This is a genomic window from Rheinheimera pacifica, assembly GCF_900108485.1.
GTDB lineage: Bacteria > Pseudomonadota > Gammaproteobacteria > Enterobacterales > Alteromonadaceae > Alishewanella > Alishewanella pacifica.
In genome coordinates this window covers 57,672-115,342 of sequence record NZ_FNXF01000001.1, presented here as the reverse complement: position 1 = coordinate 115,342, position 57,671 = coordinate 57,672, and the positions used below count along the sequence as shown (strand labels likewise).

At 51.2% G+C, this 57,671-nt stretch carries 50 protein-coding genes and 1 riboswitch (2 of these 51 cut by a window edge); of the genes, 11 read left to right on the top strand and 39 right to left on the bottom strand.

Going from position 1 to position 57,671, the window contains the following annotated elements:
* The 14 genes from BLW68_RS00540 to nagZ form a co-directional block, all read right to left on the bottom strand.
* Positions 1–743 carry the 5' portion of an isoaspartyl peptidase/L-asparaginase family protein gene (locus BLW68_RS00540; protein ID WP_092789085.1) on the bottom strand. It extends 244 nt beyond the left edge of the window, so the window shows 743 of its 987 coding nt (coding positions 1–743); the start codon lies at positions 741–743; the stop codon falls past the left edge of the window.
* Positions 736–1,494 carry a copper homeostasis protein CutC gene (locus BLW68_RS00535; protein ID WP_177172115.1) on the bottom strand — a complete coding sequence of 253 codons (759 nt, stop codon included), beginning with the start codon at positions 1,492–1,494 and terminating at the stop codon, positions 736–738. Before BLW68_RS00535 ends, BLW68_RS00540 begins: the two co-directional genes overlap by 8 nt.
* Positions 1,481–2,386 (bottom strand): glucosamine kinase nucleotide-binding domain-containing protein, encoded by a 906-nt coding sequence (locus tag BLW68_RS00530; RefSeq protein WP_092789081.1) that lies wholly within the window; start codon positions 2,384–2,386, stop codon positions 1,481–1,483. Before BLW68_RS00530 ends, BLW68_RS00535 begins: the two co-directional genes overlap by 14 nt.
* 70 nt (positions 2,387–2,456) lie before the next feature.
* The gene (locus BLW68_RS00525) at positions 2,457–5,186 is read right to left on the bottom strand and encodes a discoidin domain-containing protein (protein ID WP_092789079.1); all 2,730 of its coding nucleotides are present in this window, start codon (positions 5,184–5,186) and stop codon (positions 2,457–2,459) included.
* Positions 5,187–5,215: 29 nt separating this feature from the next.
* Positions 5,216–8,182: a TonB-dependent receptor gene (locus BLW68_RS00520; protein WP_092789077.1), complete on the bottom strand. Its 2,967-nt coding sequence runs from the start codon at positions 8,180–8,182 to the stop codon at positions 5,216–5,218.
* 136 nt (positions 8,183–8,318) lie between these two features.
* On the bottom strand, positions 8,319–8,987 hold the full coding sequence (locus tag BLW68_RS00515) for a gluconate 2-dehydrogenase subunit 3 family protein (RefSeq protein WP_092789075.1): 669 nt from the start codon (positions 8,985–8,987) through the stop codon (positions 8,319–8,321).
* Between the two features lies 1 nt (position 8,988).
* Positions 8,989–10,785: a GMC oxidoreductase gene (locus BLW68_RS00510; protein WP_092789073.1), complete on the bottom strand. Its 1,797-nt coding sequence runs from the start codon at positions 10,783–10,785 to the stop codon at positions 8,989–8,991.
* Between the two features lie 161 nt (positions 10,786–10,946).
* A complete protein-coding gene (locus BLW68_RS00505; protein WP_177172114.1) occupies positions 10,947–11,861 on the bottom strand; it encodes a sugar phosphate isomerase/epimerase family protein in 915 nt (304 codons plus the stop codon).
* A 12-nt stretch (positions 11,862–11,873) separates the two neighbouring features.
* A complete protein-coding gene (locus BLW68_RS00500) occupies positions 11,874–12,611 on the bottom strand; it encodes a 3-keto-disaccharide hydrolase (protein ID WP_092789071.1) in 738 nt (245 codons plus the stop codon).
* A 217-nt stretch (positions 12,612–12,828) separates the two neighbouring features.
* Entirely contained in the window at positions 12,829–13,890 is a 1,062-nt protein-coding gene (locus BLW68_RS00495) for a sugar phosphate isomerase/epimerase family protein (RefSeq protein WP_092789069.1), read from the bottom strand.
* 7 nt (positions 13,891–13,897) lie between these two features.
* On the bottom strand, positions 13,898–15,061 hold the full coding sequence (locus BLW68_RS00490; protein ID WP_092789067.1) for a Gfo/Idh/MocA family protein: 1,164 nt from the start codon (positions 15,059–15,061) through the stop codon (positions 13,898–13,900).
* A gap of 71 nt (positions 15,062–15,132) precedes the next feature.
* On the bottom strand, positions 15,133–16,335 hold the full coding sequence (locus BLW68_RS00485; protein WP_092789065.1) for a nucleoside permease: 1,203 nt from the start codon (positions 16,333–16,335) through the stop codon (positions 15,133–15,135).
* A gap of 148 nt (positions 16,336–16,483) precedes the next feature.
* Positions 16,484–17,677 carry an acyltransferase family protein gene (locus tag BLW68_RS00480; protein ID WP_092789063.1) on the bottom strand — a complete coding sequence of 398 codons (1,194 nt, stop codon included), beginning with the start codon at positions 17,675–17,677 and terminating at the stop codon, positions 16,484–16,486.
* Positions 17,678–17,681: 4 nt separating this feature from the next.
* Positions 17,682–19,556 carry a beta-N-acetylhexosaminidase gene (gene nagZ / locus BLW68_RS00475; protein WP_092789061.1) on the bottom strand — a complete coding sequence of 625 codons (1,875 nt, stop codon included), beginning with the start codon at positions 19,554–19,556 and terminating at the stop codon, positions 17,682–17,684.
* A 171-nt stretch (positions 19,557–19,727) separates the two neighbouring features.
* Here nagZ and BLW68_RS00470 point away from each other — a divergent pair, with 171 nt between their 5' ends.
* Genes BLW68_RS00470 through BLW68_RS00455 form a run of 4 tightly spaced genes read left to right on the top strand, consistent with a single transcriptional unit; the run spans position 19,728 to position 24,292 of the window.
* Entirely contained in the window at positions 19,728–21,299 is a 1,572-nt protein-coding gene (locus BLW68_RS00470; RefSeq protein WP_092789059.1) for a sodium:solute symporter, read from the top strand.
* Positions 21,299–22,189 carry a glucosamine kinase nucleotide-binding domain-containing protein gene (locus BLW68_RS00465; protein ID WP_092789057.1) on the top strand — a complete coding sequence of 297 codons (891 nt, stop codon included), beginning with the start codon at positions 21,299–21,301 and terminating at the stop codon, positions 22,187–22,189. Before BLW68_RS00470 ends, BLW68_RS00465 begins: the two co-directional genes overlap by 1 nt.
* On the top strand, positions 22,179–23,114 hold the full coding sequence (gene murQ / locus BLW68_RS00460) for an N-acetylmuramic acid 6-phosphate etherase (RefSeq protein ID WP_092789054.1): 936 nt from the start codon (positions 22,179–22,181) through the stop codon (positions 23,112–23,114). The genes BLW68_RS00465 and murQ overlap by 11 nt, the downstream gene beginning before the upstream one ends.
* The gene (locus tag BLW68_RS00455; RefSeq protein WP_092789052.1) at positions 23,111–24,292 is read left to right on the top strand and encodes an exo-beta-N-acetylmuramidase NamZ family protein; all 1,182 of its coding nucleotides are present in this window, start codon (positions 23,111–23,113) and stop codon (positions 24,290–24,292) included. The genes murQ and BLW68_RS00455 overlap by 4 nt, the downstream gene beginning before the upstream one ends.
* A 2-nt stretch (positions 24,293–24,294) precedes the next feature.
* Here the strand turns inward: BLW68_RS00455 and BLW68_RS00450 are convergent, their stop codons facing one another.
* The 3 genes from BLW68_RS00450 to BLW68_RS00440 all read right to left on the bottom strand — a co-directional run bounded on the left by BLW68_RS00450 (position 24,295) and on the right by BLW68_RS00440 (position 26,440).
* A complete protein-coding gene (locus BLW68_RS00450) occupies positions 24,295–25,032 on the bottom strand; it encodes a substrate-binding periplasmic protein (protein ID WP_092789050.1) in 738 nt (245 codons plus the stop codon).
* 3 nt (positions 25,033–25,035) lie between these two features.
* Entirely contained in the window at positions 25,036–25,509 is a 474-nt protein-coding gene (locus BLW68_RS00445; protein ID WP_092789048.1) for a copper resistance protein NlpE, read from the bottom strand.
* Between the two features lie 241 nt (positions 25,510–25,750).
* On the bottom strand, positions 25,751–26,440 hold the full coding sequence (locus BLW68_RS00440; RefSeq protein ID WP_092789046.1) for a pirin family protein: 690 nt from the start codon (positions 26,438–26,440) through the stop codon (positions 25,751–25,753).
* A 177-nt stretch (positions 26,441–26,617) separates the two neighbouring features.
* Between BLW68_RS00440 and BLW68_RS00435 the strand changes: the two genes are divergently transcribed.
* Positions 26,618–27,163 (top strand): NADPH-dependent FMN reductase, encoded by a 546-nt coding sequence (locus BLW68_RS00435; RefSeq protein WP_092789044.1) that lies wholly within the window; start codon positions 26,618–26,620, stop codon positions 27,161–27,163.
* Positions 27,164–27,282: 119 nt separating this feature from the next.
* A complete protein-coding gene (locus BLW68_RS00430) occupies positions 27,283–28,212 on the top strand; it encodes an alpha/beta hydrolase (RefSeq protein WP_092789042.1) in 930 nt (309 codons plus the stop codon).
* Positions 28,213–28,240: 28 nt separating this feature from the next.
* Here BLW68_RS00430 and BLW68_RS00425 read toward each other — a convergent pair whose 3' ends face one another.
* Entirely contained in the window at positions 28,241–29,722 is a 1,482-nt protein-coding gene (locus tag BLW68_RS00425; protein ID WP_092789040.1) for a phosphoesterase, read from the bottom strand.
* 202 nt (positions 29,723–29,924) lie between these two features.
* The gene (locus BLW68_RS00420; RefSeq protein ID WP_092789038.1) at positions 29,925–32,627 is read right to left on the bottom strand and encodes a TonB-dependent receptor; all 2,703 of its coding nucleotides are present in this window, start codon (positions 32,625–32,627) and stop codon (positions 29,925–29,927) included.
* A gap of 329 nt (positions 32,628–32,956) precedes the next feature.
* On the opposite strand from BLW68_RS00420, the gene BLW68_RS00415 reads away from it, so the two are divergent.
* Positions 32,957–33,550, top strand: coding sequence for a cytochrome b (locus BLW68_RS00415; protein ID WP_092789036.1), 594 nt, complete (start codon positions 32,957–32,959; stop codon positions 33,548–33,550).
* Positions 33,551–33,579: 29 nt separating this feature from the next.
* On the opposite strand, the gene BLW68_RS00410 is transcribed toward BLW68_RS00415, so the two are convergent.
* On the bottom strand, positions 33,580–33,972 hold the full coding sequence (locus BLW68_RS00410; protein ID WP_092789034.1) for a RidA family protein: 393 nt from the start codon (positions 33,970–33,972) through the stop codon (positions 33,580–33,582).
* 183 nt (positions 33,973–34,155) lie between these two features.
* On the opposite strand from BLW68_RS00410, the gene BLW68_RS00405 reads away from it, so the two are divergent.
* Entirely contained in the window at positions 34,156–34,743 is a 588-nt protein-coding gene (locus BLW68_RS00405) for a TetR/AcrR family transcriptional regulator (RefSeq protein WP_092789031.1), read from the top strand.
* A gap of 71 nt (positions 34,744–34,814) precedes the next feature.
* Here the strand turns inward: BLW68_RS00405 and bamJ are convergent, their stop codons facing one another.
* From bamJ to BLW68_RS21040, 5 genes are all read right to left on the bottom strand, one after another.
* Positions 34,815–35,285: a BamJ family beta-barrel-assembly machinery protein gene (gene bamJ, locus BLW68_RS00400; protein ID WP_092789029.1), complete on the bottom strand. Its 471-nt coding sequence runs from the start codon at positions 35,283–35,285 to the stop codon at positions 34,815–34,817.
* A gap of 182 nt (positions 35,286–35,467) precedes the next feature.
* Positions 35,468–35,929, bottom strand: a complete 462-nt coding sequence (locus tag BLW68_RS00395; RefSeq protein WP_092789027.1) for a hypothetical protein — start codon at positions 35,927–35,929, stop codon at positions 35,468–35,470.
* A 59-nt stretch (positions 35,930–35,988) separates the two neighbouring features.
* Complete coding sequence (locus tag BLW68_RS00390; RefSeq protein WP_092789025.1) at positions 35,989–37,164, bottom strand: hypothetical protein; 1,176 nt, start codon at positions 37,162–37,164, stop codon at positions 35,989–35,991.
* Positions 37,165–37,277: 113 nt separating this feature from the next.
* Positions 37,278–37,649, bottom strand: coding sequence for a hypothetical protein (locus BLW68_RS00385; RefSeq protein ID WP_143039908.1), 372 nt, complete (start codon positions 37,647–37,649; stop codon positions 37,278–37,280).
* Between the two features lie 72 nt (positions 37,650–37,721).
* Positions 37,722–37,982: a hypothetical protein gene (locus tag BLW68_RS21040; RefSeq protein ID WP_092789021.1), complete on the bottom strand. Its 261-nt coding sequence runs from the start codon at positions 37,980–37,982 to the stop codon at positions 37,722–37,724.
* A 165-nt stretch (positions 37,983–38,147) separates the two neighbouring features.
* On the opposite strand from BLW68_RS21040, the gene BLW68_RS00375 reads away from it, so the two are divergent.
* Positions 38,148–38,408, top strand: coding sequence for a DUF3297 family protein (locus tag BLW68_RS00375; RefSeq protein ID WP_092789019.1), 261 nt, complete (start codon positions 38,148–38,150; stop codon positions 38,406–38,408).
* Between the two features lie 109 nt (positions 38,409–38,517).
* On the opposite strand, the gene BLW68_RS00370 is transcribed toward BLW68_RS00375, so the two are convergent.
* From BLW68_RS00370 to BLW68_RS00355, 4 genes are all read right to left on the bottom strand, one after another.
* Positions 38,518–41,598, bottom strand: a complete 3,081-nt coding sequence (locus BLW68_RS00370; RefSeq protein WP_092789017.1) for a TonB-dependent receptor — start codon at positions 41,596–41,598, stop codon at positions 38,518–38,520.
* Between the two features lies 1 nt (position 41,599).
* The gene (locus tag BLW68_RS00365) at positions 41,600–42,610 is read right to left on the bottom strand and encodes a FecR family protein (RefSeq protein WP_092789015.1); all 1,011 of its coding nucleotides are present in this window, start codon (positions 42,608–42,610) and stop codon (positions 41,600–41,602) included.
* A 105-nt stretch (positions 42,611–42,715) separates the two neighbouring features.
* Positions 42,716–43,222, bottom strand: a complete 507-nt coding sequence (locus BLW68_RS00360; RefSeq protein WP_092789013.1) for an RNA polymerase sigma factor — start codon at positions 43,220–43,222, stop codon at positions 42,716–42,718.
* 131 nt (positions 43,223–43,353) lie between these two features.
* Positions 43,354–44,706 (bottom strand): M14 family zinc carboxypeptidase, encoded by a 1,353-nt coding sequence (locus tag BLW68_RS00355; protein ID WP_245728240.1) that lies wholly within the window; start codon positions 44,704–44,706, stop codon positions 43,354–43,356.
* 310 nt (positions 44,707–45,016) lie between these two features.
* Here BLW68_RS00355 and BLW68_RS00350 point away from each other — a divergent pair, with 310 nt between their 5' ends.
* Complete coding sequence (locus BLW68_RS00350) at positions 45,017–46,408, top strand: Na+/H+ antiporter NhaC family protein (RefSeq protein ID WP_092789009.1); 1,392 nt, start codon at positions 45,017–45,019, stop codon at positions 46,406–46,408.
* A complete protein-coding gene (locus BLW68_RS00345; RefSeq protein WP_092789007.1) occupies positions 46,405–47,085 on the top strand; it encodes a M15 family metallopeptidase in 681 nt (226 codons plus the stop codon). Before BLW68_RS00350 ends, BLW68_RS00345 begins: the two co-directional genes overlap by 4 nt.
* A gap of 5 nt (positions 47,086–47,090) precedes the next feature.
* On the opposite strand, the gene BLW68_RS00340 is transcribed toward BLW68_RS00345, so the two are convergent.
* The 10 genes from BLW68_RS00340 to flhB all read right to left on the bottom strand — a co-directional run.
* Complete coding sequence (locus BLW68_RS00340) at positions 47,091–47,510, bottom strand: hypothetical protein (RefSeq protein ID WP_092789005.1); 420 nt, start codon at positions 47,508–47,510, stop codon at positions 47,091–47,093.
* Positions 47,503–48,831, bottom strand: coding sequence for a FliI/YscN family ATPase (locus BLW68_RS00335; RefSeq protein WP_092789003.1), 1,329 nt, complete (start codon positions 48,829–48,831; stop codon positions 47,503–47,505). Before BLW68_RS00335 ends, BLW68_RS00340 begins: the two co-directional genes overlap by 8 nt.
* A complete protein-coding gene (locus BLW68_RS00330; protein WP_092789001.1) occupies positions 48,818–49,453 on the bottom strand; it encodes a FliH/SctL family protein in 636 nt (211 codons plus the stop codon). Before BLW68_RS00330 ends, BLW68_RS00335 begins: the two co-directional genes overlap by 14 nt.
* Positions 49,454–49,455: 2 nt before the next feature.
* Positions 49,456–50,475 (bottom strand): FliG C-terminal domain-containing protein, encoded by a 1,020-nt coding sequence (locus BLW68_RS00325; protein WP_092788999.1) that lies wholly within the window; start codon positions 50,473–50,475, stop codon positions 49,456–49,458.
* Positions 50,456–52,183 (bottom strand): flagellar basal-body MS-ring/collar protein FliF, encoded by a 1,728-nt coding sequence (gene fliF / locus BLW68_RS00320; RefSeq protein ID WP_092788997.1) that lies wholly within the window; start codon positions 52,181–52,183, stop codon positions 50,456–50,458. The genes BLW68_RS00325 and fliF overlap by 20 nt, the downstream gene beginning before the upstream one ends.
* 10 nt (positions 52,184–52,193) lie before the next feature.
* The gene (fliE, locus tag BLW68_RS00315) at positions 52,194–52,511 is read right to left on the bottom strand and encodes a flagellar hook-basal body complex protein FliE (protein WP_245728239.1); all 318 of its coding nucleotides are present in this window, start codon (positions 52,509–52,511) and stop codon (positions 52,194–52,196) included.
* A gap of 10 nt (positions 52,512–52,521) precedes the next feature.
* Positions 52,522–53,835 (bottom strand): sigma-54-dependent transcriptional regulator, encoded by a 1,314-nt coding sequence (locus BLW68_RS00310; protein ID WP_092788995.1) that lies wholly within the window; start codon positions 53,833–53,835, stop codon positions 52,522–52,524.
* Positions 53,836–53,852: 17 nt separating this feature from the next.
* A complete protein-coding gene (locus BLW68_RS00305) occupies positions 53,853–54,707 on the bottom strand; it encodes an OmpA family protein (protein WP_143039907.1) in 855 nt (284 codons plus the stop codon).
* Between the two features lie 148 nt (positions 54,708–54,855).
* Positions 54,856–54,948, bottom strand: a riboswitch (cyclic di-GMP riboswitch).
* A gap of 305 nt (positions 54,949–55,253) precedes the next feature.
* Positions 55,254–57,326: a flagellar biosynthesis protein FlhA gene (flhA, locus tag BLW68_RS00300; protein ID WP_092788991.1), complete on the bottom strand. Its 2,073-nt coding sequence runs from the start codon at positions 57,324–57,326 to the stop codon at positions 55,254–55,256.
* Positions 57,327–57,329: 3 nt separating this feature from the next.
* Positions 57,330–57,671, bottom strand: the end of a protein-coding gene (gene flhB, locus BLW68_RS00295; RefSeq protein ID WP_092788989.1) for a flagellar biosynthesis protein FlhB. Its footprint extends 810 nt past the window's final position; 342 of the gene's 1,152 nt are visible here — the last part of the coding sequence; the start codon falls outside the window, past its right edge; it ends in the stop codon at positions 57,330–57,332.

The following is a 57,671-nucleotide window of genomic DNA, read 5'->3' as shown; positions in this document are numbered from 1 at the left end:
AAAGAGCCCGTTACCCGGATCACCTCTTCACCATGGCCGGTGGCGGTAGCGGCCCCCACTTCGTTATCGACATAGAGCCCGGCACCGATAATCGGCGAATCACCGACCCGGCCGTGCAGTTTAAACGCCATGCCACTGGTGGTACAGGCACCGGCTAAATTGCCGTGGCTGTCCAGCGCAAGCATGCCTATGGTGTCATGATTTTCAATATTAACGATTGGCCGGTAGTTGGCATCTTCTAGCCACTGCAGCCATTCCTGCTCTGACTCTGCGGTGAGTAAATTCTCAGCGACAAAGCCCTGCGCCAGCGCAAAATCGAGCGCGCCCTGGCCTACCAGCATCACATGCGGTGTCTGCTCCATCACCGCCCGCGCCACCGCTACCGGGTGTTTAATCTGCTGCAATGCAGCAACCGCACCAATATTGGCAAATTCGTCCATAATGCAGGCATCAAGTGTGACCTTGCCATCCCTATCCGGCCGGCCGCCATAGCCCACACTGCGCTCGGTCGGGTCGGCTTCGGTCACCATTACGCCTTGTTGCACCGCATCGACGGCGCGCTGCCCCTGCTGCAATAAATTAAATGCCACCTGATTCGCCTGCAGGCCAAAATCCCAGGTGCTGATCACCACAGGTTTACGCACCGGCGCTACCACTGCCGCACAACCGGGCAGTAAAGCGGATGCTGTAGCACCGGCGCCCAACATAGCGCTTAGTTTTAAAAAGTAGCGGCGTTTAAGCATGTGGCTCTCCTTGTTGCCGGTTTGGCTTAGCCCGTTTAGTTAGGCAATGTTGTAGTTGCTCAAGCTTAGCGGCATCTACCTTATCTTCTGTCAGCACCGCCGAATGCAAATGCCAGCACAGCTGCGCATTGTCGTGAAGCGTTTGCTGCAACTGCGGCAAGTTGGCTAACGTAACGCCGCCACCGGCCACCAGCACCAGCCGCCCGGCAATATACTGCTGCAAGGTTGCTAACTGGCGTACGCCCTGCGTTATGCTTTGCTGTTGCTGCCAGGGTGTGCCGTTGCTTAATAGCCGCTGTACGCCTAATGCCAGTAGTTGCTCTATCGCTTCTGCCGGGCTGGTGCAGGCGTCAAAAGCACGGTGAAAAGTGCAAGCCAGGCCCCGTTGGCGGCACTGTTGCAATAAGCCGGTTAAAAACGGCAGATCCGGCTGCGCATCTGTTGTTAATGCACCCACCACTATGCCATCAGCACCCAGTTTTGCTGCCTGCAGTAACTGCGCCTGTATTTGCTGCTGCTCTGGTACCGAGTAAACAAAATTGCCGGCTCTGGGCCTGAGCATAACCCGCAGCTGCGTATGCGAATTACAGGCCGCACGCGCCTGACGCAAAGCGTCCGCACTGACAGATAAGCCCTGCTGCGCCATTTGGCTACACAACTCAATGCTGTCAATACCGGCGGCGCAAACGGTGCGGATATTCTGCGTAAGGTAACGGCTGTCGCTATCAAGACAAATTTCAATTTGCGCCATCTTGTGCAGCCTCCTGCGCAGCAACTGCCAGTTGGCGGCGGGCATAATAAATAGCCCCTACCGTTGCCGGGGCCAGCGGCGCACTAAAGCGGCTACGCTGGGTTTGCGGCAGGTAAGTTAGTAAGCGCTGCCCCACGCCGCCCAGCAGGCAACAACGGCCTGGCGGCAGTTGCTGGTTAAGCCTGCTGATAAAATTGAATGCCTGTTGCAGCATAGCCAGCGCAACCGCATCACCGCTATCCGCCGCCTGAAACACCAGCGGCGCCAGCTCAGCATATTGCTGCGGTGTAGCCTGCAGCAGTTGCTCTGCCATCAATGCTGCACCACCGTTAAAGTGTCGCTGTAGTAAGACAGTCAGCACCGTGGCAGGCGCCAGAGCATCCAGTGCCAGCAATACTGCCTGCACCGCTTGTAAACCCAAACCGGCACCACTGCAAACCGCATTAATGGGAAAGCCGTAGCCACCGAGCAGGGTTTCGCCATGTTCAGTCAGCCCGATCGCACTAAAGCCGGTGCCAAGAATAATCACACTGCCAGCCTCGCCGCCATGGGCGCCGTAACAGGCAGCATGTAAGTCGGTGGTAACATGCCAGCTGGCAAAAGGGTGCTGCCACTGCAGCGCTGTAGCTTTTAACCCGGCCAGATGGGCACCGGCAAAACCGGCTCCAACATGCAAACGGGCATAAGCACTGCTGTTCAGGCCCGCTTGCTGTAAAGCAGCATTAAGCGCCTGGCAGATATTGGCTTCAACCTGTGGCCAACCCAGCCCCAGATTGGCAGCGCCCGAGCGCCCTTCACCCAACAAAGTGCCGGTTTCATCTTCCAGCCGCACCCGGCAATGGCTGCCGCCGGCATCGATACCGGCAAACAGTGCAGAGCTTACAGTTAACATCGATCAGATTACCTTTATGATAAAAGGCGCAGCCTTAGCCGCGCCTTTTGTATGCCAACAATATTGCAGCTTAAAGCACTGGGCCGATCAGCTCAAATTCCGCTACCTGCATTAAATTGGTATCACCTTTGTTTTTTGTGCTCTCAATGCGGTAGTGGCTGAAACTGCGGCCATTTAACAGGCTGAAACTGCGCCGCTCTGCACGTGCTGCGAAACTCTCACCCGCCCAGTTACCCAATGGCTGCCAGTTTGTGCCATCATTTGAGCCAAGCAGACGGAAATTCTCCGGATCGCGGTCCGGTGCATCGTTAGCACTGGTAATAGCAAAGGTATTCACGATCACCGGTTCTGGCAAGCTGACTTCCAGCCAGGATGGTGCTTCAACCGACGGTACGCCACCGTTGTCCAGCCACTTGGTTGCCGGGTTATTATCAAACGCCATAGTGCCCGCTTCGCCATCACTGATAGCCGCACGTGCGCTGATTTGTGCAGCAGCATTATCACTGTGATCCTGCGCTTGTACCTGCGGGCCAATCAGCTCAATTTCTGCCACCTGCATTAAGGCGCTGTCACCTTTGTTTTTGCTGATATTCAGCCGGTAATGGTTGTAGCCCAGTGCATTGGCGACAGCAAACGTTTGCCGCTCGGCGCGCTCGCTAAAACTGATACCGGCCCATTGGCCCAGATTAACCCAATATTCGCCATCATTAGATGCCAGCAGGCTGAAGTTTTCCGGATCACGGTCCGGCGCATCATTGGCACTCACCAGCGCCAGCATATTCACTGCTTGTGGCTCAGCCAAAGCCACACTGGCCCAGGCTGGCGCTGCTACCGTTGGCACCGCAGTGTTATCCAGCCATTTGGTTTGGCTGTTGCCATCAAAGGCATAGGCGGCCGCTTCGGCATCACTGATAGCACCACTGGAGGTTACCGCTGTTGCTGCCAAAGCATGATTCAGTGCAGGTACTGCCGGCCCGATAAGCTCAATTTCAGCAATTTGCATTAAGCTGGTATCACCTTTGTTTTTGGTGATATTCAAGCGGTAATACGGATAAGCCAGGCTATTGTTAACGCTGAATAAGCGGCGCAGGCCACGGCTGTCGAAACTCTCACCGGCCCACTCACCCACTGTCAGCCAGTTGCTGCCATCGGTTGAGGCTTGCAGGTTAAAGTTTTCCGGATCACGTTCAGGCGCATCGTTAGCGCTGCTGATAGCAAGGCTGCTAACAGCTTTTGCTTCGCTAAACTGCATCTGCACCCAGGCTGGCTGCTCTGCCGTGGGTACCGCAGTGTTATCCAGCCATTTTGTTGTTAACAGGCCATCAAATGCCATCTCGGCACGCTCTGCATCGCCAATGGCGCCGCGAGCGCTGATGCTGCCACCTTGCTGGATCTGATCAGGATAAACCGGGCCAAACAGCTGCACTTCAGCCAGCTGCATTAAGTTGGTATCGCCTTTATTTTTTGTGATGTTCAGCCGGTAATAGCGGTACGGCAGGCTGTTATTAAAAGCAAAATCCTGTGCGCTTAAGCGCTGCTCAAAACTGATACCGGCCCATTGCCCCAGCGTAAACCAGCTTTCACCATCGTTGGAAGCCTGCAGGTTAAAGTTTTCCGGGTCGCGATCCGGCGCATCGTTGGCGCTGGTAATAGACAACACACTGATAGCCTGCGCTTGCGCAAATTGCAACGTTAGCCAGGCAGGTGCTGCTGCGCTTGGCACAGCGGTATTGTCCAACCATTTGCTGGTAACACTGCCATCGAAGGCTTGCTCACCACTTTCACTATCGCTGATAGCGCCGCGGTAGCTAATTTGCGCGCCGGCTAAATAGGCCGCAGTGGTGTATTCGCGAATTGGCCCGCTGCTGTTATCTGCCAGTACTAACGGCAGCTCAATATCAATAATGCTGTCCGGGGTTAAACCCAGCTCTGCCAGTACCGGATGGCCCTGCAACGCATCGAGTAACTGTTGGCGCAGTGCTGTGGCAGCCGCCTCATCACCCTGTGCTGCCAGAGCAACCTGTGCTGCTGCGGCGGCAAAGGTGTCGGCCAGGGTTGCCTCTGGGCTAATGTGGGCAAAAGCAGCGTTAACAAAAGACAATCGAATAAGCTGGTTACTGCTTTGAGCAAAGTTTTCCGCGCTATCGGCACTTTGCAGCGCTTGCTGCATCAGGTTTATTGCCGGCATATCTACGCCCAGAATGCGTAGTAGCTGCGCTGAGTATTCCAGCTGCGCCGGCTCCAGCGTAGCAAGTGCCGACACATTGCGCCCGCCAGCTATCGCCGCCTCCAGTAACTGGCTGGCAAAGGTAGTGAGCGCATTAACCTGCACCGTGGCATCAGCGGTACCATCGGCAGTAGCACCAAGCGGCGCTTTTAACCAGAACAGGTTACTTAGCGTCACCGTTCCCAGTGCGTCTGCGCCGACTGCGGCCCCTAATGTGGCTTCGCCGCACAGGCTAAGGTCGCACAGCATACTGCTAGCAGCCGTAGTGGTAACAGCCAGCTTGTGTACTGCGCTAAAGGCATAACCGGGGGCCGACGTTAGCGTGGTAGCGGCCATACCGCTGCTATCGGTCTGTACGGCTGTACTGGTTACCGTAGTGCCGTTTAATGCACTGATACTGACAGCGGCGCCCGTTAAAATACCTTTTACTGCGCTCGCACTTACCTCAGCTGAGGTTGATACCGGTGTTGGTGCATTGTTCACATCCGGGTCTTCGCCGCTGCCACAGCCGGTTATTGTACCTAATGCCACTGCCATGGCACACAGTAGCTGACATTGTTGTATTGTTTTCATTATATATTCTGCCTCTTTGTGTGCATGCTTCAGAAATTAAACGTGATACCGGCGTAATAACGCCGGCCAGCGTAGCTATTGCTTAAAAAACGGGCATCGGTGTCATTGCCTAATCTGGACGTGGATTCAGATTCGGTCAGATTGATTACCGATGCACTTAGCAGCCAGCGCTCTGTCAGGGCATAGGTGGCATTGACATCCACTTGATCGTAAGGGTCCTGATACACGTTTAAACCACTGTTAATGCCCAGTACCGTTTCACCGCGCTTGTTGTAAGACGCACGGATACTGTAATTGTCGGTTTCGTAAAACGCCGACAGGTTGTACTGGTACTTGGCACTGCCCACTAAAGGCGATTCGCCAAATTTTTCACCATCGATATTAACGTCAGCCTGATTGGTTTTGTTGTAGGTATAGTTGGCATTAAGACCAAAGCCGTTGGCAAAAGCATGCTGAATAAACAGCTCTACGCCCTGTGACTTCGCATTAGTACCATTACCTACCGTGCTGTAAGGGCTGATGGTGATCTGGCCCGGTTCCACCACACCCGGCTCGCCGGCAAAATCGCGTACCGAATCAATGATCAGCGGCACCACGAAGTTATCAACGTCTTTATAAAACAGCGCCATCCCCACCGCCGAACCGGTGCCGTAGTAATACTCTATTGATAGATCGGCCTGCATCGATTCAAACGGCTTCAGGTTTTTATTACCACCACTACCGCTAAAACCAGGCTGGGTGTTAAAGGCCTCACGGTCTTTAGCCCACTCATCTGAAACAAAGCTGATACGCTCCTGGCTGCCCAAATCACTGTAGCCCGGCGGCGACATCACTTTTGCCAGCGCGCCACGCACGACCAGATTATCGCCAGCGTCCCACACCAGATTCAGGCTGGGTAACACATAGGTTTCTTCCGTGGTTTGCGATATCAGCTGCCAGTTTTCAACAAAGCGAGCGTCGCCGGTCACAGGTAAACCGGTTACATCGTCGGTATGATCAAGGAAGTAGGTGTATAGATCGGTCGATTCGCCGGTAGTTTTGGTTTTTACTACCCGTACACCGGTGTTACCGCGGAAATCCCCAAAGCTGAAATCGCCCTGCAGATAAAAGGCTTCACCTTGCTCACGGATGTTGTAGACAAAGTTATCTTCAATCCGGGTATAGGGTTTGTAGTTGCTTAAAATAATGTCGCGGTATTTGTCCCAGTCGATCACTGGCATCAGGTTAATATTAAAACCACCGGCAATATTACCTTCACCATTTGTTTTTAGTACGTCTTTTGCCAGTGGCATGCCACCGTTCCATTGGTAGCTGTCGAACTGATCAATACCGCGGCCGCTGGCCAGCGCGCCTTCAATATCAAAATCCGGCGCCAGAAAGAAGTTGTTCCCGGTTTCGCGGTGCAATTTGGCATCACGGAATTTTAATCCGGTACGAACCAGCGTGAAAATGCCCCAGTCGACATCAAAATCAAGATCCAGCTGATAGTAACGCTCTTCCAGCGTGCTGCGTACAAAACTGGAGTTAGAAGAGCCAGGGTCACGGCCGCCACCGACACCACTTAGCAGATTGGTGAGGGTGTTAGGGTCGATATACATTGACATACGGTCACCCGTTGACCAGCCAGCGTACTGTGCAGCATTTTCAATAAAGGGCTGGTTTTCACCCCAGTTTGAACTTTTATACGCCACATCCCAGCTTTCTGTTGGCCCGCCTTTAGCTTTGGTATTACCGGCAACCAGTTTCAACCGGTAGCTGTCACCCTCGTAACTGAAGTTAAAATCGAAAGTATCTGAGGTAGACTCTTCCCTGACATAACTGCCATTCATCCAGGGAAACTGCAAATCATTCTCGGCCCCACCGGCGCCGACGGTATAATCCATGCCGGTAATAATGGTGCCGGAAGCATCCAGCGTTACGCCGGTAAGAAAATTAGGGTTTAATGACCACTCCGGCATAGACACCACCGAGCGGGTTCTGTCCTGGCCTAATGTAAAACCAAAATAGTTAAACCCCAGCTCCAGCCGGTCGGTAGGCCGCCATTGCCCGGTAAGCTGCACGCCTTCGCGATCGCGCTCTTCTTTGGTTACACCAACCCGGGCTACCTGCGGAAACCAGACCCCGTTATAAACATTGCCCTGTGCATCCGTCAGTGCAGCCCAGTTGTTGTTGTTATCAACGGGATTGCCATTAACATCTACCGCTGTATCAGCCACGCCGCTCCAGCGCCAGACACTGGAATCGGTGCCTCCCGACAGCACCCGGCTGGTACGGTTTTGCCGGGTATAACCCACCAGCAGGCCCAGGCTCTCAGCATCGTTTTTCCACGAATACACTCCGGTGAACTGTGGCTCGTGTTTATCGGTAACATCAGCATAGGTCGACTCAATATTTAACACGCCGGAATTAGCTTCCATATCAAACGGCTTACGGGTATGCAGCAACACTGTGCCGCCCACACCGCCGGCATCCAGCCGGGCTTCCGGCGATTTAAATACCTCTACAGTCTGGATCATCGCCGATGGCAGTAAGGTGTAATCAAATGAACGTGACGGTTCGCCGGGGGATGACGCAATAAAGTTGCCGTTTAGCTGGGTAAAGGTCAGATCGGACGATAAACCACGGATACTCACGGTTGAGCCCTCGCCGCCGTCACGCTGGATCACTACGCCAGGCACACGTTGTAAGGAGTCAGCAACGTTTTTATCCGGAAACTTACCGATATCCTCGGCGGTAATGGCATCCACCACGGCACTGGATAAGCGTTTGATTGCCATGTTCTCCGCCATACTGGCCCGGATACCGCGTACCTGTACTACTTCCACTTCAGCTTCGGCTTTGGTTTCTGCCGCCGGCTCAGTTTGCTGCGCCAGTGCTGTATTGCAGGTGGCCGTTAATATCAGGCTAAGACTTACTGCCTGCGCCAGCCGGTGTTTACGCAGACTTACAGGCTGCGTGGTATTCCCCGTTTTGTTGTACCTGTTTTTACTGTACATAGTGTGTTGCTCTCATTTTTTTAGTTTTAACTATTGTTCTGAGCAATGAGTTTCTCTTACCGCCTAAACGCAGTCAGAACCCTGTTTTTTCACTTGTGTCATGCTCGAGCGGCCCCACTTAATAAAGGGCTTTGGTTTAACTTTTTAGTTTTAGTTTGCGCAGCACCTCATCTGACGGGCCGTCAAAATTGGCCATAGGTTTGTTGCCGATATAGCCGATGTCGGCCATACCGGGTTCAGTGGTGTAAAAGGCTGTGGCAGTTAAATCGCGCACTTTGGCAAAGAAGCGGGCACCGTGCTTTAAGTTGGCAGCGGCTTTGGGCTCGTAACAGATATCGTCACAAATTTGCCGTTGCTCAGCAGTGCTGAGTTTGGCGAACGCTTTACCAAAACGTTTTTTGGCTTCGCCGTTTAACCAAACCAAGCCGCCACGTACCAGTACAAGATCGGCTTTTTGTTGCGGATAAGGCGCACTAACCCATTCATTAATAAAGTGTTGGGCTCCCAGGCTCGCAGCCGAAGGCGACTGCGCGTCGGCGGGGATAATAATGTCAGCCAGTACCGCCAGATCATCCAGCTCAGCCTGCGTCAGCGTCAGCGTCATTGACCAGGGTACTACCGGTTTAAGCATATCCGGATCGGTTGGCCGGTAAATTAGCTCGGCGCCCTTGGTTTTCGCCGTTACCGCCGCGGCATGTCCGGCCATACCCAGTACCGGTATCGATACGGCCGCCGTGGCCAGCAGTTTTAATGCATCGCGACGTTTTAAGTTGGTGTTGCTGCTGTTGTAGTTATCGTCTGCCATATCAGATATTCCTTTGCTTGAACTGCTCAACAATGTAATCACTGGTGCGCCAGGCCAGCGCCAGAATAGTCAGAGTGGGGTTTTTATCGGCGTTGGACGCAAAAGGCGCGCCATCAGCGACAAACAGATTGGGTACATCCCAGGCCTGACAATGCTGATTTAACACCGATTTTTTGCGATCAGCGCCCATAATGGTGCCGCCGACTTCGTGAATAATGGCACCGCCGTTCATGATGGCTTTGCGGCCGTCAGTTTCTATGTTGCTGGTGACCTTGCCGCCCATACCGGTAATAATGTCGGCGAAGGTTTTCTGCATATGCGCCGCCTGATTTATCTCATGCTCGGACCACTGCCAGTGAAACTTCAGCACTGGTATTCCCCACTGATCCACCACTGTCGGGTCCAGTTCGGCATAGCTGTTTTCGTTCGGGATCATCTCGCCACGGCCATCAAAGTGCACAAAGGTGCCGTAATAGCGCCGGCACGCCTGTTTAAAATCGGCACCGTAAGCTCCTTCGGTAAAACTTTGCAGGCCGCCAAAAGCACCGGCCCCCGGCATGCCACGACCACCGCTCATTTCAATGTGATAACCACGGGCAAAATTCAGCTTGCCGGCCTTTTGCTGCTTGTACAGCCACCATGGTTGATACAGGTGCATACCGGACGAGCCGTCTTCATTCATTGGCGGCAGGTTTTCCAGCGCCGGAATTTGCCCGCCGACGCCGGCACCGACAGTATCCATCAGGTATTTACCCACCAGGCCGGAACTGTTGGCAATGCCGTCCGGAAACAGTGGGCTACGCGAGTTAAGGAAAATGCGCGCCGTTTCTGCTGCACTGGCTGCTACCACAACTGCGCGGCCTTTTACTTTCACTTCTTGGCGACTGTTTTTATCAATGTAAATCACGCCGTCTGCTTTACCGGCCTTATTCAGCGTCACTTCGCGCACCATAGCATCGGTAATAATGGTCAGATTGCCAGTGGCCAGTGCAGGTGGAATTAACACCGTAGTTGACTGAAAATTGGCTTTAATCGAACAGCCACGGCCACAAGGTGTAGCCCAGAAGCAGGCAGCGCGGGATTGCATAGAATTGGCCACCACTTTTTGCCCCAGTTCACTGTTAGGGAACAACTTCGCCGGCAGCCGGGTATGATCCTGACGCTGGCTTAAAATGGCCAGATGTGCCGGGATCACCGGAATATTCAGTTCGTCACAGGATTTTTTTGCCAGCAGCTCATAAGCGCGCGGCTTAGGAGCCGGTTGTAAAATGCCTTCAGGCGAATCCGGCGTGTTTTCCAGGCCATGGCCGGTTTCACCGTACACGCCAATTAACATTTCGGTTTTATCGTAGTAAGGGGCTAAATCGGCATAGTTTATTGGCCAGTCAAAGCCCAGGCCATCGCGGCTGTAGGGTTTAAAGTCGTATTCGCCGTTACGCAGTGAAATACGGCCCCAGTGGTTGGTACGCCCGCCGAGCATGCGCGCACGCCACCAGTCAAAACGTTGTTGTGGTTCACGGCTGGCCTGGGTATAAGGCTCCCCTGGTACCTGCCAGCCACCATCGATGGTAGCATCATAAAAACCAAAAGGTTTGTCCGGTGTGCTGGCTCCGCGTAGCGGCGCCTCTTTGGGCAGATTAAACATCGGCGTTTCTGTTACCGGGTCATAATGCCGCCCTGCTTCAAGCATTAATACCTTTAACCCGGCGATGCTTAATATTAATGCTGACATACCGCCGCCGGCGCCAGAGCCAACTACGATTACATCATATTCCTGTTGTCCGGATGCTCCTGACATCTTGCACTCTCCTCGTCTGCACACTTTATAACGGTGCGCTTTGTTATAATAATTGTGCCGGCCTGGCTGCTAATGGCCTGCTGGCTTGGAACTATTCACTTAAACACCACTTTGTAACCGGTTACACTATCAGGCAAAAAAACCGGGCATTAAATTTAACCTCAACGCCCGGTGTAATTGGCCACTGCCAGCAGTAAATCGCGTGTTGCAAGGATACCGGCATCTTCGTCAGCACTTTCACCTTCATACTCAATACCGATATAGCCCTGATAGCCCGAGCTTTGGATCAATTGCCACATGCGCTGATAATCGATACTGCTCTCAGCGCCGTTTTCATCAAAGGTATAGCTTTTAGCGCTGATGCCTTTGGCAAACGGCAGCAGTAATTGTGTACCTTGGTATTTGTCACCGCTAAAGTTACCGAAATCGGGCAGGCTGCCAACATTACCGGCCTGCTGCAATACCGTGGCCAGCCAGTTGGCGTCCATAGAGTGGCCCATATGGTTTTCGACAATAATGCTGATACCAAAAGGTGCAGCAAAAGCAGCCAATTGTTGCAGGCCCAGTACTGCCGCCTGTTGCATCTCTAAAGCGTCGGTTTCGGCGTTGTCAGCAATACTGACACGGATAGCATGGCAGCCTAAAAACGCTGCGGCTTCAACCCACTTATAATGATTTTCTACTGCCTGCTGGCGCTGCTTTGCCTCCACTGCCGCCAGGTCACCTTCAGCGTCGACCATAATCAGTAAGCTGCTGACACCGCTGTCATCGGCGCGCTGTTTTAACTGGCGTAAAAAAGCTTGATCCTGCGCCTTGTCAGCAAAGAACTGATTTACATATTCCACCGCTCCCAGTTGAAAATCGCGCCGGGTTTTTACAGCAAAATCCAGTACCTTTAACTGGCCGGAGCGCAGCTGGCGGTGCAATGACCACTGTGCCAGCGAAATTTTTGGCTGCACCGGGCTGGCCGCGAGCACCGACCAGCTTAGCGGTAACTGGCTGGCCAGGCCTGCAATAGCAGCACCAGCAAAGGTACGGCGCAAAAAATGGCGGCGGTTAATCCCACTGAATTTCATAGCATGCTCCTGTTATAACGCGCGGACCCGGATCTGACGAAAAGCTATTTTGTCGTTATGGTCTTGCAGCATAATATGCCCGGGTTCAGCTGTAGCAATATCATGCTTAGGGGCAAATTTGCTGTTGGCAGCGCGCTGCTGCCAGTCGGCGGAGCCCAACTCAAACTGCAGTACCAGTTTGCCATTGAGCCAGTGCTCAACCTGTGGGTGGCGTACTATAATGCGGGTATGGTTCCAGCTACCGGCAGGTAAATGGGCATCAACCTGCGGTGCGTATATATCAAATAATGAAGCGGTAAAATGGATCGGATTGTCATGGCCGGGATAATTATCATCATCGAGTAGCTGGTACTCTAAACCACCGGACCAGCCCTCACTGCTAACCTTGTAGAAGATACCACTGTTGCCGGATGCGGCAATTTGCCACTCCAGCTCCAGTTCAAAATCGGTAAAGCTTTGTTTGCTGACAATATCACTGCCACCAGCGGCGGTAAGCACCAGAGCGTTGTCGATAATTTGCCACTGCTCGCCAATCGGCTTGCCGCTTTTGTTAGTCCAGGCTTCGACAGACTCACCATTAAACAGCCATTGCCAGTCAGCGGATACTTCTGCTGTGGTTTTATCAGGTTTAGCAGCACCAGAGATGCCTTCGGAGGTAGTTGGTGCAGGTTTACAGCCGGTAACAGCCGCCAGTAACAGCAGGCTGATCGCTGCTGTACGACAAAACGCACCCGAGTTAACTCTGATCACGTTGACGCTCCCCTTGTTGTAGCCAGCGCTGTTGCTGGCCGGTACCGCTCGTTATAATTATTTTGTTGGCGTGATTCTTTGAACACTGCCAATGAAACCGGTTACATCATTTAACTTAAATCCAGCTCAGAATTTTGTCAAGCAGATTGGTTATTTTTTGTCTGTTATTGCAGCGGTGCTATCACGCACCGCCAGCACGGGTATAAATTATCAGCCCTTAGTTGCTTAAACCAAGAATACGCCGGTTGCGGCCGGCGTCGGTGGCACCACCGGCAAAATCATCAAAGGGCCGCTCAGCCACACAAATCAGCTGTTTGGCAATAAAAGGCGCGCCTTCTGCTGCCCCCTGTTGTGGGTGTTTTAAACAGCATTCCCACTCCAGCACTGCCCAGCCGGTGTAACCGTATTGTGTTAGCTTGCTGAAAATAGCATTAAAATCTATCTGGCCATCACCAAGCGAACGAAACCGGCCCGGCCGTTCCAGCCAACTGCTGTAGCCGCCATACACACCGGCTTTACCGGAAGGGCGAAACTCGGCATCTTTAACATGAAATGCACGAATGCGCTGATGATAAAAATCAATAAATTGCAGGTAATCCATCTGCTGTAGCAGAAAGTGGCTTGGATCATACAAAATACAAGCGCGCGGATGCTGCCCGGTGGCGTTAAGAAAACGTTCAAATGATAAACCATCGTGCAAATCTTCACCTGGATGCAGCTCAAAGCACACATCAATGCCTGCTGCATCAAAGGCATCCAGCACCGGTAACCAGCGCCGCGCCAATTCGGCAAAACCCTGCTCTACCAGGCCGGCCGGGCGCTGTGGCCACGGATAAAAGGTATGCCACAGCAAAGCACCGGAAAAAGTAACGTGACAGCTGAGGCCGAGGCGTTTTGACGCCTGCGCAGCCAGTAATAGCTGTTCAGTGGCCCACTGTTGTTTCTGCGCTTCGGTTTGCACCTGCGCCGGGGCAAAGCCCTGATACAGCTCATTATATGCCGGATGCACTGCCATTAACTGGCCCTGCAAATGGGTCGACAGTTCGGTAATGTGCAACTGATAACGCTGACACAATGCCAGCAGCTGGTCGCAATATTGCTGGCTCTGGGCGGCCTGTTCTAAATCAAAAATGCGCTTATCCCAGGTTGGCAACTGCACGCCTTTGTATCCCAGTTCTGCCGCCCAGCGTAATAAAGACTCTAATGTACATGCTTCACCGGCCGGTGGCAGATACTGCGCCAGAAATATCGCTGGCCCTTTAATTTTGCTTGTCAGCATAAATTCATTATCCTGTAAAAGTGTATTGCCCGGCTAGGCTTACCCAGGCCGCATTTTGCCTGCTGCTTACCACTGCCGCCTGTACAAAGGCCATGCCGCGCACTGCCTGCTCAATACCTGCAGCGAGGTTGCTGGCTGTGGGTTGGCGTAATGCCAGTGCAAAGTCACGATAAATATTAGCAAAGGCCTCCAGATAGCCTTCGGGATGCCCCGCCGGAGTGCGGCACCAGGCCCGCACTTGCGGTGCCAGATAACTATTGTCAGTGCCGGCCTGCCAGGTTTGTTGCGGCTGCCCACGCATTTGCACTAACAGTTGATTCGGTTGCTCTTGCAGCCAACTGAGTGAACCCAGCTCGCCATACACACTAATTTGTAAACCATTACCCATACCAGCACACACCTGGCTGGCCAGCAGCGTGCCCCGGGCACCATTATTAAAGCGCAGCAGGGCGCTGCCATCATCGTCCAGTTGCCGGCCATCTATCACTGTGGCCAGATCTGCGCACAACTCTGTTACCTGAAGCGCACTGATAAACTCCGCCAGCTGAAAAGCGTGGGTGCCAATATCAGCAAAGCAACCACTGACGCCGGAGCGGGCCGGATCTAAGCGCCACTGCGCCTGAGCACTACTATCGCTGTCGGCTTTGTCTGCCAGCCAGCCCTGCGGATAGCTGACGGCAACACGACGCACCGCACCTAAATGGCCCTGCTGCACCAGTAATCTGGCTTGTTGTGCCATAGGGTAAGCGGCATAAGTGTGCGTTAAGCCATAGCGCAACCCCGTTTGCTGCACCAGCGCCTGTAATTGCAGCGCTTCGTCTAATGACAAGGTTGCAGGTTTATCTGACAACACATGAAAACCGGCCAGCAAGGCGGCTTTAGCCACCGGAAAATGCAGATGATTCGGCGTCACTATAGTAACAAACTCTATCCGTTGCTCTGGCGGCAGTTGGGCTTCTGCAGCAAACAACTGCTGATAGGAATCGTAGCAACGCGCTGTGCTGATACCTAACTGTGCCGCCATAGCGGCGCTGCGCTCAGCCTGACTGCTAAAGCAGCCCGCTACCAGCTCGATCTGATTGTCCAGCCGGGCAGCGATGCGGTGTATAGCACCGATAAAAGCGCCTTCTCCGCCACCTACCATCGCCATTCTGACTTTTGTTTGTGCCATTACCACCCCTTGAAACCGGTTACAACACCGAAAATATGTTACCTTGTTTTACTGTAGCCGCACCGCTGCGGTTAAACCGGTAACCGGCGCTGCTTTGGAAAGCTTAATACAAATACCACTAATACCAGCGCCGCAATGCCAGCCGGAATTAACCAGATTTGCCACCACTGGTAACCGCTGTCCAGGTGATGTAAATCGGTGATATAACCGGCCAGGCGGAACCCCAGCAACATACCTACGCCATAGGTTGCCAGTGTGATCAGGCCCTGTGCCGCTGCTTTTATCTCACGGCCGGCTTTTTGCTCGGTGTAAATCTGGCCGCTGACAAAGAAAAAGTCATAACAAATACCGTGCAGCAAAATACCAAAAAACAGCATCCACACCTGCTCGCCGCTGTTGCCATAGGCAAACAGCACATAACGTAGCACCCAGGCCAGCATACCTACCAGCAAGGTGGCTTTAATGCCGTAACGGCGCAAAAATAACGGTAGCAATAACATAAAAGCAATTTCAGACATCTGCCCCAGTGACATTTTTGCCGCTGCGCCGCTGATGCCCAAATCGTTCAGATACAAATTGGCATTCTGATAATAAAATGCCAGCGGAATACAGATCAGTACCGATGCCAGAAAAAACACCAGGTAAGCACGGTCTTTCAGCAAGGCCAGTGCATCCAGCCCTAATAGCTGCCGTATGGTAGGCCGCTGCTGCGTGGCCTGCGGCGGTGTGTCAGGCAAAGTCAGGCTAAACACGCCAAGGGCTAACGACGCACCGGCCGCCAGCATAAAGGTAAACTGTAAGTTTTGGCTGCCTTCCCAGCCAAACCAGCCAATCAACAAACCGGCGGTGATCCAGCCGACAGTACCTAACACACGGATATGGGCAAACTGCGCGGTTTTTTCTGCCAACTGGCGAAAACTAATGGCATTAACCAGCGCCAGCGTGGGCATATACACCACCATATACAACAAAATGTAAGGGTAAAAGCTGCTAAAACTGCCACTGTAGGCCGCACTAAACAACAATGCAGCGCCAACCAGATGCAACAGCGCTAGAATTTTTTGCGCGGCAAAATAGCGGTCAGCAATCAGGCCGATAATAAAAGGCGCGATAATGGCGCCGATAGACTGCGTTTCATACGCCATGCCCATTTGTGCACCGGAGGCAGAAAAACGCTGTGACAGATAGGTACCCATGGTAACAAACCAGGCGCCCCAGATAAAAAACTGCAGAAACATCATTAGCGACAATTTAAGTCGGATGCTAATAGGCATGGCGGTGTTTTTCCTGTTGATTTTATTGTCATTAGTGGCTGCTAACTCTGCTGGCCAGCATACTTTTTATCCACAACAGAAATAACTGTAACCGGTTACACAAAAAATTACAAGCTGGCACCCGGCAGAAAAAATCACCGCAACCTACTTAAACTTTAAAGATATAACCGCGTTTATAACACCAGTGCATTAACAGGTAGGAAAGCAACAAAAAGCTCAGCGCAAAGGCCAGTGAGCCGTTGTAATCGCCAAACAGTGGTTGATACACAGTGCTGAATAACCAGCCATGTAAGGAGGTATCGCCGACAGATATCATCATCAGTATGCGCGCCGCCACTCCGGCAAACATAAAAAACAAAATGGCATTGGCACCAAACACCACAAAAGGTGCGCTCCACAGCCGCCAGCGCTTAACATCACATAACCACAGGCAGACCGCCAGAGCGATAGCGCAGTAACCACTGCTTAGCAGCACAAAACTGGGGGTCCACAGGCTTTTATTAATCGGCAGGCCCATATGCCACAGTTCAGCCAGCCATACTGCCACCACACCAAATAACAATAAGCCGCGAATTTTTTGCACCAGCGTGCGCTCGCTTTGCAGATACTGCGCCATTAACACTCCGGCTAAACAACTGCTGATCGCCGGTAAGGTAGACCAGAGCCCTTCCGGATCAAAGGCAAACGGCGTAGCACTGCGATAATACACATGGCTGGCACCCAGCACGACATGATCCAGCCAGGCGGCAAAACTGTTGCCAAATTCCAGCAAACCACGGAACTGATTACCCTGCGCATCCTGATACGGCAAATACAACATGCCCGCCAGATATAAAGCACAAAGTCCGATTAGCCAGCCGATACGGCCACGGGTACCACAATACAGCACAATCAGCACGGTAAAAAAGTATACCAGGCCAATACGTTGTAATACCCCCAGCCAGCGCAGCGTAAGCAGTTTCTGCTCAATATAGTTGTACGCCGGGTCGCGAAAATTGTAATAAAACAACGCTAAAAACAGCCCCAGAGCAAACAGCTTTATGCTGCGCACTGCGGCATATTTTATCACCGCAATATTGCCGCTGTTGTTTTGCCGCTGCAGGCTTAGCTGCAGCGACATACCGACAATTACAATAAAAAACGGGAAGATCAGATCAGTTACTGTCCAGCCATGCCACTGCGCATGCAGTAACGGGCTGTAAACATGGCTCCAGCTGCCGGGGTTATTAACCAGTATCATGGCGGTAATCGTTAGCCCGCGCAGCGCATCCAGCGCCAACAGGCGCTTAGCCGGTAACACAGAAAGTATTGCTTCGGCGTAACGCTGATACCAGTTAAACATAATGTTAATACCCGCTAACAGTAACTGGCAGCTTACCGGTTAAACGGTATTGGCCAAGTAAAGCCTGCGCAAGCGCTTCATATACCGCATTACCGGCGCCCATAGCGGTTGGCTGCTCTGAGGTGTTATAGGCATAGCTTGCCAGCACTACGTCGGCATACTGGCCATAACGGCTGATATCATAAGGCGCACGCAAACTTAAAAACACATGTGGTTTTTTCTTCGCTTTAATCTGCGGCAGTAAAGTCTCAAATTGCAGGCTTTGGCGCTCATAAGCGGCGGCAATATTGGCAATACCGGTTAAATCGTCCATACCGCCAATATCGGCCAGGCTTTGCATAGGGGCAATAAAACCGCTGATCACCAGATCAGCCGCACCAATTTGTGCGCTGGCTCTGGCTAAATCGGTTTGTTGCAGGCTAATGCTGTCGATAACAAAATGATCTTTGCTGTAATGCTGCAGCGCGGCGGCTAAGGCTCGGGCTTTGGTTTGGTCTGGCATGATCAGTAACAGTTTTTTTGTATCACTGAGTTTAAATGGCCAGTAAGACGAAGCCGGTTTTACCTGAGTTATCGCGGCCTTGGCTAATGCCAGCTCGCTTTGCCGGTGCGCGGCACTGCCAAGCAGTTTGCCGGCCAGTTTGGTTTGTTCTGCAGCCGATTTCACTGCCGGTAATAGAGGATACTGCTGTTTTAACGCCACTATGCGCTGATAAGATTCGGCCAGCTCCGTTTTGGCAATATCGCCTTTGTTTACTGCCGCTTCGAGCGCATTAAGCAGTGCCGCCAGCGATTTTAGCTCACCGGGGTGTTGCAGTTTTACCGGCATCAGGGCGATATCAGCACCGGCGGCAAAGGTTTGCACTACCGCTTCAGTGTGGGTAAAAAACTTGCTGATACCGGCCATATCCAGCGCATCAGTGACGATCACGCCTTTGTAGCCCATTTCCTGGCGCAGTACGTCATGCAAAATGGTGCGCGACAGCGTAGCCGGTTTCAGCATTTCTTCGCCGTTTTTGGAGACAAAGGTGCTGCTGTCCAACGCCGGAAACTGAATATGCGCTGTCATGATCATACCGGGCATTTGCTGCTTAATAATGTGCGCAAACGGATATAAATCTACCTGCCGGATTTGCTCACGGCTGTGCTCTACCCGCGGCAGGCCTAAATGGCTGTCTACTTCGGTATCACCATGGCCGGGAAAATGCTTCAGTGCTGCTATCATACCGCGCTGCTGCATGGCGCTGGTCATGGCATTACCCAGCTCAGCAACTTGCTGCGGGTTTTCGCCAAAAGCCCGCACGTTAATCACCGGGTTTTGCGGATTAACGTTAACATCTATTGTCGGCGCAAAGTTAACATTAATGCCCAGTGCCAGTAATTCATCTGCCAGCACTTTGCCTACTTCTGTGGCAAACTTAGTGCCGTGCTCCGCATAAGTTGCACCTATAGCCATATTACCGGCAAACGAGGTGGCTAGACTGCGTGGCAGGCGGGCTACCCGGCCACCTTCCTGATCAATACTGATAAACAGCGGCAATTTAAGCTTTGATGCCGCCGCAGCGCTTTGTAAATCGCGGTTCAGTTGCACGGTTTGGGCAACGTCAGCCAGGTTTTCTGCAAACAGAATAACACCGCCAATATCGTAATCACGTACCAACGTGGCCAGCTCGGGCGGCAGTTTTGTCATTGGTGTGCGACACTGGCCATTTACTGGCTGCTGCTCGCAGTAGTAGCGCAGGTCCAGCATCAGTTTTTGCCCCAGCATTTGTTTTACACTGGCGCTGGGCACAGCAGATTTAACCGGCATAGCAGCGGCCGACAGAGTGAAGCTGCAGGCACTGAGCAGCAGTAACGAAGCGCGGGTCAAACATGACATAGAGTTCCAAGCAGATAAAACAACCACGGCGGTATCCTGTTATTTTGGCAAAAGCTGCAGGCAGTACAACAAAAATAAATTATTCATTCAAGTAAAATTTAAATGAATACTTTACCCACCCACTATACATTATGGTATGGTTAAGCACTTTTTCACTGTTAAGAGCCGCGCATGCAACTGACATTACTGGACTGGACGGTATTTTTTAGTTACTTCGCCATACTGGCATTGACGGGCTGGTATGTAAACCGCCGCAAGGCCGGTAACAGTAATGATTATTTTTTGGCGGCTAACAGTATGCCGGTATGGGTGGTGGCGGTGTCGGTGCTGGCTACTTCGCAATCAGCAGCCACCTTTCTTGGCGGCCCGGATATGGGCTTTCGCGGTAACTTAAGTTATATCGCTACCAATATCGGCGCCCTTATTGCTACCTTTATCGTGATTAAATTTTTACTGCCGCGCTATTACCAGCTTAAGGTCACCACGGTATATGAACTGCTGGAACAACGCTTTGGTGCCAGTGCCAAAGATCATGCCGGTAAAATGTATTTATTTGGCCGGGTGTTCGCCAGCGGTGCACGGCTTTATATGGCAGCTATAGCGGTGGCCATGCTGTTGTTTAACGATATTCAGGCCAGCAGCGTGCTGGCGGCTGTGGTGTTGCTGGCCATAATTGGCCTGGCCTGTACTGTTGCCGGTGGTATCCGCTCTGTTATTTATACCGATGCACTGCAATGCGGCGTTTATGTGCTGGCAGCGTTGCTGGTGCTGGGTTACCTGTATCACAGCATAGGGCTGGATTTACCCACACTGCTACAGGCGCTTAGTTCGCCGGCAGAGGGCGGCCCGTCTAAATTATTACTGTTCGACTGGCGGTTTGATGTCAGCTCTAACGGAGTATTTAATATGTGGTCAGCATTAACCGGTTTTATTTTGCTGAATATTGCCGCTTTTGGTTTAGATCAGGACATGACACAACGTGTGCTCACCTGCAAAGACAGCAAAGCCGGTGCCAGAGCACTACTAAGCTCAGCGTTAATGGTGATCCCCGTTATGCTGGTATTTATTCTGATTGGCTTTTTGTTGTATATCTTTTATCAACGGCCAGATTTATACCAGCCAGCACAGAGCTTTGCCGACAGTTTCGGCGGTGAAAAAGTCACGGTATTTATGTATTACGTATTAAATGAAATGCCGTCCGGCCTGCGCGGCCTGGTGGTGGTTGGCGTAATAGCAGCAGCGTTATCCACTATTACCTCGGGGCTAAATTCTATGTCATCTGTGCTGGTGGCCGATATGTATAAACCCTGGCGGTTAAAGCGTCAGCCCGTTACCGAAGATCGGCATTTTGTCCGTGCTGGCCAGCTGGGTATGCTGTTTACCGCTATCACCCTGTCGGCCATGGCTATTCTGTGTTTTTACTGGCAGCAGTATTCTGATATGCCTTTGCTGGCGTTTGCACTTAGCGTAATGGTGTTTTCTTACAGCGGCTTGCTGGGGGTGTTTTTTACGGCCTTGTTTAGCCAACGCGGCAACCGCTACTCTGTTACTGCGGCGCTGCTAAGCGGATTTTGCGTGACCCTGCTGCTGCAACCTTATATTCTGCACCAACTTAGCCCGCAACTGGCCGCGCTCGATTTAGGTTTTACCTGGCAGCTGTGTATCGGCACCCTGGTGGCAACACTGGTGTGTATGGCCGGTAAGCCGGTGGCGCAGCACAGTGCCATGGAAGGAGTTAACTAATGTGGATTTTGGCGGTTGATGGTGGTGGCAGTAAAACGCTGGCCCGCCTGACCAATACCAGCACCGGCCAGCACTGGCAGCAACAAGCTGGCCCGGCCTCACTGACGAATGATTTTTCGCTGGCACTGAGTAATATTAATTTACTCAGTGCCAGCCTGTGCCAGCAAGCCGGTATCGACAGCCGGCAAGTGGTAGCGGTAATGGGGCTGGCCGGCGCCGGTAACCCGCAGCAACATCAGCAGGCTTGCCAGCAGCTGGCCCGGCATTATGCGCGTTTTTTACTCACCACCGACGCTAAAACCTCACTGTATGGCGCTAATCTGGGCCAGCCGGTGTTGGTAGTTGCGCTGGGCACCGGTTCGGTTGCTATGCGCCTGTTGGCCGACGGCGCTGAGCAGCAAGTCGGCGGCTGGGGCTTTAATATTGGCGATGAAGGCGGTGGCGCCTGGTTAGGTAAGCAGGCAGTACGCGAACTGCTATGGCAGGTAGACAGCCTGGCCGGTATTAAAAGCCCGTTATTGCAGGCCGTGGCACAACAAATTGGCGATGATGCCACTGTGTTACTGCCCTGGTTGAAAACCGCCAGCCCGAACGATTACGCCACTTTGGCGCCGTTAGTGTTTAACTATGCCGGGCGCTGCGAAGTTGCCGACAAGCTATTACTGCGCCACAGCGCAGCGGTGCACCAACTGCTATACAGCGCCCGTGAGCAATTTGAGCTGCCGGTAGTCTTGTTAGGCGGCCTGGCCGACACCACCGCCCCGCTGCTAAATACCGAATGCCACACTTTGCTGCAACCGCCACGCGGTAGCGCACTCGATGGTGCTTTTATTCTTGCAACACAACTGACAAACTCTTTACCCCTTTCAGGAAACGGCGATGACAAATAACCAACAGGACTCTTTACTACAACAACTGGATGCCATGAGCTCTGAAGCACGCAATCCCGACAGTTGGGATATCGATTTGTTGTCTAGCCTGGAGATCGTAAAACGTATTAACGCTGAAGATCAAACCGTGGCGCAAAGCATTACCAGTTGCCTGGAGCAGGTTGCAGCAGTGGCAGATCGCATTGTCGAAGCCTTTGATGCCGGCGGCCGCCTGGTGTATCTGGGCGCTGGCACCAGTGGCCGGCTGGGTATTCTTGATGCAGTAGAATGCCCGCCAACCTACAGCGTGCCATCATCACAAGTAGTGGCGTTAATTGCCGGTGGTAATGGCGCCGTATACAAAGCGGTAGAAGGTGCCGAAGATAACCCGCAACTGGCTGTGGAAGATTTACAAGGCATAAAGTTGCAGCCCAACGATATTCTGGTTGGCATTGCCGCCAGCGGCCGTACGCCTTATGTACTGGGCGGCCTGGCCTATGCCCGCAGTATCGGCTGTTTTACCGCTGCCATCAGCTGTAACGCCAATGCGCCGGTGCTAAGCGCGGCGGATATCGGCATTGGTGCTGTGGTAGGGCCGGAGGTGGTGACCGGTTCTACCCGGATGAAAGCCGGTACAGCACAAAAACTGATTTTAAATATGCTAACCACCACGGCGATGATCCGCAGCGGCAAGGTGTATCAGAACCTGATGGTCGATTTACACGCCAGCAACGAAAAGCTGGTAGCGCGTGCGGTGCGTATAGTCATGCAGGCCACTGACTGCACACCGGAAACCGCGCGCCAGGCGTTAAAAGCCGCCGACATGAGCGCCAAACTGGCTATTTTGCATATTCTCAGTGGCCAGAACATTGAAGACTGCCGCCAGCAATTGCAGCAACAGCATGGCTTTATCCGTAAAGTATTGCAGCAAGGTACAGCACAATGAAACCGTTACTGTTACTGCTGCTAAGCTGCTGTCTGCTGGCCTGCCAGCCAGATGCAGAACGCCCTGGCACGCAGCAGGCCGAAGCTGAGCTGCAAACCGGTGCTGAGCAGCTACAACAGTATCTGCCGCTGCTGCAGGGTAAACGTGTCGGCGTGCTGGTAAATCAAACTTCGCTGGTTGGCGGGCAACATCTGGTTGACGTACTGCTGGCACATAAGGTGAATATTGTCAGTATTTTTGCGCCTGAGCATGGCTTTCGTGGCGATTATGACGCCGGCGCCAGTGTAAAAAACAGCACCGACAGCAAAACCGGCTTACCGCTGCTGTCGTTATACGGCGCCAGCAAAAAGCCGTCAGCCCGGCAGATGCAGGAGCTGGATATCGTTATTTTTGATATTCAGGATGTCGGTGTGCGTTACTACACCTATATCAGTTCTATGCACTATATGATGGAGGCCGCAGCTGAACATAACGTTGCCATGCTGGTGCTGGACCGGCCCAACCCGAACGGCGCCTATGTAGACGGCCCGGTGCTGGACAGCGCATTCCAGTCTTTTGTTGGTATGCACCCTATCCCGCTGCTGCACGGTATGACAGTGGCCGAGCTGGCACAGATGATTAAAGGCGAGCACTGGATTGCCAACGCCGATAAACTGCAACTGCATGTGGTGCCGCTAAGCGGTTACCAGCGCAGCCAGCCTTATTCGTTGCCGGTAAAACCCAGCCCGAATTTACCCAATGATCAGGCTATAGCACTGTATCCGTCACTGGGCTTTTTTGAAGCCACGCCACTGAGTATCGGCCGGGGCACTGAGTTTCCGTTTCAGGTAATTGGTTATAACAAATTTGGCCCGTCCGGCTTTCAGTTTATGCCGGTATCTACCCCGGGGGCTGCGTTAACACCACCGTTGATGGATAAAGTGCTGTTAGGCGAAGATTTACGTCAGGCCAAAGCGCAGGGGCTGAATTTACAATACTTGTTACGCTGGTATGCGTTATTTAAGCAGCACGACGAGGTGTTTTTTACCTCAGCTGCCTTTATGGACAAACTGGCCGGCACCGATCAGCTACGCCAGCAAATTGAACAGGGACAAACCGAACAGCAAATCCGCGCCAGCTGGCAAAGCGCCCTGCAGCAGTTTAAACAGCAACGCCAGCCTTACCTGCTGTATCCGTAAACTTAGTGAAGATGGCGCAATATCGCTTGTTGCACCGCGCCACTTTGCTGTTGCTGCAAAATAAACTGGTTAAGTGCCGGTAATAACGCCCGCCATTTAGGGTGCAGGCTCAAACTGATACTGGCTTTGGCAACAGCCTGCTCTAACGGGTATAGTGTGGCTTGCTGCAATTGCTGCTGCATTAGCCAGCGCGCAATAATGTCGTTCATATAGGCTAAGTCACAACGTTCATTCAGCAACATCTTTAGCTGCGCTTCCTGGCTGGAGGCATCTACCCTGATAAAACCCTGCTGGCTGAAATACGGCTCAAGCTCAGGGTATATATAATGCTCGCGGGTACAGATCCGCAGTTGACGCGCCGTGGTTAAATCCATTACCGCATCTTCAGGGTTTAAGCTAAACAGGTAATCGTCGTAACTGAGTACCGCATCTGAAAATACCAAAGCGTCTGGCTGGCTTAGCCAGGCCGGGTTAACAAACATGGCGTCAATGTCGCCCTGATATAGCGCCTGCTCGGCGCGGAGCGGGTTATTAAATACGTAGCGGCTGCTGATTTTCTGCTGGCGGAAGAACGGCTCGAACAATTCAGGCAAAATACCGCTTACCTGATCTGAGCGCCCGTTCAGATAAATAAAAGGTGGAAACTGAGGATGATGAATAATCAGTTTTCCTGTCTTCGGCTGTGCTATTGCCACTTCAATACTTAATACTGCCAACAGTAATAACAGCCCAAACTTCATTCTTTACTCCGTTAATTTCTGCAGGCGATAGCGTGCAGCTAAATCACCCTCAATGCGCTTTCCTTGCTTATCAAGCATAAACAACTGATTTTCCGCTACAAAAAACTGTACCGGCTGCTCAGCCTCCAACAAAACAGTGCTACCGATGTCGCTCCAGTTAAATATCCCCTGTTCGGTAAATACCTGAGCCGATTTACCTACATACACCCGCTCCAACTGATAGCTGCCATCGGTATTTAACGTTACCTTGGTATTAATGGCTTCGCAGTCGGCACAGGGCAACATGCCCTGGTAAGTACCCGCCCAATCCAGGCTGGTACGCGCATTGTGTGTAGCATCTGCCAGTTGTGTGACATTTTGCGAAGGTTCGCTATTATCGGTCTGCTTAGCGGCTTTATCACAACCCGCAACCAGCAGTATTGCGGCCATTACCGCCAAACCTTTAGCTAAATTTTTCGTCAAACTCTGCTTTAACATTATATTTTCCTAATGTGTCAGGCAATGTTGACCGCCAGCATATAACTTAGCTAATCAACAGCGCTTTACCAGTGCAAAAACCTGATATTGCACTGCTCAGGCTTTATAGCGGCTGAATAATCAACACAAAAGGGATATGCATCATCATGTTATTGTTAGCGGCTAACAACAAAAATAAATGGCTTGCTCACTGCGTAATAAACAATAAGCAAGCCAGGCTGGTGGTTAAATAACTAACGGTTTAAGGCAGGTCGAAAATCAGCGCCTTGGCGGCGGTGTTAGCAGTAAGTTGCAGGGCAGTTTGCTCACTGATCTTTATACCGTCACCGCTTTGCAGTGTATGCCCGGCAATATCCAGTTCACCGCTTATCAGGTGAATATACACTTTACGCCCAGGCGCAATATCCAGCTGTTGTTGTGCCGCTGTTGGCAAAATCAGCTGATACAACAGTGCATCCTGTAACAGGGTTAAACTGCCTTCACGGCCATCCGGTGACAATATCAGCGTTAGGCCCGGCTTTTGGCCAAAGTCTTTTTGCTGATAACCCGGCTCGCCGCCAAACTGGTTTGGCTGCAACCATATTTGCAAAAAGGTCAGCTCGTCGTGCTTACTGGCATTAAACTCGCTATGGTAAATACCTTTACCGGCGCTCATCAGCTGAAACTCGCCGGCAGGTAATACTTCGGTATTACCTGCCGAATCTTTATGCGCAATCCGGCCTGTCAGCACCAGGCTGAGAATTTCCATATCTTTATGGCCGTGGGTATCAAACCCTGCACCGGGCGCCACCCGGTCGTCATTAATTACCCTTAGCGCCGAAAAACCCATCTGCGCCGGATCATAGTAACTGCCAAACGAAAATGTATGCTGGCTTTGTAACCAGCCAAAGTCGGCTTTACCGCGCTCTGCTGCGTAACGTATGTCAAACATTATCTTTCTCCCGCTTAGGTCTTTAGTTAGGTGTAGCTTATAGCGGGTACCCATGCGACAAAAGCGGAATAATTTGGACTCAATGTTCAGTTTTTTTGAACTAAAGCCCGGCAATGCCACCATAAGCTACACTAATGTTGAGCACCACCACTACAACACTTACTTACGGAGCTGATTATGAGTATTAATGTGCTGGCCATTTGCGGCAGTTTACGGGCAAAATCCACTAACCGCGGGCTACTGCGTTATGCCCAGGCGCACGCGCCGGATGGCATGAAAATTCATCTGGCCGATCTGCAGGACGTGCCGTTTTACAATGCTGATCTGGCCGAAAAACCCGCTGCAGTAAAACAGCTGTTAAAGCAAATTGGCGAAGCCGATGCCCTGCTGTTTGGCTGCCCCGAATACAACTACTCACTGGCCCCGGCGCTGAAAAACGCCATTGACTGGGCTTCGCGTGAGCCAGACAACCAGCTGTTAACTGGCAAACCTGTGGCCATTATGGGCGCCGGCGGCGGCATGGGCACCAGCCGGGCGCAATACCATCTGCGTCAGGTATGTGTGTATGTGAATTTGTACCCGTTAAACCAACCCGAGGTATTTGCCAATGCCTTTACCGGCAGCTTTGACAACGATGGCAATCTGACCGATGAAAAAATACAGGGCATGGTGCGCAAACAACTGGATGCACTGGCCAAATGGCAGCAACAACTGGCGCGTTAACCTGCTAAGGCCTGGCCAACCACCAGGCCGGTTTTCTTACCGGCTTTATCTTCAGCAGTAGGTTGTTTGGTGGCTTTGAGCTAAAATAAGGCACCTTTAACACTGCCCGCTTTGCCGCTATGAAACTTCTTGCGCTGTTATTATTTATTTTAAGTTGCTCTGTCTTTGCCAAACTGCCCAAAGTCAGCTCTGGCAGTATTGAGCGGCTGCAAAATTTTCACTCTGAGTTTGTACCGCCACGGCACATTGATATCTGGCTGCCTGAAGGCTACAACGGCAAGAAAAAGCACGCCGTAGTGTATATGCACGACGGCCAGATGCTGTTTGACGGCAGCACCAGCTGGAACCAACAGGAATGGAGGGTAGACGAAGTTGCTGCCAGGCTGATAGCTGCAGGCAAAACCCGGCCTTTTATTGTGGTCGGTATTTTTAACGCCGGCCCGCACCGCCACAGTGAATATTTTCCGCAGCAGCCGTTTATGGCTTTAACTGCAGAGCAACAGCAGGCGTTGTATCAAAACAACCCGGCGCAGCAAGCCTCGCTGTTTAGCCAGCCGGTGTACTCAGACAACTACCTTAAGTTTTTGGTGCAGGAGCTAAAACCCTATATCGACAGCCGTTATGCCGTGCATACCGATGCTGCCAGTACGGTGGTTATTGGCTCCAGTATGGGCGGGTTAATTTCGTTGTATGCCATTAGCGAATACCCACAGGTGTTCGGCGCAGCAGCCTGTTTATCTACCCATTGGCCCGGCAGCTTTGAGCAACAGGACAACCCGGTACCGGCACAGTTTTTTGCCTATATGCGCAACAAATTACCCGAGGCCGGTAAGCACAAACTGTATTTTGACTACGGCACCGCCACGCTGGATGCATGGTACCCGCCGCTGCAGGCTCAGGCCGATGCCATTATTGCCAGCAAAGGCTACAACAATACCAACTGGCAAACCCTGCGTTTTGACGGCGCAGAACACAGTGAAAACGCCTGGGCAGAGCGTTTACACCTGCCACTGACCTTTTTGCTGGGTAGCACTACTGCTGCTAAATAACCCTGCAGGGTTTAGCCGCGAAAGCTGCCTAAGGCCCTGCCGTGTGCAACTGAATAAACACCGGATTACTGTAAAACCATAAGTCGTGCCAGGGGTTTTCGCCTTTGGTATCGGCTTGAGGCTCAAGTTCATCTTTGTTATTGCTGCCGCGCAGGCGCAGGTAACCGCTTTGGCTGACTTTACCCAGCGCCAGCTCAAATTCGCTGTAGCCGTGTTTAGTTTGCCAGTCGCCGGCGTAAAAACGTTTTGTTACTTTGGTATCGGGTGCTTCATCGCTACTGCGGTTTTGCACCGCCCCGCTAATTACACCTTGTATGATATCTACCCGCTGCACCTGCGGCTTAAAACCGCCGCCATTAGGGCCATCAGGATCGCTGAATCGTACACGCAGTACTAACTCATCTTCAGCCGACACAAGCAGAGTCTCGCCTAAGGTGGCCGTTTTATCTGTATTTTTTACCAGCACGTCAACATAGAGGGCATCAATTAAATCGCCGGTGGTGACAAATATATTGCCGGCTTTTAGCGCAGCAAAAATGCTGTCGTAGTCTTTTTCAGCATAAACATAGGTTTTGGCATACTGGCCAGGCCAGAAATCGGCCCAGCCATCGGTGTAATGGCCATGGCTGTCTGACACTCCGGTTACCCACCAACGCCGGCCTTCGCTAAGCAGGCTGTCCCACACGCCGCCTAAGCGCGCGGTCATTTGATCATAGCCGCCCATAGTCGGGTAATGTGGGTACTCTGCGCGAATAGCATTGGGTTTAATGCTGCCATCGGCGTTTAAGGTCGCGGCCTGGTGGCCTTCAGCGCCGGTCATACCAATCACCACATCCGGTGCGGCATCTTGCCAGTCGCGCAATTGTTGCGGGGTAATTTTATGATACTGGCGAAAACCGGTGGCTAAACGCGAAGGATGATTTGCCAGCAGTAAAGGTTTATCCGGCAGCGCATCCATCGCTTTAAGCGCCAGCAGCATAAAAGCATCTTCAGCTTTTTCCGGCCCCGGCGGCACCCCTTGCCGGCCGTTATAGCGGTGTTCTATCTGGTACAGCTGCTGCGCTTCAGTTGCGCTGTACGGCATAATAAAACTGGCATGGCGGCCACCGGGGCTGTTGCCCGGTACATCAAACTCCATGCCGTAAAATTGCAAAATGTGCGGCAAGGCTTTGCGCGAAGCCAGCAACTCCGGATACGCTTGTTCCAGCGCTAATTTGGCGCGGTTGGGGCCGCCATGGTCTGTTACCACCATCCAGCTTAAGCCATAATGCGCAGCCATCTGGGCATTTAATGCGGTAGAGTATTTCGCATCACCGCCAATAATCGGCGCCGGCGGAAATACCGAGCTATCCCACTTTACGCTGTAATGGGTGTGCACATGGTGATCACCGGCCAGCCAGCTTTTGCTTTGCTCTGTATTCAGGTCTGTTTGCACTTGCTGGCAGGATGCGACCAGCAAGGTCACAATAGCAGCTACGCCCAACTGCTTTTTATTCACTACAAAAGTCATCGATCAATACGCCCTACTAAAACAGCCCTGATTCAAATGATTCAGGGCTTTTTCCTAATAACACAGTGTACCTATACCCAAAGTAATTGGTGCTGCAGCGAGGCGGCAAGTGCTTGAGGCCCCGGGAGCATAGTTAACCTATGTGACCGGGGCGAGAGTGCGCAGCCAACAAAGCTGCAGCTTCAAGTACGAGGGTATAAGCTTAAAACTGAACGGTGATGCCAGCCATATAGGTACGGCCACTGTAAGTGGTGTTGTACGCTCTGTTGCTGGAGTCGCTGTACAACTCATCCCGTACATTGGTCAGGTTTATCGCTTCCAGGTTTAGCTTTACGTTGTCAGTTAAGCGATAAAAGGCTGAGAAATCGACGTTGGTAGTGGCATGGTAGCCACGCTCGTCATCGTCAATAGAGCCACTTTCCACACCGGTGATGTATTTGCTGCGATAAGCAGCAGCAACACGGGCGCCCCATTGCTCCGTTTCGTAATACAGCGTCAGGTTGTAGCTTTGTTTTGATAACCCCGGGAAGGCTTTAAATTGATCTTCGCCTGAGTTTTCTACGTTACGATAAAGTGTTTTACCATCTGCCCAGGTGTAGTTTGCTATAACGCCGAGGTTATTAAACGGTGCCGGCAAAAAGTCGAGATCACGCTGTACGGCCAGCTCAAAGCCCTTAATAGTTGAGGAGTCTGAGTTTTGCGGCGACGACACATTAAAAATATCATCTACCGTTTTACCCACCGGCAATAGCGCAGCCGGTAAGCCTAATTCGCTGTAGACAATTTGCTGGGTTTCAGTAACGATAAAGTTGTCGATATCTTTGTAAAATAACGCTACCGACGCCAGACCCACATCTTCAAAGTACCATTCCAGCGCAGTATCAAAGTTAACTGATTCAAAAGGTTGCAGGTTTGGGTTACCAACAGAAATCTGGCCGATATCGTTTTCGCCCAGTGACGTCTGGCTAACATTGGCCGAAAACGCCATAGCGCCTAATGACGGCCGGGTCATATTTTTGCTGATACCGGTACGCCAGATCACATCGTCGATAAACTCATAGGCAATATTCAGGCTGGGCAGATAATCTGAGTAATCCCGCACCATCTGCGTGGGTACGCCTTTCGATAAGCCTGCTGAGGTGATCTCAGTGTTAAAATAACGCACGCCTACATTCAACCGCAGTGGCGCACCGGCCACGTCATACTCAGTGTCGTACACCAAATAAGCCGCCCGGGTTTCTTCGGTTAAATCATAAGCCGAGCTTTCTACCGTGTACTCGTCGGTTAAAGCAAAATCTGTCAGGCCGTAAAATGCCTGCAACGCTGCCATATCCCCCTCTAACCAGCTTCTATCCGGGTGGCCGCTAAATAACTGCACTTGCCCGGCTGTCAGTGTGAACACGCCCTGATTTTGTGGTGTGGCGGGGTTAGTCGGAAAGTTTTGCGCTACCCGTTCAAAGCCGGTGTTGCTGAACTTTTTATAGTTAGCGCCAAATTTTAAACTGGAGCTGTCTGTCAGGTAGTAGTCAAAATCCAGCCTGGCGTTATCAAAGTCGGAGTAGATAAAATTCGACTGAAAGTACAAATCTTTTACCGTGTAACCTTCCAGCGTACTAACATCAAAATCCGGTGAATAGCTGTGGCCGTAGAACGCATCCTGGCTAAAGTCGGTAATAATATTGACGCTTTTTTTCGCTTCAATATTCAGCTTATTTACCCGTGGCTGCTCATAATCTGATGAGCTGTGCCCCAGCATGGCGCGCATTTTCAGCGTATCGCTCAGAGTCCAGTCGGCTGTCAGGCTGATTTGGTTAAACACCGATTCGTTATAATCCTGGCGGTTTTCATTGCGCCAGGTGGCGTTTTTATAATCGGCGTAAATCACTTCTTTATCGCCGTTATTATCGCGCCACACTAATTCATTCACCACGTTATTATCTTTTACCGCGTGATGATGCTCAGACAGGGTGTTTTCCAGCTTGCCATGCATCAAATCCAGCACCAGGCTGAAATCCTGGCTGGGTTTATATTGCAGCGCCGCCGTAACACCTAGCCGCTTTTGCTCATTTTCCCACATTGAATAGCGATGGCCGCGCGGGAACCATAATTCCCCGGAATCCAGTTCAGCTTGTAATGCGGTATTGCTGGCATCGGCGGCAGTTTTGCCACCTTCACGCCGCCAGCGCGTGGTATTGCTGCCATATTCCATCGTGTCTCTGTCGCTGTACGCAACAGATACCAGGGCGCCAAAGTCAGACCAGGTGTTTGACAATAACGCCGCAATCCGCGGATCGGTGCTGTCGGTGTTACTGTTGGTACCCAACTGGCCAGACACAGCGGCCTGAGCGCCGTCATAGTCAAAAGGTTTGGCGGTACGTAAGTTTACGGTACCGGCAATGCCGCCTTCTTCCTGATCGGCCGAGTAAGATTTTTTCACATCAATCTGGTTAAACAGCTCAGAGGCGAAAATATTAAAATCAAAGGCCCGGCTACGTGACACCCCGCCTCGCGCATCCATTGGCGATGACGACGTACCCAGCGCTTCCATACCGTTTACCTGTACGCGGGTAAAATCCGGGCCCAGGCCGCGCAAAGAAATCTGCCGGCCTTCGCCGCCTTCACGGGTAATGGTTACGCCAGGCACCCGTTGCAGTGAGTCGGCCAGGTTTAGATCCGGGAAGTCGGCAATGTCTTCAGCCACTATCGAATCCTGCGCTATCATCGCTTCGCGTTTTAAGTCTTTTGCTTTGATAATGGCGCTGCGAAAGCCCTTTACTTCAATCACTTCGGTTTCTGTTGTCACTTCTGCCGGGGCAGATTGGGCCAGCACGGGGGCGCTGCATAAAGCCGGAATTGCAGCCAGTACCGCCAGGGCCAGATGGCTCTTGCAAAGATTCGTCTTCATAATGTGTCCGTTAATCCTGATTAGTTAAGCTAATTGGTGGAGTAAATCTGCCGGCGTAATTGCGCAGCAGTCCCCCTAAAGAGCAACAACCAGTTATTTTTGGACAAAAAAAAATATTAAGCTTTTTTGACAGTAGGTTTTTTAACGTAAAATTGAGGGCAAATACAAAACGCCAAACGAGCGTCCGTCAAAAGCGGCAGGTTAAGATCAGGCTTAATCACTTTGCTACTTGGTTCGATAATTTAAGCCATTCTGTTCAATAAAATGCATTTTATTTATCCTGTGCTTTTAAACACACTAAATACTACTTTTGTGTAAAAGGACACCCTGTGCTTAGAAACTCCGCCTCCCACTATGGTTATGTCGCCCGAACACTGCACTGGCTAACTGCCCTGCTGTTTTTACTGGCTTATATCAGTGTTTACTACCGGCAATGGTTTACCGAAGCGCGCACGCCGGAAAACTGGACAGCACTGCAACTGCATCTGTCTTTTGGCGTAACTATTGCGGTGTTAGTGGCATTAAGGGTGTATTGGCGCTTAACTAACCCGCAACCTCAGCCAGAACCAGGCTCGGCCTTAATGCATAAAGCTGCGCACCTGGGGCATATTGCTTTATATGGCGTGTTAATTGTTATGCCGCTAACCGGTTATCTGGGTACCGGCGTGGCCACTGAATATTTTTTCCTGTTCGACATACCCAAATTTGAAGACACCTGGTTATTTCAGACTGTGGTAGCCAGTAGTATGGGCCTGAGCTTTGAGCAGTTTGAAGCGCCGATGGATTTTATTCATAAACAAGGCGGAGCCTATGTGGTATGGCTATTAATACTCGGCCATGCAGGTGCTGCGTTTTATCATCACCTAAAACTAAAAGATCGCACCTTACTAAAAATGTTAGGCCCTAAAAAAACAGCCAACTAGTTGCTGGCTGTTTAAGGGTATAAGTTTTATCAGCCCGGAATCCGGGCTATCACCTTAATCTCAAAATCAAAGCCCGATAACCAGGTGACTCCCACTGCTGTCCAGTTTGGATAAGGCGGTGCGCCAAAGATCTTTTGTTTCACTTTCATAATGGTGCCGAATTGATGTTGTGGATCGGTATGAAAGGTGGTGACATCGACGATATCGTCAAAGCCGCAACCTGCTGCAGCTAAAGTGGCTTTGAGATTCTCAAAAGCTAACTCAACCTGAAGCTCGAAATCTGCTTCAGGGCTACCGTCTGCCCGACTGCCAACCTGGCCGGAAACAAACAGCAAATCGCCTGAGCGGATTGCTGCAGAATAACCATGCTCTTCATAAAGTACATGTCTGTTGGCTGGGAAAATGGCTTCTCTTTTCGTCATGGTATGGCTCTCTTTGTGAGGGTTCGATTGCCAGCGCTGCTGATATCAGCAGCGCTGCACAATTTGGATAGTTTTATTGCTCCTGCATGTTGAGTTGGTTTAACATACGAGTCGTATATAGAATATATAACATACGCCTCGTATGTCAAGTGGCATACATATCGTATGTGACAGGAGTATCGAATGAGTACCCGATTAACAAAGATGGCAGAAAACCGTGAGAAACTGATTGCCTCTGCAAGGCGCGCCTTTGCTCAGCAGGGTTATGCTGCCGCCTCTATGGACAGTTTAACTGCGGAAGCCGGGCTAACCCGGGGCGCGCTGTATCATAACTTTGGCGATAAACGGGGTTTGTTAGCTGCTGTTGTCGATCAGATAGATTCTGAAATGGCGGCATATGCCAAGTCTGTCGGAGCCAGAGCCGGCGATACCTGGCTAGGTTTACTGGCTGAAGGTGCTGCCTATATAGAAAAGGCACTAGACCCGGAAGTGCGGCGCATTGTGTTGCTGGATGGCCCTTCAGTACTGGGTGACCCGTCGCAATGGCCAAGCCAGAATAAATGCCTGCAATCAACCAGAAACACTATTGAACAATTGATTAAAGATGGCACTTTAAAGCCGGTAGATCCTGAAGCAGCCGCAATGCTGTTAAATGGCGCAGCGTTAAATGCCGCCCTCTGGATAGCGTCCAGCGCTAATCCTCAGGCTATGCTGCCAAAAACGCTGGAGGCATTTAATTTGCTCGCTTCAGGGTTTCTTGTGAAGGGCTGATGTGAAGGCTTGATGAGTGAGAGCTGCGCCTTGGGGGCCATGAATTAGGCCCGCCCCCGAGGCTTGCTTCTTTATTGGATCTCAAATAATTCCACATCAAAAATCAGTACAGAACCTGCCGGAATTTTGCCGGTGCTGCGGTCGCCGTAGCCCAGACCTGATGGAATAAAAAAGCGAAATTTATCGCCAACTTTCATCAGCTGTAAACCTTCGGTCCAGCCGGGAATAACACGGTTTAGCGGGAAAGAAATAGTTTCGTCGCGCTCAACTGAAGAATCGAATACTGTGCCGTCAATCAGAGTACCGTGGTAATGCACCCGCACTGTGCTGCTGGCCGTTGGCTGGCTTTCGCCGTCGCCACTTTGTAATACTTCATATTGCAGGCCTGAAGCAGTAGTTTTTATGCCCTCTTTTTTACTGTTTTCAGCTAAAAATGCACTGCCTTTTTCATGGTTCAGCGCGGCGGCTTTTTGGTTGTTGGCGTTGTTGTAGAAGTAATAAGCAATGCAAGCAAGAACAATGATAATCAAAGCAATTTTCATAGTGAACTCTGTTAGTTGAGTTAGGTAACGGCTATCTTATGGTGCATAGTGGTTTTGGTCAAAGGTTGGTAGCAGACACAAGACTACCAGCCCCATTTTCTTTGTTTTTTACCGCCGCACTTGAGCAGCCTGCCTGCTTTGCCTACAGAGCACACAGGGTCAGGCCTTGACCCTACAGGCCACTAAGAGCTTTTCCTTCGTGTGCTACGTTGGAACCAAGCTTGGCTGAAAGGCATACATGTTGTACCTGCACTTTCCGAATATTTGTCTCCCCTGTCAGTGATAATCTCACACTCACAGGTACATGGCTCGCCGTAGGTGCCCCACTTGTGTAGTTCAGTTACATAGGCGACATTAAAGACGGAATGAATAACTACTGATTGAACCCAGGAGACTGGAATTGACCGCGATTCGAGCATATTTAACAGTTTGTTTCTCCACATAAGCACCAACGGTTCAAATGCTTCTGAGGAAGGATTAATACCCGGCAGCATTAAGTCTATGGTTACTTTTACCCTACCATTTTTGTTGGCCAGGTCATACAGCTTAGCCAGTTCCCAGTAACCATCGTAGTCATTGTTTCTGCTGACAAAAGAGCAAACAATTCCCTGTGCGATATTTTTCAGTTCTTTACGACGCGCCATGTTTTGCGTTTACCTTCATACTCAGGCTCCGGGAGTTTTACGAAGTATGCTACCTGGTTTCAATTTTCCAAAACGACTGGCTGGATAATATCCATAGAGCCTTGATTAGCAATAATATGGTTGCTGATAAATGCTATATAGTTTATGTAGTCTTTATTTTGATAATATAAATCAGCAACCAAATCGAATGTATTCCAGTGCGATTCATATTCCAGCTCATTGCTATCAAGGGCCTTTCTGCCATATTCAGCGGCCAGTTCCAGGTCTCCTTTGCCAGATCTCCGTATCAGTAACAAACTCACGCCTCTGTGTACAAACGCAGTTTCATGTGGATTCAATTTAGGATTGTTTTTCAGATAGTTTAGCAATATATCGACGCCTTCTGAAAACTCCCCCGCATCATGCGATTTAAATGCGGCGGTAAGTGCTGCACCTGTACTTTTCGTCATGCTCCCAAAACCTAAACCACTTGTTTCAGCCAGTTTTAGCTTATGGTTTCTGTATATTTTTCTAAGTGCGGCAGCTGTCTCAGAAGCATTTTCAAGATTATAACTACCGGAGCTTAATGCCGCGTATCCCTCACTTATACAGTTTTCTTTTACATTACCCACCTTACAAAGCAGTTCTTGATACTTAGCTGTAGCCATCAGCCGCGAGCTGCTATTACGTACAGAATATTTTGTCAAACAACGATTTAAATAGCTTAGTAAGAGATAGGTTTTAGGGCTACGCTCAAGACTCGACACATGTTGGTCTATCAACTGCTCGCAAAGGTGATAAGTGCTGTCATAGATAATCTTTACCTCATTAAAGTACTCAGATGATATATGCATCAAATCATCTTGATCGCTCTTGTAACTTGAAAAATGCTCCGGATCTTTAACTTTTATGTCTGCTTGATACTTTTCAAATGATGCATCTGAAACATAACCGAGATCTCCCATAAACTCTAAACCCGTCAATACGGTAATACTCTCCATATGGCCCTTGTCTGCAAGCTCTTTCAGCAAAGGTATTGCAAGCTTTCTTCTTCTTTGATAGAAGCTGAAAGAGTACAACAACGCCAGTTCATATTTCTTATCATCATGCCATGAATACATTTCTGCCTTTAGGGCATTTGCTCTTTCATGAATTTCCTGTTCATAGCTTTGTTTCTTTACAATCCCCCTGGGACTCGCACTTTGACAAGCTGTCACCATAGAACTAAAAAATAGTACAAAAACCACTAATTTCATATCATATCCATTTTCGTTACTTGAAAAAACCAGCAATCAGGCATTACGATAAAAACACTCCGGAACGTTGACATTTACTTGCAAGACTGACGCCCCTAAGGCGTGCGGTATTGCTATAAATTCTTGCCATTAATATTCCTGGATTGTTTTAAAAAAACAAGAAACTTAAGCCTATGACTGCATTTTTCACACACATAATCCGTTTCAATTTCTGGCTTATGGATTTTATCAGAATATGAAGCGCTCATATGATTCTCAACAGAACCGTGTTTCAGGCCAAAATAGTCAGGGTTGTAGGAGCCAAAATCTGAGTCACAAAAATCGCATAGCTGAATTTCCAAGCCGAATACTTTCACAAGATAATATTCATGCTCGTTATTCTTGAAATGATCAATTTCAACTAACTCATGGCCACAGTCAAAGCATGGAGCACATTCTCTAAGAACCATACCGCCGGAGCATATTGGACATTTTTGATGCTTCATTGTACACAACGCTTTGGACAGTGGGGAAGGCGAGCACCGCGATTGCCTTTTCGCAAATCTGACTTGTTAGTTTTACCGGCACTCTTTGACCGCATGTTCAAGCTCTTCATCATACATCTCGGTGTCATCAGTATACCCGATAGCAATTCTCCTATTAGCTTCAGGAACACAGATTGTTAATCCGAATCTTTGCCGAACAAAGGTTGCCAAAGCATAATTACTAAGCTCTGAAACAGGGACATGCCAATTTTCCTTACAACGTAGAATTAAACCTGAGCTAAATGGCTGCTCAACCCAAGGCCCTTCAATATCCGCAATTGATCGAGTTTCCATAACGCTAATTCGATGGCTTAAAGCGCCTAGGTATATGTAGTTAAGTTCACCTTACCTTGCTTCTTATCTGCTTACAATAACTTACAGGTGCTTGTAGTTTTGCCTTGAGCACAATGCCTGCTTTGCCTACAATGGCGCATATTTTATTTACCATAGGCCTAAGCCATGAACGACACTGTAAAAAACGATACTGCACGTCCGGATTTACCGGATCGCCTTTCTGTTAACCCGCGCAGCAAGCATTATGTGGCAGCAATTTTCGAGCATGACATTGGTATTAAACTAAACGGCAAAGAACGTTTTGATGTGGAAGAATATTGCATCAGCGAAGGTTGGGTAAAAGCGGCCGCGCCTAAAGCGCTGGACCGCCGTGGCCAGCCGTTGTTAATGACACTAAAAGGCACTGTTGAAGCGTTTTATCGTTAAGCCATAGCGATAAACCCGCCCCAACAGCCTACTTGCCGCTTTGCTTAACTACCTGCGAAGCGGCTTTCTCTGCTAACACTAGCTTAGCCAACACTGGCGTAGCCAGCCGCTAAAACTCTGCTGTAACCCCCAACATATAAGTGCGGCCGCTATAGGTGCTGTTATAGGCTCTGTCGCTGGAATCGCTATACAACTCTTCGCGCAGATTAGTCAGGTTAAGCGCTTCAATATTCAGCTTTATATAGTCGTTTAAGCGGTAAAACGCTGAGAAATCGACATTAGTGCTGGCGTGATAACCGCGCTCGTCATCATCAATAGAACCACTTTCTACCGCAGCGATATAACGGCTGCGATAGACGGTCGTTAACCGTGCGCCCCAGCGCGGGGTGTCGTAGTACAGCGCCAGGTTGTAGCTGTGTCTGGATAAACCGGTAAAGGCTTTATGCTGATCTTCGCCGGAATTTTGCACATTGCGATACAGCGTATTACCGTCGGCCCAGGTGTAGTTTGCTGCTATGCCAAACTGGTTAAACGGCGCCGGCAGAAAATCCAGCTTACGTTGCAGTGCCAGTTCAACGCCTTTAATTGACGAGGGACCGCCGTTTTGCGGTGAAGATAAATTAAACACATCATCTACCGTTTTGCCCTCTGGCAACAAGCTGGCAGGCAAACCCAGCTCGCGGTAGATAACCGGCTGGGTTTCGATGGCAATAAAGTGCTTAATATCTTTATAAAACAGCGCAGCAGAAAATAGCCCGCCATCGGCAAAATACCATTCCAGCGCGGTATCCAGGTTGTTTGCGCTAAACGGCTTTAGCTGCGGGTTGCCGGTGTTGATTTGGCCAATATCGGTTTCACCAAGCGAAGTTTTGGTGACATTGGTAAACAGCGCTAAATCACTTAACGATGGCCGGGTGATATTTTTACTCAGACCTAAGCGCCATAGCATGTCGTCGGCAAATTCATAGGATATATCCAGCCCCGGCAGGTAACCACTGTAATAGCGCGTTACGTTGGTTGGCTCGTTGCTGGCCGGGCCGCTGTTAGCCAAAACCTGCGGCGGCGTTTGGCTGGCAAGCTGGGTATGAAAATAGCGCAGGCCCAGGCTGGCCCGCAGCGGCGCACCGGCCACAGCAAATTCTTGCTGATATTGCAGGTAGCCGGCATTGGTTTGCTCGGTTAACCGGTACACCGAACTGGCAATAGTATCGGCATTGGCTAAAGCAAAACCGTTCAGGCCATAAAACGCCTGCAGCGCAGCAATATTACCCTGTAACCAGCTTTGGTCCGGGTGGCCGCTATACAACTGCACCTGATCGGCCTTCAGGCTAACCATGCCCTGATTTAGCGGCGTAGCACTACTGTGCGGAAAGCCGCTGGCCTCTTGCTGAAAACCGGAATTGTTAAAGGTTTTATGGTGCAAACCAAAGCTTAATGCGCGGTTGTTGCTAAGCTGCCAGGTAAAATCCAGCCTGGCGTTGTCAAAGTCGGAATAGGTAAAGTTAGACTGAAAAAACAGATCCCTTACGCTATAGCCAGGTAACGCCGTAACATCAAAGTTGCTGGAATAGCTGCGGCCATAAAAGGCATCCCGGGTAAAGTCGGTAACGATATCGGCTTGTTGTTTTGCTTCAATATTCAGCTTACTTAGCAGTGGCTGACGGTAGTCGGATGAACTGTGGCCCAGCATAGCGCGCAGCTGCAGATTGTGGCTAAGCGCCCAGTCGGCGCTCAGGCTGATTTGGCTAAACACCGACTCGTTATAGTCTTGCCGGTTTTCATTGCGCCAGCTGGCATTTTTATAGCGGGCATACAGCACTTCTTTATCGCCCGTGCCATCACCGTTGCTGTCGCGCCAGATGAGATCCTGCACCAGATTATTATCTTTTACTGCATGGTGATGCTCAGACAGCTGGTTTTCCAGCTTGCCGTGCATTACATCCAATAATAGATTTAACTGCGCCACGGGCTGATATTGTAACGCTGCCGTTATGCCGAAGCGCTGTTGCTGATTTTCCCACACCGACAAGCGCTGACCGCGCGGGAACCATAAGTCGCCGGAATCTAACAGGCTTTGCAAGGCTCTATTGTTCGGGTCTGCCGCCTGTTTGCCGCTTTCCCGCCGCCAGCGCGTGGTGTTGCTGCCGTATTCGTTAGTGGCACGGCTGCTGTAAGTGAGCGAAATAAGGGCGCCAAGATCAGACCAGCGCTTTGATACCAGCGCAGAAAAGCGCGGATCAGCACTGCTTAAATTGCTATTGGCGTTGCTGTTGCTGCCAAGCTGGGCAGAGATACTGGCTTTGTCGGCGGCATAGTCAAAGGGTTTGGCGGTGCGCAAATTCACCGTACCGGCAATGCCGCCTTCTTCCTGCTCAGCAGAGTAGGATTTTTTTACATCAATCTGGTTAAACAGCTCGGCAGCAAAAATGTTGAAGTCAAAGGCGCGGCTACGCGACAGAGCGCCGCGCGCATCCATCGGTGACGATGAGGTGCCCAGTGTTTCCATACCGTTTACCTGCACCCGGGTAAAATCAGGGCCTAAACCGCGCAGCGAAATCTGCCGGCCTTCGCCCCACTCGCGGGTAATACTAATGCCCGGCACCCGCGATATCGCATTGGCAACATTTAGTGCCGGGAAGTCGGTAATATCTTCTGCCACCAGCGAGTCTTGCGCAATCATCGCCTGACGCTTTAGGGTTTCAGCTGTGGGCAATAGCGTGGTAGCGCTGTTATGCCGGTGCACGCCGCCATTAGCCCGCACGGCGATAACTTCCATCGCCGGTGCGCTAGCTGTGGGTTTAGCTGCCGGTTTGGCCGCAGGGGCAGCAGGGTTTGCAGCTGGCACTTTAGCTTCAGCTTTAATTAACCAGCCTGATGCATGGGGTATGGCCTCCAGCGGCTGTTGTGCCAGCAGTTGCTGTAATACTTCGTCAGCGGTAAAGTCCCCCGCCACGGCAGGTGCCTGTAAGCCGGCAAGTTGGGCAGGGTTGAACAGCAAGGGTTTATTTATCTGGCGGGCAAATTGTAATAATGCTGCTGCCAATGGTTGCGCCGGCAGAGCATAACGCTGGCGGTCAGCCGCCTTATGCTGCGGTTCAGGATTATGCTGCGCTGCGGGCCACACAGCAGGGCTAAATAACAGTAACAACACCAGATAAAACACAGGCTGCACTGGCACAAGCCCGGCCATACTATTGCTGTAGCGGGTACGGCGACCGGCTAAGCCGGATACCGCCGCTGTGTTGTTGCAACGTCAGGCCATAGGCTTCTGTTAATGCCTGTAACGTCTGCTGCGTATTGGCCAGCTCAAAGCGGCCGGCCACTCTTAAGCCCGCGACTTCAGCACTGGCACTCACAGGTACATCAGTTGAACGGTTTAACCGGTGCAGCAAATAGGCTAAGGGTTCGTTTTCAATTTCAATCCAGCCCGAGCGCCAGTCAACCAATTGCTGCAGGTCGACTTTTTCTACCTTTGATAACTTATTCTGCCTGATGCGCACCCGCTCACCGGCTTTAAGCAGCTGCCGTGGGCCGGTGGCGGTGGCCTGCACCTGCACTGCCCCTTCGTACACCGTGATATCTATCAGATCCGGGTCGCGGTCGATATTAAATTCAGTGCCTACCGCTACCACTGTAGCTTGATCCAGCCGCACTTCAAACGGCCGTTGTTTATCTTTGGCTACGGCAAAATAGGCTGCACCCAGCCCCTGCACTACCTGACGTTTATCTGCGCTAAACAATACCGTTAGCTGGCTGGCGGCGGCCATATCTACCACCGAGCCATCGCCCAGCGTCTGGTACATGGTGCTGGCTTGCGCTGTTTTTAATTCATAAGGCGCAGCAGTACGGGACAAGCTGCCGTAGCCCAGATACAGCGCCACTGCCAGCACAGTGCTGCATGCAACTGCAGTTAAAGACCCCGCCCGGGGAAATATAGCTGCGCCGGCTAAATGAGAGCGTGATAATGAAAACTGCCAGCGTTTTAACGGATGTGGCTGATAGGCAGCCAATGCTTTGGTTAACGCCGGATCCTGCCAGGTTTGCAGCATCGACAATAACAGCTCGCGGTGGCGCGGATCGGCATCCAGCCAATGGCTGAACCGCCTTTTGCTCAGGCTGTCCAGCTCACCGGCGGCGAGCTTTTCTACCCAGGCTGCGGCCTGTAAATACCGATCCTGTTCTGGTTGTTCTGCTGTACTCAAGGTGCTGTACTCAAAATGCTGTAATCAATGTCCACTGTAATAAAATGTACTTTAATAAAAGATGGTATTCACTTAACGGGTTTTATTTACTCAGCGCTGAGATTGTTACACCGTATGTTGCCGGTCGATTTGACGCTGAATATCTGCCAGGGCGCGGCTGACATGCTTAGCTACCGCTTCTTCACTGATTTGCAGTAAAGCAGCAATACAGCTGCGGCTTTTGCCTTCCATGCGGTACAACACAAATACCTGACGCCGTAACGCAGGCATAACTTCCAACGCCTGACTAAACAGAGCAACCGTTTGCTGCATGCTGGCCATTTCTTCCGGGTTGGCGCTTTGACAGGCCAGCTCGTCTGGTTGATCTGCCGGTAGCGGTTTTAGCCGCATCAGCATATGGCGGGCCACGGTAAAGGCATAAGCCAGCGGATTAAGCACAGGTTTTTGCCTGGCCTGCTCCAGCACTCTGGCGATAGACTCCTGAAAAATATCAGCCGCATCGGCACTACTGGCATTTTTTTCCAGGTAACGTGCCAGTGGTGCGGCATTTTTCAGCGCCTGATGCAGCTCTGGCTCTGACTGATTTACGCTAGACACTGATCGACTAAACATAATGCCCTGCCCTGTTATTGTCCTATCGCACAATAACGCACAATAACGCACAGATATGACACTATGTTGACAACGATGTCAGCGGGGCAAGGCTACAGCGGGCCGGCCAGTTTGCGCCAGCCGGCTTAGCACTATTTGTTAAGATCCAGCAGTGTAGCGTTGTTAAGATCCAGCAACTGGCCGTTTAACAGCGCCAGCTGCACGCCTTTATCATTGCGCAGTAAAAAAGTGGCCAAACGGTGGCGCTGTGGCGTTGTTGTCGCCAAACCTTTGGGGTTTATTACCACCGGGAAATCTGAATTATTGCTTAGCAGTTTGGCATCACCGCTAAAGTGGCTGTAGCCCTGGCGCAGCAGCGCGATATAGCCGGCGTTATCCAGTGTTAAAGCTTTACTAAGCACATAGGCTTTGGGCGCCTGATACTGCAAGCCGCTGGCGTCAAACTGCTGGTAGGCGCCATAAATAGATAAATCACCGATATCTCGCACCCGGCCCTGACCGCCTGCAATGGTATCTAGCTCTAACGCCAGATCGACCTGAGCGTTATTGCCATTAACACTGATACCCAGATTATTAATCAGCACATCTTTAATGCCGCCATCGCGGTTAAACGGAATAGCCTGATACGCACTTAGCGGCTGTTGCTGATAAGCGCCGCTGCCGATACTTTCAACGCTCATTACCAGCAACTGGGTATTAAGTTTACGTGCTACCTGGCGGTTGTCGTCGCGCGGGTGGCCGCCCGATTCAATCAGCACAGTGCTGATGCCCATACCGGCAAAGGTGTCACCAAAAGAACGCCAGGAAAAAGTGTCGTTGTATTTGGCCAGATAACCCGGCAGCTCGGTTTCCAGCAGATCGCGCATGTCGCCAATCAGCTGCATGGCTCTTTTACGGGCCTCGTCTATGTCTTTTGCTTCATTAAATGCCGGCGCCAGCAAGGAGATAGTCGCTTGTTTATTGCTGTCGCCTACGGCATAAAAGCGGTTCTGGTCATGCAGGTTAAGGCCAAAATCCGGTTTAAATTCTTTGGCAGCCTGCATTAGCAAACGGCCTTCCGGGCTTTGTAACGCTTTAGCATCGCGGTTAATGTCGATGCCCATGCTGTTAAAGCGTGAACCGGCAGCGGCACCGTCTGGGTTTACCATCGGTATTAAGCGGATACTGACTTTACTCAGCCAGTTGTCACGCCAGCTTTTTTGCCGCTCTGCAGCAATAAAATTCAGTAAATCCATCAGCGCCGCCGTAGCGGTAGACTCGTTGCCGTGCATTTGTGACCAGGCCAGCATTTTTACCGGGCCAGTGCCAATGTCTATTTGCCAGATTGGCGTACCCAGCGCCGATTGCCCCAATTGCGTAAAACGGAATAGCGGGTTTTGCTGATGCTGCAACAGCAGCGGTGCAATGTCGTCATAGTCCAGTTGCGGCTTATCCAGATCGCTTTGTTTAATGTCGTTATACTGCGTTGGGGATAAACTATTCATTGTCATTGCCTGTACCGCCATGGTTAAACTGAATACGCCGGCCAGAAGCCCTGTTGCCAAAAATCTACTAACAGCACCTTGCATGTTACACCTCTGCTTAACTGCCTGAGCTTGCTAGCATGGCGCACTTTTGTTAACAAATGCAAGTTAATCGCGAACCAGCAAACCGCTGAATAGCCCCTACTGTCGCAATCGGCTACCATGGCCGCTTTATCGCAAAAGCCACAGCAAAGCTTGCGACACTGTGACACAACCGGTATAAATTATTCAGCAGCAAAACAAAATACAATAATAATAACAGGAGGCCATTTTGGCTGATTGGTTAACCTTAGTTCCGGCGCTGGTCGCCATTGTCATTGTACTGTGGCGTAAAGAAGTGATACTGGCCCTGCTGCTATCGTTATGCAGCGCTGAGTTACTGATTTTTCTGCAAGCCGGCCAGGGCGCCGGGCCAGGCCTGTTGCTGGATGGCGGTATTCAAACGCTGGAGCGCATTGTTGCGGTAACCAAAGACAGCGATAACGCCCGTATTTTGATGTTTTCTTTGCTGGTAGGCGGCCTGCTGGCCTATATGCGTGATTCTGGCGGTGTGTCGGCCACGGTAAAAATGCTGGTCGAAAAAGGCGTGGCGAAAACCCCGCGGCAGGCTGGCCTGCTGACCTTTTTTATCAGCTCGGTTACGTTTATTGAATCTAACCTTAGCTCACTTACCGCCGGTATCAGCTCACGCGGCTTATTCGACAAGTTTAAAATGAGCCGTGCCCGGCTGGCCTATATTATCGACAGTACCAGCGCACCCATTTGCATTATTATTCTGCTTAATGGCTGGGGCGCTTATATTCTGGGCCTGCTTAGCAACTATTCTTTGGGCGATAACGCGGTAAGTGTGCTGATTGGCACTATACCGCTGAATTTTTATGCGCTGTTTACATTAACGGTAGTGCTGTACACCATTATTACCGGCAAGGTTTATGGCCCGATGCGCAAGTCAGAACAAGAACTGCATACACTGTCGGCCCATACCGAAATTGATGTAAAACCCAGCCACCCATCTTTTATGCTGGTGCCGTTACTGACGCTGGTGGCCTCAATGCTGGGCTTTATGCTGATGACCGGCAATGGCAGATTGGTGGGAGGCTCGGGCTCGCAATCGGTATTATATGCCACCACACTGGCGTGTTTAGTCGCGTATTGCATGATGTTATTCAGCAAACGCTTTAAACATCAGCAACTGGTGGATATCGGCTTTAAAGGCATGAGTGAACTGCTGCCGCTGGTAACGATAGTGCTGCTATCGCTGGCACTGGGCAGCAGTTTAAAACTGCTGGGCACCGGTACTTTTATTGCCTCTATCGTTAATGACAGCCTGCCGCTGGTGCTGATCCCATGCCTGCTATTTCTGGCCGGCGGGTTAATTTCGTTTACCACCGGCACCAGTTGGGGCACTTTTGCCATTTTGATCCCCATCGGCATGCCGATGGTAGAATTGCTCGGCCTGCCGCCGTCGCTGGTGCTGGCAGCAATACTCAGCGGTGGTGTGTTTGGCGATCACTGCTCGCCGATATCCGACAGCACAGCGGTAAGTTCGGTGGCTTCGGGTTGTGATTTACTCGAACACGTTAAAACCCAGCTGCCCTATGCGCTGTTCTGCGGTGTGCTGGCGCTGCTGGCGTTCTTACTGGCCGGAGTGATGATGATATGAAACCACTGACACTAACGGCATTGCTGTTAACCGGTTGCGCGGCGGTAGAGCCACAAACCGGTGTACCGGCTGACTTTATTGATATTGCCACTTTAGTACCACAGGCGCAGGTGCATATGGCCTACCTTGGTACAGAGAATTTTGTTGGCAGTAAAGTAGACGGTTACCAGGCTAACAAATGCTATTTGCAACAAAATGCGGCTCGGGCACTGGTGCAGGTGCAGCAAGCCGCTGCAGCCCATGGCTATACGCTGTGGATATTTGATTGCTACCGGCCACAACGGGCGGTAAACCATTTTATGCGCTGGGCCAGCGATTTAAGCGATACCCGCACCAAAGCGCAGTACTATCCGAATCTGGGCAAAGATAAACTGGTGGGCGAATATATTGCCGAAAAGTCCGGCCACAGCCGCGGCAGTACAATAGATTTAACGCTGGCGGCGAAAGATAGCAGCGGCAACTGGCGGCCCATTGATATGGGCTCACCCTTTGATATGTTTGACCCTATATCCAATGTGGGTGCACCCGGCATTACAGCCGCACAACAAGCCAACCGGCAGTTGCTGGAAAACCTGATGCACAACGCCGGTTTTAAGGTATACAGCATGGAATGGTGGCACTTTACCCACCAGCCACCGGTATATACCGAGCAGTACTTTGATTTTGTAGTGAAGTAACGGCCTTAACCTAAGACGCGCTGGCGCTGATACATTTGCATTGCCAGTTCGTCCTGCTGCTTTTGCTCGCGCCGTTGTTGTTGCAGTATCTGGCGCTGGCGGCGTTTTTCCAGTACCTGCTCTATGGCCAGGTTGTAGGCCGCCTGCTTACTGCAGGCCTGTTGCTGCATAGCCGCTTCCTGCTGCGCCAGTAAGCTACGGTGTTGTTGTTGCTGCGCCATATCATGCATGATCACCTTTAAGCCCGACAGATTTTGCAGGCTAAGGCTGCATACCATCTGCCGGCTGGTTTCCATACTATTGATATGCTGCGTCAGCAGGCTGCTACGCTGCTGCTCATGCTCGGCCTGACGTTGCAGCTGGCTGTGCCGGCTGCGCATGATATCGAAGTTGTCCTGTTGCGTTTGCAGATATTTTTTAAGCATGCTGCGCCACCAAAGTTGCCAGTTGTTGTTCGGTTTGGCTGAAATCAACCTGTTCATTTAAACCCTGACAGAGGAACTGCTCTATCTTCGGATACAACGCCACGGCGCGATCCAGCTCGCTGTCTTTACCGGCCTGATAAGCGCCAAGCGGGATCAGCTCCTGTACCTGCTGATAACGGCTGTATAAACGTTTTAAGCTGTAACAGCTTTTCAGCTGCTGCTCAGAAACAATATTCGGCATAACCCGGCTGATGGAAGCGCCAATATCTATTGCCGGATAATGGCCGCGCTCGGCCAGTTCGCGGCTTAGTACCACGTGGCCATCCAGAATAGCGCGGGCGGCGTCGGCTATCGGGTCTTGCTGATCGTCGCCTTCGGCCAGTACGGTGTAAATAGCTGTCATACTACCGCTACTGTCACTGCTGTTACCGGCGCGCTCTACTAACTGGGTAAGCTTGCTAAATACCGACGGCGGATAACCGCGGGTAGCAGGCGGCTCACCAACAGACAGCGCAATTTCGCGCTGTGCCTGAGCATAGCGGGTTAACGAATCAACCAGCAGTAACACATGCAGGCCCTGATCGCGAAACCAGGCTGCCAAACGGTGCGCCAGCTCGGCACTGCGCATCCGCAGCAACGGTGACTGATCGGCCGGTGCGGCCACAACGATGGCTTTTTTCATACCATCAGGGCCAAGGCTATGTTCAATAAAGTCTTTTACTTCCCAGCCACGCTCGCCCACTAAACCGACGATCACGACATCAGCACTGGTAAAGCGTGTCATCATGCCAAGCAATTTACTTTTACCCACGCCAGAGCCGGCAAATAAGCCCAGCCGCTGGCCCTGCCCCACAGTAAATAAACCATTAATCGCTTTTATACCGACATCCAGCGGCGTGGTTACACCCTTTTTCTGCATCGGATTTACCGCAACCAACTGGCTGCTGATATGCTCACCTTTGGTTAAAGCCGGGCCACCGTCCAGTGGCTGCATCAGGCCATCCACCACCCGCCCCAGTAACGCCCGGCTTACTGTTAATGCCGTTGCGTTCAACTGTGGCTTCACTCTGGCACCTGTTGTCAGCGCGCTGGCGTTGGTAAGCGGCATTAAAAAGGCCTGTTCACGGTCAAAGCCTACTACTTCAGCTTCAACCCACTGGCCGTCCTGCATTTCTACCTGATAGCGTTGCCCCAGCGTATACTGGCCACCGGCTACGGTAAGCACCATGCCGTTTACCCGCACCAGAGTGCCAAAGCTCTGATATAAGGCACCCGCATCTAACTGGCCGCCAGCCTGTTGCACGCGGTTAAGCAGGCTCATGGCTGCTCTCAAGCTGCTGTTTTAGCTGCGGTAGCATCTGGGTTAAACGCTGGCGAAAATCGAGTAAATGTAACTGAGATAAACCGACAAATTCAGCACTGCCCGCTGCCAGCCGGGCGTCGGGTTGCAGGTTAATATTATCAAGGGCGGCAATATCCAGTTGCTGCCACAGCGCAAAGTCTGTTGGGGCCAGCCGGATAGTATGGATCTGTTCGTTTACCTGTAATAAGGCCAATACGTTAGCGATAGCTTGCTGCAAATGCGCCGGTTGCAGGCTAAGTTCAGCCTCCAGCGTCAGTGTGGCCAGCTGGCTAACCAGTTCAAATATGGCCTGTGCCAGTTGTTTTTCCTGTTGCTGCTGTTGTTGCTGCAATTGCTGTTGTAGCTGCTGCAATTGTTGCTCAAACTGCTGGCGCAGCTGCTGTATCGCTTGTTGCTGGCGGGCATCAGCCTGTTGCAGCGCCTGTTGCTCGGCCTGCTGTTGTGCCTGCAGCCGCCCTTGCTCTGCGCCCTGCAGCCGGCCTTCCTGCAGGCCGCGTTCATAAGCTTGCTGCAGTTGCTGCTCCGGGCTTTGTTTGCTCAGATCACGCTGTACACCGGGAAAACGATACAGATCTGCCATAGTTATCCCAGTGTCGCTTCTTCGTACAAACGGTAATCCACTTCGCCTTTGGCCATCATCTGGCGGATCATGCGCATTATTTCGGCCCGGGCCGCTTCTACTTTGGTAACAGTTTGCGCTTTGGTGCCTTCAATTTGCTGGCGGTAAACCTGTGCCAGCCGTTTTGGCAGGGCCGACATAATGCTGTCCAGCATCGCCGGTTCACAACCTTTTAGTGCCACTACCCATAGCTCATCCGGTATTTCGTTCAGCAGATGAGCCAGCACATCTTCGCTTTGGCGCGCCAGTGAGCCAAAGTCATACATTTTATCCTGCACAGCTTCGGCGGTTTCGGCGTTATGTTGTTTTAGCAGCTCCATTACCTCGGCTTTATTGCCATTGTAACGGTTCATTATTTCTGCCACTTTTTCCACGCCGTTAACGCGGGCACCAACCTGTTCGCCAACATATTCAATACAGGCTTCCAGTGTATGGCGTAAATCATCCATTACGTGTTCGCTGACTTCACGCAGGCTGGCAATACGAAACAGGATGTCGTCATGCTTTTGCTTAGGAAACAGCGCTATAACTGCTGAGGCTTGCTCGGGCGGTAAAAATGCCAGCAACAGTGCCTGCATTTGCACGTGCTCCTGCTCTAAAAAACGTGCCAGCAACTCAGGGGGTACCCACTCCAGGCGGCGTAAATCATCCGCCAGTGCGCCGCCGTAGATATCATCCAGCATGCCGCGCGCCAGCTTACGGCCAACGGCTTTATCCAGCGCCCGTTCCAGATACAACCTTGAAGCACCGCTGACACCGCTTTCACTGCGGTAACAGTCAAAAAAGTCGTTTAAAATTAATGCTACATCGTCCTGCGTTACGTTGGTGATCTTCGCCATACGTTCTGACAAGGCTTTAACCTCATGCCGGCTCAGCTTTTTAATAATACCGGCGGCATTTTCTTCGCCCATGCTTAGCAGCAAAATTGCCGCCCGATCTAAATCGGTAATAGTGCGGCTATGTTCAGACCTTAGTTGATTCAATGCTGACTCCTCGCTCTACCCAATATTTAATCACTGCGGTTACCCTGTCAGATTCTTTACTGGCCAAAAGCTGCATATGGCTGATTTGCTCAGCAAATTCAGAACCAATTTTCGGCAGGTTAAGCGCATTAAAGCCAGGTTGTGGTATATCGCCCTGAGCTGCATCGGCGCTGCTGTCTGCGGCATTTTTTGCATTTGACTGCGCATTCAGTGCTGGCAGGGGTTCATCCGACAATGCGGCGTAAGCATGGTCTGTTTCCGGCTCGCGTTGCTTTTTGCCGGTGATCAGGTGGTTAACCAAAGGTCGTACACCAAACAGGATCAATGCCAGTGCTATTAAGCTGCCAAAGACATAGCGGGCATATTCTTTCACTTCAGGTAGCTGCCACCAGGGTAAACCTGCCTGCGGTTCGCTTGACAGCTCTGCGGCAACAAAGCCAAAACTGGTGATATTAAACTGATCGCCACGGTCGGCCTGAAAACCAGTTGCCGTTTTAACCATTTCGCCCAGTTGCTGTAGTTGCGCCTGAGTCCAGCCGGCATCGCCTGCAGCGGCTTCATTTACCAGTACTGACACGCTCATCGACTTTAACCTGCCCACTTCAAAACGGGTGTGAGTTACCGCCCGGCCATTGTCAAACTGGCGGCTGCTTTCGTTGCGCTCTGAGGTACGCTGGTTATTGTCTTCGGCCTGCTGATTAGCCGGTAAGGGTGGTTGATTGGCCAGCGAGCCGGGAATGCCCATTGCCAGTTGATCAAGCATAGTATCGGTTTTTATTGATTCAGACCGCATTACCGAGGCAGGATCAACCACTTCGCGGGTTTCTTCTACCACACTAAAATCGACATCCGACGATATCTGAATGCGGTAGTTGCCATCGCCCAGAATAGGCAACAACATAATGGCGGCACGTTGTTCAATATTGCGTTCGAGCTTCTGAATAAAGGCCAGCTTTTTGTCAGTTTCCTTGCCAATCGGAGCGTCGTCATACAACTCGCCGGTCAGCAGCTTACCGCGCTGATCTACCACCGATACGTTGCGTGGATCCAGCCCCGGTACACTGCCGCTGATCAGGCTGACAATAGCTTCAACCTGGCTGGGTTTCAGCTCGTAACCCGGCGCTAAATCAACCATTACTGAAGCGGCAGATTTTTCTTCCTGGCGGCCAACAAATAAATTACGTTTTGGCACGGCCAGATGCACCCGGCTGTTGCGCACGCCGTCCATCGTTATAATGGTGCGCGCCAGTTCACCTTCCAGCGCATGCTGGTATTGCATAGACTCCATAAACTGGCTGGTACCCATAGTCACTTTCTCGCCTATGGTAGACAGCCCCTCTGGCATGGCAGCTTTAATACCGCGTGCGGCCAGCGTTATACGGGCGTCGGCCAGACGATCCTGCGGTACCATAATATTGCCGGTGTCGGTATCAATCCGAAAGGCGACTTTTTCTTTGTCGAGCACTTCCAGGATGCCGGCTTTGTCGTAATGCTCCTGATTACCATACAAGGGCACATAGTTTTTTGCCGAAGTCCATAAAATCAGCACTATCGTCGCCGCCACCAGCGTAGCCAGTAAGGCGATAGACGCTATGCTGCGGTCGCCACCCGGTAACCAGTTAAACCTGTTGGACAAGTTAATGACTTTCTCGCGAAAGTTACCCTCGATATGCGCCGCGGGCATTTGTTTTATCACTTCGCCTTTCATTACATTGTCCTTACAGTGACATCCGCATTACATCATCAATGCCGCTCAGTACCTTATTACGCGCCTGCAGCAGCATAGAGAAACTTAAACTGGCTTTCTGGCTGGCTATCATAGCGCCCACCACATCGTCAGACTGGCCGGTGTCTACCGCCGTCATCATGTCAGCAGCGATATTCTGTTGCTGATTGATTGAGCGGATCACCTGCGAAAAATCAGCGCCGATGCCGCTGTCGTTATTAGCCGGTGCCACGCGCTCATTGCTGGCAACCTGCTGCAACGCTGTCATCATATCCAGCATCTGGCTCTGGCTGTTTATTGGTGAAATCATCATAAATTCCTTAAGAAGCTAATGCGTCTATGTCAACACCATGCTCACGCATGGCGGCTAATTTGTAGCGCAGGGCGCGGGTGCTTACACCCAGTGCCTGTGCCGTGCGGGTGCGGTGGCCGTTACATTTGTTCAGTACATCGAGAATGTAATCAAACTCGGCATTTTTCTTACTTTGCTTGAGTAAACCGGCACAAATAGCGGCGGCCTGCGGGTGGCATTGCGGTAAATTCAAATCAGCTACCTGCAATTCGATGCCACGCGCCATAACCAAAGCCCGCTGCATCACGTTTTCCAGTTCACGCACGTTGCCCGGCCAGTTGTATTGCAACATCACATCGGCCGCGCCGCGGCTTAAACGGTATTTGCCGTTGCCATACTTGTTAATAAAGAACTCTGCCAGTGGCAAAATATCATCACGGCGCTCGCGCAGCGCCGGCCAGCTTAGTGGCAAAACATCCAGCCGGTAGAATAAGTCTTCGCGAAACAGCCCCTGCTCTACCTGAGTACGCAGATTTTTGTTGCTGGCAGCAATAACGCGGATATCCAGCTTAATGCGGTTGTTACTGCCAAGGCGTTCCAATTCCCGCTCTTGCAGCACCCGCAATAGTTTGGCTTGTAAGGCCAGTGGTAACTCAGAAATTTCATCCAGTAAAATACTGCCGCCATTGGCCGCTTCAAATTTACCAATTTGCTGGCTGACCGCGCCGGTAAAAGCGCCCTTGTTGTAGCCAAATAGCATGGCCTCAAGCATATGCTCCGGAATAGCTGCGCAATTAACGGCAACAAAAGGTTTATCAGCACGATCTGAAGCCTGATGAATAAACTGCGCCAAGCGTTCTTTACCGGTACCGGACTCGCCCAGTATCAATACACTGGCTTCAGTTTGCGCGGCCCGGTTAGCCAGTTGCAGGATCTGACGGCTGGCATGCGACACGGCCACTAAATCTTTTAGCCCCTTGCTCATGGCCGTAGCATTACGGATTGAGGTTTTTAACTGCGAGGCAAAAAAAGGTTTAAGTAAATAATCAATAGCGCCGCTTTGTAAGGTATCGGACGCTAATTCGCTTTGGTCGTTATTTACCATGCTGATAATTTGCGCAGCAGGCAGCTTGCGGTACACCAGCGTGACCAGATCCGGTAACGTCATTTGCGGCATACCACTGTCAATAAATACCAGTGCTGGCTGGTAGTCATGGCACAGGCTGATGATCTCAGTCACGGTATGAGTGTGTAATAAACTGTACCCCTCAGCACTGATACATTGCTGTACCTCGGCACTGGGTTTTTGTTGGTCTATCCATAACACGTAGGGTGAATTCATGGTTAGTCAGATCCTGCTCAGGAAGTGGTTCGGATTAACCGGATGGACACCCGGCGATTAGATTGTTCAGCCTTACCCTGGCTGTGCAGCAATGGATAACGATTACCATGGGCGCGTACTTCCAGCATGCTGGCCTTTACACCCAATTCGATCAGTCGTGCTGCCACTTCATCGGCTCTTTCTTTTGATAGCTGCCGGTTAGCCAATACCGTACCAACATCGTCGGTATGGCCATCGATAAGAATTTTTTTAACAGAGGGGTCAAGTTGCAGATAGCGCGCCAGTTTTTGCAATACCGGCAATTGTGTGCGATCAACCAGGCGCTGGCCTGAGGCAAAAACAATGTCGGTATCACGCGCCTGCTGCCAGGACAGCGGCGACATTTTCGCCACGCAGCCTCGAAACTGTTCTACCGCTTCATGGCCACGCACGCTGGTAAGTAATAACTGTTGCTGCTGCCGGCCATTGTCCAGTTCAAACTGCAGCCAGGCCCCGGCCTGCACCTGCTGAAATAACGGCAACGCCGCCTGCAAGAAACTTATCTGGCTGTCATGATATAGCTCGGCCATATAAGGCAGGCTTTCAGGCTGGATAGTATCCGGTTGCCAATCGGCACTGCGGGCGGCAACAGTGGCTTGCTCTAAAGTGGGATAAGGCTGTGCCAGTTCAAGATCGAGCTGCAGCGGCTGGCCGGGTTCCAGAGCAAAGCTCACCTGGCCCAACCCGCTAACCCGCTGCTGTAAACGGCAATGAAAGGCGCTGCTGTCAAGCTGCCACTGCGCCTGCTCGGCTGGCTGGATCAGCACAGTGCCCGCAATGGCAGTGCCGATTGCAGAAGTACTAAACCACAAGCTAAGAGAAAACAAAGACACATTGATACCCTTTTATTTAACCGCAACCTGTATCGCAACGCGATACGCCACTGGCTTAAGAAAATAAAAGGAAAACTGCATAGAAAGCGCTCAGCACTAACACGGGCAGCCGTGCAGGCAGAGACACATCACGAGGATGTTGCCAAGCTAATGCAACCCCGCTATCGTAACGTTTTATTAAAACGTCGTAGACCGGTGGCTTTGCGTCCTGCCCTTTCGGTGCAGTTTGCCTTTTAATTGTCTTAACTGGCTCACAAATCTTAAAATGATTTATGAACCTAAACTGAATAATATAAAAGATATCTAAATTACCACTCTCTGGCAAGTCAAACTTTAAAAAGATCTTTCATGATCTTAAAGATCATAGAGTTAAAACCGCTTATTGTTACATATTTGGTCACATTTCAGCGCTAACTAATCAGACCAGATCTTGCTTAAAAGCTGACTAACTATTTACACAGCCTGCACAACTATCTAAATACATCGTTTAGCATAACGCAGCGCTGTGACAACACTATGACAACCCCGGCCAGCAGCCACTTACTTTTAGCCCAGGGCCCCTATTACATTTACCCGTAAGGTTTCCGGGATCTCGTTATACGACAGCACCGCCAGTGAGTTTTGCGTAAAAGTGCGGGCATAGCGCGCCAGCAACGGCCGCAATTGCGGCACGACCACTAATGCCGGGGTGTAGCCTTGCTGCTGCATCTGGCTGCAGATCAGCGGCATATTGCGCTGAAACTGGCTGAGCAGGTTAGGCGCTACCGGAAAGCTGTCTAACGCAACTTTGCCTGCCTGCATTGCCTGATTCAGCGCACTTTGTAAGGTTTGCTCCAGCTTTTCATCCAGTGTAAAAGCGGCCAGCTCTTCTTTATCGCCGCTTATTTGCCGCACCAGCGCCCGCTGCAATGCACAGCGCACGTCTGAGGTAAGTAAAATAGGATCTTTGGTTACTTCGCTGCTGTCCAGTAAGGTGCTGGCAATAGTCAGAATATCGCCCAGGCTCACCTGTTCCCGCAGCATCAGCCGGTACACTTTTAACTGTACAGTAGCACTGAGTGCTTTATCCAACGCTTCTGCCAGCACCGGCGCTACTGCCGCCAGCCGTTTATTCAGCTGCTTTACGTCTTCATAAACAAACAGCTCAGACAGATTTTCTTTAATAACCTTGCCGGCGTGGGTAGCAATAATGGTCGCCAGATCAACCACTGAATAACCCAGGTTCAGTGCCTTGGCGCGGGTATTGTTGTCAACCCATACTGCTTCGAGGCCATAAGCCGGATCACGGGTAATTTCACCGTCAAGCTGGCCATAAATTTCACCGGTGTTAAGCGCCAGCAACTGCTGCGGGTTTAACCGGCCGCTGGCCAGCGGCACCCCGGCCAGTTTAATACGGTATTCCTGCGGGTTTAGCTGCAGATTGTCGCGTACCCGTACTTCAGGTAATAAAAAGCCACTTTGCTCTGACAGCGTTTTGCGGATACCGCGTAAGGTTTGTACCAGTTCTTCGCCTTTATCTTTGTCGGCCAGATACACCAGACGAAAGCCCAGCTCTATTGATAAACGGTCAATATGTGGAATATCGTCCCAGCCCAGTGCTTTTGGCGTTTGCGCTATGCTTTCGGTTAACAGCTCTGCCTGAACCAGCTCGCCTTTATCTACCCGCTGCTGTAAACGCCAGGCCACGTATACCAGTGGCAGGCCAAAGCTGATAAAAGCCAGTGCCGGCATACCCGGCACCAGCCCCAGGATCAACATAATACCGCCGGTAGTCAGCAACACTCTGGGAGAGGCCAGCAGCTGTTTGCCTACCTCATCAGACATTTCGCCTTCGTCATTCATCCGGGTGACGATAATTGCTGCCGCAACGGCCAGCAGTAGCGATGGGATCTGAGCTACCAGGCCATCACCTATGGTGAGTAACGCAAAGCGTTGAAACGCCTCACCCATGCTCAGGCCGTGCTGGAATACCCCGATGCTGATACCACCAAGCAGGTTAATGACCAGAATAACTAAACCGGCAATGGCATCACCACGGACAAACTTGGACGCACCATCCATTGAACCGTAAAAATCTGCTTCGCGGGCAACTTCACTACGCCGCTCTTTGGCTTGTTCCGGGCCAATCAGGCCGGCGTTCATATCCGCATCTATGGCCATTTGTTTGCCGGGTAAAGCATCCAGCGTAAAACGGGCAGCCACTTCGGAAATACGCTCGCCGCCTTTGGTGATCACCACAAAGTTAATCACCATCAGAATAATAAATACCACCATACCGACAACATAGTTGCCGCCAATCACCACTTCACCAAAGGCCTGGATCACCCGGCCCGCAACATCTGAACCCTCATGGCCATGCAACAATACTACACGGGTAGAGGCGATATTCAGCGTTAACCGCATCAGCGTTGCCACCAGCAATACTGTAGGAAATACTGAGAAGTCCAGCGGCTTTTTACTTGATACTGCCACCAGCAGCACAATCACTGACAGCACTATATTGAAGGTAAACAGCGCATCCAGCATCCAGGCCGGCAGCGGTAATACCACCATCGCCAGAATAGCCAGTAACAATACGGGAATAGCAGTATAAGGTTGGGTAAGAGTACGCCAGTTCACTGTTTAACTACCTCTGACATTAGCTTTGTCTAACAACGATTTCGGAATATCCAGCGCCGGCAAAGGTGCAGGCTGCTGGCCACGACCATGTTTGTAGGCTTTTAACTGCATCACGTAGGTCAGCACATAGGCTATTGCCGTATACAACCCTTTAGGCACTTCCTGATCAACCCGGGTGGAATAATACATGGCCCGCGCCAGTACAGGTACTTCTAACACTTCTATCTGATGACGCTGGCCTACAGCTTTGATGCGTAGCGCCATTTCATCTATGCCTTTGGCTACCACATAGGGTGCTCTGGCATCTTTTTCGCTATAACGGATGGCCACTGCATAGTGCGTTGG

Excerpts from the sequence above, each read along its gene's own strand:
- BLW68_RS00485 (WP_092789065.1), bottom strand. The coding sequence starts at position 16,335 with ATGCCTATTAGCATCCGACTTAAATTGTCGCTAATGATGTTTCTGCAG.
- BLW68_RS00495 (WP_092789069.1), bottom strand. The coding sequence starts at position 13,890 with ATGCTGACAAGCAAAATTAAAGGGCCAGCGATATTTCTGGCGCAGTAT.
- BLW68_RS00310 (WP_092788995.1), bottom strand. The coding sequence starts at position 53,835 with ATGAATTCACCCTACGTGTTATGGATAGACCAACAAAAACCCAGTGCC.
- BLW68_RS00430 (WP_092789042.1), top strand. The coding sequence starts at position 27,283 with ATGAAACTTCTTGCGCTGTTATTATTTATTTTAAGTTGCTCTGTCTTT.
- BLW68_RS00355 (WP_245728240.1), bottom strand. The coding sequence starts at position 44,706 with ATGAATAGTTTATCCCCAACGCAGTATAACGACATTAAACAAAGCGAT.
- nagZ (WP_092789061.1), bottom strand. The coding sequence starts at position 19,556 with ATGTCATGTTTGACCCGCGCTTCGTTACTGCTGCTCAGTGCCTGCAGC.
- BLW68_RS00340 (WP_092789005.1), bottom strand. The coding sequence starts at position 47,510 with ATGCTTAAAAAATATCTGCAAACGCAACAGGACAACTTCGATATCATG.
- BLW68_RS00385 (WP_143039908.1), bottom strand. The coding sequence starts at position 37,649 with ATGAAGCATCAAAAATGTCCAATATGCTCCGGCGGTATGGTTCTTAGA.
- BLW68_RS00420 (WP_092789038.1), bottom strand. The coding sequence starts at position 32,627 with ATGAAGACGAATCTTTGCAAGAGCCATCTGGCCCTGGCGGTACTGGCT.
- BLW68_RS00440 (WP_092789046.1), bottom strand. The coding sequence starts at position 26,440 with ATGTTTGACATACGTTACGCAGCAGAGCGCGGTAAAGCCGACTTTGGC.
- BLW68_RS21040 (WP_092789021.1), bottom strand. The coding sequence starts at position 37,982 with ATGGAAACTCGATCAATTGCGGATATTGAAGGGCCTTGGGTTGAGCAG.
- BLW68_RS00535 (WP_177172115.1), bottom strand. The coding sequence starts at position 1,494 with ATGGCGCAAATTGAAATTTGTCTTGATAGCGACAGCCGTTACCTTACG.
- BLW68_RS00410 (WP_092789034.1), bottom strand. The coding sequence starts at position 33,972 with ATGACGAAAAGAGAAGCCATTTTCCCAGCCAACAGACATGTACTTTAT.
- BLW68_RS00370 (WP_092789017.1), bottom strand. The coding sequence starts at position 41,598 with ATGGCCGGGCTTGTGCCAGTGCAGCCTGTGTTTTATCTGGTGTTGTTA.
- BLW68_RS00465 (WP_092789057.1), top strand. The coding sequence starts at position 21,299 with ATGTGGATTTTGGCGGTTGATGGTGGTGGCAGTAAAACGCTGGCCCGC.
- BLW68_RS00390 (WP_092789025.1), bottom strand. The coding sequence starts at position 37,164 with ATGAAATTAGTGGTTTTTGTACTATTTTTTAGTTCTATGGTGACAGCT.
- fliE (WP_245728239.1), bottom strand. The coding sequence starts at position 52,511 with ATGATTTCACCAATAAACAGCCAGAGCCAGATGCTGGATATGATGACA.
- BLW68_RS00525 (WP_092789079.1), bottom strand. The coding sequence starts at position 5,186 with ATGAAAACAATACAACAATGTCAGCTACTGTGTGCCATGGCAGTGGCA.
- BLW68_RS00450 (WP_092789050.1), bottom strand. The coding sequence starts at position 25,032 with ATGAAGTTTGGGCTGTTATTACTGTTGGCAGTATTAAGTATTGAAGTG.
- bamJ (WP_092789029.1), bottom strand. The coding sequence starts at position 35,285 with ATGAAAATTGCTTTGATTATCATTGTTCTTGCTTGCATTGCTTATTAC.
- BLW68_RS00490 (WP_092789067.1), bottom strand. The coding sequence starts at position 15,061 with ATGGCACAAACAAAAGTCAGAATGGCGATGGTAGGTGGCGGAGAAGGC.
- BLW68_RS00375 (WP_092789019.1), top strand. The coding sequence starts at position 38,148 with ATGAACGACACTGTAAAAAACGATACTGCACGTCCGGATTTACCGGAT.
- BLW68_RS00445 (WP_092789048.1), bottom strand. The coding sequence starts at position 25,509 with ATGTTAAAGCAGAGTTTGACGAAAAATTTAGCTAAAGGTTTGGCGGTA.
- BLW68_RS00510 (WP_092789073.1), bottom strand. The coding sequence starts at position 10,785 with ATGTCAGGAGCATCCGGACAACAGGAATATGATGTAATCGTAGTTGGC.
- BLW68_RS00360 (WP_092789013.1), bottom strand. The coding sequence starts at position 43,222 with ATGTTTAGTCGATCAGTGTCTAGCGTAAATCAGTCAGAGCCAGAGCTG.
- BLW68_RS00515 (WP_092789075.1), bottom strand. The coding sequence starts at position 8,987 with ATGGCAGACGATAACTACAACAGCAGCAACACCAACTTAAAACGTCGC.
- BLW68_RS00345 (WP_092789007.1), top strand. The coding sequence starts at position 46,405 with ATGAAACCACTGACACTAACGGCATTGCTGTTAACCGGTTGCGCGGCG.
- BLW68_RS00330 (WP_092789001.1), bottom strand. The coding sequence starts at position 49,453 with ATGGCAGATCTGTATCGTTTTCCCGGTGTACAGCGTGATCTGAGCAAA.
- fliF (WP_092788997.1), bottom strand. The coding sequence starts at position 52,183 with ATGAAAGGCGAAGTGATAAAACAAATGCCCGCGGCGCATATCGAGGGT.
- BLW68_RS00505 (WP_177172114.1), bottom strand. The coding sequence starts at position 11,861 with ATGAAATTCAGTGGGATTAACCGCCGCCATTTTTTGCGCCGTACCTTT.
- BLW68_RS00530 (WP_092789081.1), bottom strand. The coding sequence starts at position 2,386 with ATGTTAACTGTAAGCTCTGCACTGTTTGCCGGTATCGATGCCGGCGGC.
- BLW68_RS00335 (WP_092789003.1), bottom strand. The coding sequence starts at position 48,831 with ATGAGCCTGCTTAACCGCGTGCAACAGGCTGGCGGCCAGTTAGATGCG.
- BLW68_RS00405 (WP_092789031.1), top strand. The coding sequence starts at position 34,156 with ATGAGTACCCGATTAACAAAGATGGCAGAAAACCGTGAGAAACTGATT.
- BLW68_RS00520 (WP_092789077.1), bottom strand. The coding sequence starts at position 8,182 with ATGTACAGTAAAAACAGGTACAACAAAACGGGGAATACCACGCAGCCT.
- BLW68_RS00480 (WP_092789063.1), bottom strand. The coding sequence starts at position 17,677 with ATGTTTAACTGGTATCAGCGTTACGCCGAAGCAATACTTTCTGTGTTA.
- BLW68_RS00395 (WP_092789027.1), bottom strand. The coding sequence starts at position 35,929 with ATGGCGCGTCGTAAAGAACTGAAAAATATCGCACAGGGAATTGTTTGC.
- murQ (WP_092789054.1), top strand. The coding sequence starts at position 22,179 with ATGACAAATAACCAACAGGACTCTTTACTACAACAACTGGATGCCATG.
- BLW68_RS00425 (WP_092789040.1), bottom strand. The coding sequence starts at position 29,722 with ATGACTTTTGTAGTGAATAAAAAGCAGTTGGGCGTAGCTGCTATTGTG.
- BLW68_RS00470 (WP_092789059.1), top strand. The coding sequence starts at position 19,728 with ATGCAACTGACATTACTGGACTGGACGGTATTTTTTAGTTACTTCGCC.
- BLW68_RS00435 (WP_092789044.1), top strand. The coding sequence starts at position 26,618 with ATGAGTATTAATGTGCTGGCCATTTGCGGCAGTTTACGGGCAAAATCC.
- BLW68_RS00455 (WP_092789052.1), top strand. The coding sequence starts at position 23,111 with ATGAAACCGTTACTGTTACTGCTGCTAAGCTGCTGTCTGCTGGCCTGC.